This is a genomic window from Paenibacillus sp. Y568 (assembly GCF_059445545.1).
Genome location: NZ_JCAIUM010000012.1, coordinates 115,343 through 173,013, shown reverse-complemented (window position 1 = coordinate 173,013; position 57,671 = coordinate 115,343). Strand labels below are relative to the sequence as shown.

Here is a 57,671-nt window from a genome sequence, read left to right as displayed (position 1 = left end):
TTTCGATGTCGAAAAAAGACATAAAGGGAGTGGATTCTTCATGAATATAAATGAAAAAAAGGTTAAAAGATTAGAGTTATATCACCGTTCAATTGACGCAGCATACCAACACTTGAACGATGTACACTATAGCGATGATAATGACAAGGTCTTTATGGCTTTGAAATCTTTGTTAGATTTAATTTTCAGTGCTGATGAAATGCATTTTAATCCAAATTACCATGTTATAAAAGATAATGATAATGACGGAATACCTAAATGGTTTAAGGTACGCAGCAAATTTATTAAAGCATGAAAAAATTTGTTTTGAAGTGCATCAGTTGAAAACCACTCCATTGTTTCGTTTCCCGTTAGTAATACCGGAGGAAGGAATAAAAATGGGAATAATTCAATTGGAATGGATTAAAGTGGATACTTTACCTAGTAAGCGTGAAAACGATCCGAATCTCATTAAACAGAAACAGATTTATAATGAATGCCTTGTTGGGAAGGCGATATTTCATGCAATAGACTTAGGAATTAAATTTCTAAACAAAGAAAAAGAAAAGTTCATTAGAAAATGAATAATTTTTTTAAATAGCTTAACGACGCATCCGGACGCTAATACACAACATAAGCTAGCGTTATTTTATACTCTCTATTCTATTCATAATGAAAGTATCAGAGTTAATTGATATTCTTAATACTATTTCGTAACTTAACTGTTCCATTAACGTCTATAAACAAAAAGAGGAATGGAAATCCATGTTAAAGACTCTTAAATTTTGGTTAACTTTCTTTTCTCTCCTCGTAGTCCTCTATAACATAATGGGGAAGGACGATAAGAATTTATTGATGTTTTTTACAAGTCCACCTTTTTAGATGACAGAATATATGGGGATTGAAATTTCAATGTTGGCTCTCTATTTTTTAACAGTAGCATACCATAGAGTTTTTGGTTCTATCGCATCCTGACGAAACTGTTCATCTTTTTTATTAAGCTAAACATTCCTGTAAGGCCTAAGATTTGGCCTTTGTCAAAAAAGGAGCGCCTCGGTATGATGGGTTTGTCGACGGGTTAATAACCCAACACCATCAAGGAGGCGCTCTAAATATGAAGTTTAAACAATCAGACGGACAAAATCAACGCATTGAACGAATTTCCACATCTCACTTTGTTGTAGGTATAGATATCGCGAAGGAAACCCATGTAGCACAAGCAACTAATTTTCGCGGCATCGTACTTAGTAAGCGACATCTTTCATTCTCAAATACAATTGAAGGATTTGAAAAATTAGAACGATGGATCGAGGGAATTGGGCAGAAACACCACTTAAAGGATCTCATAATCGGCATGGAGCCGACCGGACACTACGGGTATAATCTGGCCAATTGGCTTGCCGACAAGGGCAAGAGCGTTGTTATGGTGAATCCGGCCACCACCAAACGAAACAAGGAAAACCGCGATAATTCTCCCTCCAAAAATGATCCGAAGGATGCGCTTGTCATTGCTGACGTGATCAGCCGAGGCTACTACTATGAATACTCGCGACAAGCAATCGTCTTTCAGAAGTTGCGAACGATTATGAGTGACCGGGAATATTGGGTGACGAATAGTGTACGGCTGCAGAACCGAATCATTCGCTGGTTAGATATTCGGTTCCCCGAGTATTTCTCGGTTTTTAAAGACTGGGCCTGCAAACGTTCCTTAGCTACTCTTAAAGAATTCCCTTCTCCGCAGGATCTAAAGTCACTATCCGTAACAGAGGTGATCACAGGATGGAGAGAGCATATGAAGCGAGCCGGTGGCGCGACTGGCATGCAGAAGGCTGCGCAGCTCATCGCTCACGCTAAGAGTAGTATAGGCGACACGACTGCCCTAAATGAAGCGAAGCAGGATTTACAATGGCTATTACAAGAGTTCGAACGGATGGTTGAGATACTAGAGAGAATTGAAAAGGATATACAAGAGTTGTTCAGCGAAATTCCTATGGCTGATCAGCTTCGATCGATTGGCCTAGGCACGATCTGTATTGCAGCCATTCTATCAGGTGCTGGTGATCTTAGACAGTATGCCCATGGACGTCAATTATTGCGTAAGGCAGGTTTAAACCTGGCCGAAAGCACTTCGGGGAAACGCAAGGGACAGATCATGCTTTCTAAACGGGGCGATGCTACGCTGCGAAAATATCTGTATCTGGCCACGCTCCAACTCGTTGGAAATCATCCTATGTTCCGACAGCTGCATGAGAATAATGTCCAGGTCAAACAAATGAAAAAGCAACAATCGGTATTTAAACTGCTTGGAAAACTAGCACGAATCATCATCGGCATTGTTCATAGGGGAGAAGCTTTTTCTCCTGAAAAGGCTGACCCTACCTGCAATCAAGCTGCTTAAAACTGATTAAACGATCACGTATATTGACTCATTCGCAGGATTTTACAAAGAAAGCACGGAGGACCGAGTTCCTGCCCGATAAGGGCTCAGACCCGTCAGCTAAACGTTATCGGTCTCCACGCCTTGGTCAGGTGTAACGAAGGAATGTAAGGGCATAGACCCGTAGAGTCGTGGGATGGTGAACCCCCAAGGAAATTGTGGAGTATGCGTGCAGAAGAAAAACACTTGGAGAATTGCTTCATACGTTTCTTCTGTTCCCGCATACCCAAGATTAGTACAACGGTGTCTAATGAGCTTACTCTCCGAACAGCAACTGTATTCCAAGGCGACGAAATCCTGCGAATGAGTGAGTATATATGAGATAAACCCTTAAAACCGAGGGACGGGCAGAATAGTGAAAAGCACCTGGTACACATTGTTAGAATTCATGGGCATACTAATCCCTGAGAAAATGTGGGGTGATACCTAAGTGCAAAAACTAAAAATTACGTTATTACTTTTACTATGGCTGAACATGGTAACGGTAAATTTAGCATTCGCAAGAAATGGATTAGATGAAAACTTAATTACAATTTATATAAACTCAATAAACGAAAAAAAATGGTCTGACATACCTGATTTATGGGTTAAGGGTCAACGTGACAAGCTTATTAACTTTTTTAACAACAAGCAAAATAAACACCAGAAGGTTGGGTTACTCAATATCTATAAAGCCCAAATTGTCGCTTCTAAGCAAATACCCTACGAATACGGAAAAATTTATATACCTACTCGTTATATCGAGACTTTTGTCGAGCCTCATATTTTTTATGCGGCTGTTTACTATGAAGTATTTAGTGAGGACAAATATCACATAAACGGAGTAAATTACTTCTTTATAGTTACCGTATTAGAGGGTGGTAAAAGAAAAATTGTCCTTACCCCATTGGTTCCCGTTAACCAAATTATCAGAGAGGGGTATGGATATGGAACAGCAGACGAAAAGACATTTGACGACAGGAGAATAAAATACGTTCATTAATGCCTAGTCAATTGAACTCCCTCGGTATGATTTGATTATCTCATGCAAGCTTGTCTATTCGGAGGGTTTTATCCCTTTAGAAATGACATTAAAAAACATCATAGCTAACAAACAAAAAGGCATTTTGTAATTATTCTGGAGGATATTTATATGTAGCTAAGTGAGTATGATTAATCAATTTAACTCTAGATTTAGATGAAATCTCATAGGTCATTCGGTCCTTCCCTATTGGGACCCAGTGTCCACCATCGGTAGGTTCGATTTCAAATATAATTTCCAATATAAAACCACGGAAGCCATTTACTCTTCTTGTTTCAATCACTTCAATTTTCCATGGAGCGACAGCAGGTGAGAAATCACTAAAAATCTTCGGATAATAATAGTTATGCAAATCTTGTTCAATATAAGGTGAAAGCAAGTTCATAAGCATATCCTGTAACCGAAGTTCTTCAGAGTCTTGAGTTGGTTTATCAGATGAAAAGGTTGTTGTTTGAAAACAAGTAATAAGAACAAGGGATAGGATAAAAGTGATGGGAATCTTTTTCATTTTTCAATACACCTCTTTACGACTTTATCTAATTAAATGTATTGTTACCTTTTCTGAATAAGGTATGTGCTTATTAACGAAACACGTTAGTTAAAGATCTGTGCTTACGAACCAGATTCCCTTCTATAGTAAAGGGAATCTGGTTTTTTCATGCAGATACCGAATTAACGTATATTCTCTGCATCCCTTGTCATCAGGTTAGCAAAATAGTCCGATTAATATCCGCGTATATCGGTTCTTTTTGGTATTCAGCAGAATCGCCCCAAATCTTATATTTGCAATGATGTTGGAATATGAATGGGGTAGCGAAGGAGACGGAATTGTCTTGAAGAAGCGAAGCGTTCGCCTACATGCTTTCCAAAGGAAAGCTACATCGAAAGCATTGGCTTGTCCTCTAATTTCAATCCCACAAAGGATCACCCTCCTCAGATGAATGAAAGAGGATTACAAGCATATCATTTAAATAAGAACGAGCTTTCTTATTCGGCAAAAAGTCTCATTCGGAGGTATATCATTCATGAAGTTTAGCCTATCAACGAAAGTGATGTTAATCTATGGGACGGTATTGTTAGTGATCATCTCGCTGACCTTCGGGTTATCTTATACGGGAACGGTAGGGAAGTTAGGAAATGATTTAAATGATACGAACCTAGCTTTATTGAAGCAAGTGGATCAAAAAATTGAAGTGGCTTTTCGTCAGACGGAGAAGGATCTACTAACCCTAATGAATGAGCTTGAGTTCGTATATTTCATGTACGACAGTTATATGGATGATGGACAAAGATATAGTAATTTATATGGACTAAACACAAAGATGCGAAATTTCATTAATACGAATCCACAATTCTCATCGATCTATGTATATTCTGAAGTAAGTGATCAGATTGTAACGGACAAGGCCTATATGAAGGAAGTACCTCTAGTTAATAACTGGATCGATGATTATTTGGACATGCCTGAATATTTCAAATGGTTAACGACACATCCGATCTGGGATGGAAATGGGAACCAAGATGTCATTACTTTAGTGCGATCGTACCCAACGATCAGTAGTCCAGGGTATCGCAAGGGAATGGTAGCGGTCAACATAAATGAACAGGTTATCTACGATATGGTTAATGCTGTTTATGAAGATAGTGAAATAGGTCATATGTTTATTATCGATCGAGATGGAAATATCGTGACACATGATGATAAGACTCAGATCTATCGTAATATTAAAGAACTTCCTCATATCAAAAGTGTGCTCACCAAACAAGGAAGTGGGATCTTTATAAGTGAGCTTAATGGAGACCGCCAATCGGTATTTTACCGTGATTCTGGATATACGGGTTGGAAACTAATCAGTATTGTGCCGGAGTCTCAAATCTACGAGCCGATTCGGGTGACGCGTAATCTGCTGACCGCGTTAGCTGTAGGAATGATCCTATTGGCGTTGGTCGTCCTCTTTTACGTGAGTCGTTGGACATTCAAACCACTTCATCAATTAGTTGGCAAGATGTCAGGGGCCTATACATTCGATCCAACAGAAGAACGTAGGGATGTGGGGTTACCCTATTTAGAGAGGGTGTTTGATCAGTTATTACTGGATCGAGAACATCTTCAGCAACACGTTAGGGATTCGAAGCCAGCGCTAAAGTGGCGGATTATGATGGATATGCTCGTAGGCTATCGAACGGATTATTTAGCAATTCTTCACCACTTAGAATTCGTAGGTGTGCATTTATTTCCAGATCGTTTTCTTGTCTGTACGGCGGAGATTAATAAAGAAGGAATAGACTTAAGAGCCCAGGATGAAACACTATACACCTATGCATTCTGTAATGTAGCAGAGGAAATGATTAACGAGGAAAATGCAGGCATTGCAATAGATGTGGGAGGCGGGCGTGCAGCCGTGATCTTAAGTTTTGCAGAAGGTGACACGGAACAGAATCACTTGCGAGCGCTTGCGATTATGGAACTGATCATCGATATGATGAAGAAACAATTCGATCTAGATGTGACGGTTGGAGTAGGTCGAAGTTATAGTGAAATGAAGGATATCCCTAAGTCGTACGATGAATCGCAAAAGGCACTTCATTACAAAATGGTATTCGGTCACCACTCCGTCATCTCCATAGAAGACTTGCAACCCCTGGATAGTCAAGACTATTATCGACTCATTCGTATGGCAGATCGAATAACGGATGCACTGAGACTGACCGATTCCGTGAAGTTGAAGGCATATGTACAAGAGACTTTTCGTGAGGCAATCGATAGAAATCTCCCTCCTGATCTGATACGTCAGCTATCCTTCGATCTGATCATCAAGTCGGTGCAGTCCGTTGGTTCGACCGGGATTGATCTGAAAGAATCCATGAGCCAACTTGAAAGTATGTATGAGTTAATTAATCGGAGCGGGAACTTGAAAGAGATGGAAAGGATCGTATTCCAGTTTCTTGAGGAAATAGCGGCCAAGATCAAAGTCAAACGGAATCACAGGGGAAGTAACGATACCATTGAACGAATTCTGATCTATATAGGAGATCATTTTCATGAAAATGATCTTTCCTTGGACAGGTTAGCACAAGAGTTCCATTTAAGCGCAACCTATATTAGTAAACAGTTTAAGGAATATACGGAAAGTAATTTCATTGATTATTTGATTGGAATACGTATGAATGCTTCTCAGAAGTATTTGGAGGGAAAAGATATGAAAGTGAACGAGATTTCTGAAGCAGTGGGTTATCAGAACACACGCAGCTTTCTTCGAACTTTTAAGAAATACACTGGAATGACTCCATTAGAATATCGGACACGGGCACAGATGAGAAATACGAATGAATCAAGCCCAAATAACGATTGAAATGTGAAGACATGTATCGGAAATAATCTTCTTTCATGTGGAGGATTAACCTATACATGTTTTTGTTTTTCTTAGGATAGAAGACTAATAAACCGTGTCATTATAGGGATATTTACTACATATCACAAGAAAATGAACCCTGTATAAGAATCGTGAATGTACATTTTGCAAGAATAGTCATCCTGTTCAGAACGTGTCTATTTCTAAATATGTGATCACAGGTTACGATCGGTTTGCCCCCACAGAAAGGATGAACCAGAAATGAAAGATAAACGTTCCACTCTTCGTAGTCGATTCATACGAGACAGACATTTGTATCTGATGTTGTTACCTGTAATTGTGTTTTATATCGTATTCAAATATGCTCCGATGCTTGGCGAGATGATCGCATTTAAAGACTATCGCTTAGGGGATGGAATATTCGGAAGCAAATGGGTCGGATATAAACATTTCGAGAGTTTGTTCGGAAGTATTGATTTCTGGCGAGTTCTTCGTAATACATTGGTACTGAACCTATACAGTCTTGTCTTTGGTTTTCCAGTACCCATTATTTTAGCGCTCTTACTGAATGAAGTTCGAAAAGAATGGTATAAGAGGACTGTACAGAATCTGTTGTATTTACCTCACTTTATATCATGGGTCGTCTTAGGAGGAATCTTCATTGCTATTCTTTCTCCGAGTACAGGTGTCGTAAATGCGATCCTCGAGAATGTATTTGGGATTGAACCTATATATTTTATGGCCGATTCTAGATGGTGGCCTGTTGCGTATACATTATCGGGTATATGGAGAGAAGCGGGATGGGGTACAATTCTCTATTTAGCAGCGATGTCTTCCATTGACCCACAGCTCTACGAAGCGGCAAAGATTGATGGCGCGAGTAAGCTACGTCAGATCTGGCATATCACACTTCCGGGGATTCGAAGTACGGTGGCAATACTGCTAGTTCTACGGATGGGTAATATGTTAGATGTAGGACTTGAGCAAACATTAATCTTACAGAATCAGTCTGTGTTGGATGTAGCCGATGTGATTAGTACATACGTCTATCGCGTTGGTCTACAAAATATGAACTACAGTTATACGACAGCATTAGGATTATTCCAATCACTAGTTAGCCTGATTCTGGTTGTAGGTGTTAATAGGTTAACCCGAGTGTTCGGGGAAAGGGGACTCTGGTAACCCATGATCATTCGAAAAGACAATCTATCGCTCTGGTCTCGATTAGGATCGTCGGCTAATTACGTTATACTGGGTGCTTTTTCACTCGCTGCACTATATCCGTTGTGGTATGTCATTGTGTCTTCATTGAGTAGTAGTAGGGCCATAACGGCAGGTGAGGTCTCGCTGTGGCCCGTTGAATTTAATACAGAAGCGTACTTTCGATTATTCGATGACGGTCAACTTTTCGTTGCCATGGGCAATACGATCTTAGTCACCCTTGTAGGGACGCTACTGAATATGGTGTTAACGACATTAGCCGCGTATCCATTATCCAGAAAGAGACTAAAAGGACGGAATCTACTGTTGATGTTTATCATTTTTACAATGATATTTACTACTGGAGTCATTCCGAACTTCATACTTGTGAAGTCATTGGGACTTATGGATACGTATTGGTCATTATGGTTACCGGCACTCGTCAGTACCTATAATATGTTCGTCATGAAATCATTTATGGAAGGATTACCCGAAGAAATTGAGGAATCAGCGGCAATTGATGGTGCTGGTGACTGGCGAATCCTTGTTCAAATTATACTTCCTTTATGCAAACCGATTATGGCTGCGTTGTCCTTGTTCTATGCCGTGAGCTGGTGGAATTCTTACTTCAACGTGTTGCTATATATTACGAAGAGTACCCAACAGACATTAACACTGAAACTCTATCAGATGATTCTCCAAGTAAATCAAAGTCTTTTGAATAATGGTAGTGAAGGCGTCGATCAAGTGATGCTAACCCCAGAAGGAATTAAAGCAGCTGCGATCGTAATTGCGGTTACTCCCATTCTCATTGTGTATCCGTTCTTGCAGAAGCATTTCGTCAAAGGTGTGCTACTTGGTTCCGTTAAAGGATAATATCATCGAACGATAAGTTCTTGATATAGATGTAGGTACTATGATTAGAAAAGGGGATGAAACATGAGAATTTCGAAGCGTATGTGGAAGTCAGTTGTAGCGGCGAGTTTGTGCATGATCATGTTGGTAGCTTGCAGTAATAATGGTGCGTCGGAGAAACCATCAGAACCAACGACTCCAGCTACAACAAACACCGATTCTAATCCAACAGAACCAAAGAAAGAAATCAGTATTTCCGCCTTTGATCGTGGAAGTGTGCCTACAGAGGAAGGAAGCTACGAGGATAACCGTTGGACGAAATGGATCAATGAGAATTCACCTGCTACAGTCAACTGGATTCCCGTTGATCGTGGGCAGGCTCAGCAGAAGTTAAGTACACTCATCGCTTCCGGAAGTGCACCCGATTTGATCTGGGAATACGATCGGAATTATATCGCTCAATTAGCAAATCAAGGAGCTATCCAACCTATTGACGGGTATATCGAACAGTACAGCACAACATTGAAGAAATATTTAGAAGAACATCCTCAATTAAAATCAGCGATGACTATTAACGGAAAAATGTATGCGGTTACAAGTGAACGGAGTATTGAGTCCATTGCCAATAATGGCATGTGGATTCGTCAGGATTGGCTCGACAAGCTACAATTAAAAGCACCAACAACAGTGGAAGAACTGATTGAAGTGGCTAAAAAGTTCAAAGAAGAAGATCCAGATGGTAACGGTCAAGATGACACGGTACCTATCGTTTTTAACGGAAATGCAGTTCAAATTATGCGTGCGTTCTTCTTCACTAATGAGAACCAGTGGTATTTAGAAGATGGACAAATGAAGTATGCAAGAACGTTAGATCGGTTTACCGATTCACTTGCTTTTCAGAAATCATTATTCGACCAAGGCTTAATCGATAAAGAGTATATAACAGATAGTAATTTCCAACGTGCTAGTCAACTATGGACGACAGGTAAGGCAGGGATCTATTTCGCGAATTGGAGTATGGATAATGAAATTCGTGATCTAAAGACAAACGTTCCGGATGCCAAGTTAGCTCCACTAGAATCTGTAGCAAGTAAGTATGGAAAAAATGGTCTCTATCAAGAATTACCCTCCAATGTTCTGGTCGCATTCAATAGTAACATGGATAAGGAGCGCGTCGAAACAGCTGTCAAATTCCTAGATTGGATGTTAGAAAAGGGTTGGATGAGTATGAAATTCGGTGAAGAGGATGTCCATTACACGCTGGTAAATGGTGAAGTTCCGCAAAGGCTTGATTCAGATAAATATCGTCAGGAAGTAGCCTATGCGAACGAATATGCTATTCTTAGTCAATGGAATACTAAGGCAGAATGGATCCCAGTCATGGCTGCACAAGATCCGCTTTCCCAAGAAATTGCTCAAGCAAAAGCCAAAGCGTTAGAAGTAGCTCTTAAGAATGAATACCGTAGAGACATCGCATTCAGCCCAGATTTACCCGAAGTTAGCCAATTAATTGCAACCTTTGCCCCTATTGCAACACAAATCGAAGTAAAGGTAGTGACGGGTGGTAAAGCATTAAGTCCTGAAGAGGGAATGGAGCAGGTTCGCAAAGAATGGAAACGCCTTGGTGGTGAGAATGTCGAGAAGCTAGCGCAAGAATGGTACGAAAAGAATAAGGAATTCTTGAAATAAGAAATCCAAGTAGCGCTGGTTCATAAGTGAGAGTACGGATTCTAATGATCATAATCAATAGAATCCGTCAAAGGAGTGATAGTACATGTTCAGATTAAGATATATACTAGCCGGGTGTATTGTATTTATTCTCCTATTTTCCGTATCCATAGTTACATTCTTAGTTAAATCACCAGAAGCAACAACGTATGCAAGCGATAATACTCCCGAACTAACGATCGCTGATTTCGAAAGTGCTGATGAGGCTTGGGATTTCTTAATCGGAAGTGGGGGAGCTCTTGGAAACGGTGAATTCAGTAGAGATTCAACCATGTATAAAACAGGGAGATCTGCTGGCAAACTTCAACTAGATTTCAGTAGCAATTCTACCTATACCAATAGTTATGTTTCATTAGAGAAGTACTTATTTAAACGTATTTTACCTACGAATGCCCTCGAACTTAGTTTTTGGGTAAAGACATCGGATATGGCAAAGTTTGATATCATCTTGGTGGATAACACGAATCAGAACCATCAGCAGACGATTAGCCTGAATCCAACAACAGATTGGCAGAAAGTAACCGTGAACTCTTTTACATCGGGACTAAATTATACGAAGTGGGGCGGGAGTGACGACGGTGTATGGCATGGTCCGCTTAAAAAAATTCATTTCAAACTGACCAAAGCTTCAATGAAGTCAGGTGTAACGAAGGGTTCGATTTGGTTAGATAATATTCAGGTGAAGGTCGAAACACCGGATCTAGCCATTGCACAGGTGCAGGTTGGAAATGTATTTGCAGGTAATCACCAACCAGCATCCTTTAACATTCTAACCACGGGTAATACGATTAAATGGAGTACCCTTAATGCGTGGGGAGAGCCGGTATCTTCTGGAACTGCTCTAGTCAAGAAGGGAAAATATCAGCTTAAACTAAGGATGCCTGAAGAAGGATACTATAAATTGAAGGTTGAAGCATTTCAATTGGGGGTCATTGTAAAGACGACAGAAACGACTTTTGCTATACTTCCTGAGTTCGATCTATCTACTGTAACGGAATCTCCGTTTGGGATTCAAACACATTATGGTATCAATTGGAATAAAGAAATGATTCCACTTCTTAAATATGCGGGCACTAAAAATGTGCGAGAATCCTTCTATTGGTCGGAAATTGAGGTTAATAAAGGACAATACTCGTATAATCCGAAGTTCACCCTCCCGATGCAATCTTTTAAAGAATTCAACATTGACCCTTTCCTCGTTCTCGCGTTTAGCAATAAACATTATGATGGAGGGAAGACACCGTATACAGAAGAAGCTCATACGGCATACGCGAATTATGTGAAGTCCATGCTTGAGAAGTTCGGTAACCAGTTGAAGTCGGTCGAAATATGGAATGAGTTCAATCTACCCTTTTTCGGTGGTAATGGTCCCGCAGACTCTAGAGCAGATGTCTACTTCAATTTATTAAAGAAAGGCTATGAAACTTCCAAATTAGTTCGTCCTGATCTGAATGTTGTTGGAGGAGCTACGGCAGGAATTCCACAAGAATGGCTTGAAGATGTGTTTGAGCTCGGTGGACTTGATTATATGGATACCTTATCCGTTCATCCTTACCGCTATCCGCAAACCCCCGAGGGATTATTAGAAGAAATAGATAGTCTGAATCAGCTTGTGCGCAATCACAATGACGGGGAGACAATCCCACTATGGTTCTCGGAGGTTGGATGGCCAACGCATATGAACCCAACAGGTGTGGATGAGAATACGCAGGCTGCATATTTAATTCGTACTTATGTTCTCAGTATGGCAGCGGGTGTCGAGAAGATCTTCTGGTATAACTTGATGGACACAGGAACGGATAAACTTAACAATGAGCATAATTTCGGAATCATCCATAATACGGGTGACGCTTTAGGTTCTTATACACCTAAACCTTCGTATGTTGCTCTTTCTACACTTACAAGACAGTTAACGAATGCGAATGTGGTAAGCCAGGATATAACGGATGGCCTTTATCATTATAAGTTCGAGAAGAATACTAAAAATATTCACGTATTATGGTCCATGGACAAGAAAGATGTAACTTTGAACACGCATAATCCAGTTATAGTAACAGATATGATGGGACGGAAAACCACATATAAATCAGTGCAAGGGAAAGTATACCTTACCTTGACAGGAGAACCTCTTTTTGTTCAAGGGACTGTAGACAGTATTGTTCAAGGGAGTCCAATCTCTCTTCATAGTGAACCTGCGTATACTAACGATCCGATAGCACTTACGTTACAAGTTAGTGATCTGGGGCAAGTGGGACCTTTCAAGGCCAAGATTAACTTCAATGGGATAACACGAGAAATTTCTGTGAATGCCCCTGGAGATTATTCTGTTGAGTTCCCAGGTATAGATCGGATTGGAACACAAATGGGGTCAGCGTCACTACGTTCTAAGATGGGAGAGTTTGCAGGATTACTCGAGACCGTAGAGATCCATCAAGCAGAACTACTTTTGTCAAAACATGTGGTGAAGAATAGTGCTGACATGATGGAAGTAACCATTGTAAATGAAAGACCAACAGAACGTCGATTAACGAAGATGGATTGGAGTATTGGTTCATCTGTGGGATCAGAAGTTTATGATGTCGTTATTCCAGGGAATACCGTTCAAACAGTCGACTTCCCATTGGTAGGATTGACTAATGGCACGCTACAAGCGTATCAATTTAAGTTGTATATGGAAGATGGGGCGATATTACAAAGTGAAGGCAATGTTAAGGTTGTTCCAGCCGAGGCAAGAGTTCCATTAGTATATCGTTCGGTCTATTCCATGGATGATGTAGAAGATTTAGTGGGGATTAATCTTCTTACAGATGTAAATTCAAGAATTGGTTCCCACCAAGGTTCTGAGGATTTCAGTGGTACGTTATGGACTACTTATGATCAAGATAATCTGTATATGACTGCACGAGTCCATGACGATGTCTATTCACAGACGAAGCAAGGCGGAGAAATCTGGTCAGGGGATAGCATCCAGTTTGCCATATCTGCGGGGATGCCGGGCGAGAATTTACAATGGTATGAGTATGGCATGGCCTTAACCCCCCTAGGGCCGGAACTCTATCGATGGATGGCACCACAGGGAATTGAGCCGGGATCCATCCCCAATCCTAACTTGCAAGTTACCAGAGATGAGGTGACAAAGGATACGATATACCAGTTAGCCCTCCCATGGGATCAATTAACACCGATCGTTCCGAGCGATGGAATCCTTAGTCTATCCATAGTCATCAATGAGAATGATGGTAATGGTCGTAAAGGTTATGTAGAGTGGGGCAGTGGTATTGGTTCAAGTAAGCAGTCCTCTTTATTCAAGCCCATTCAATTACAGCTAGCGAACTTCGAAGATCCGGATTGAAAATCTAGAAGGTGAGGGAGTTAAGGATGAGCCTGCAAAGACAATCTTTCGATCACAAAGAGCTGTTATTGGAGAAGGTCATGTCACAGGAAAAGGACTACGACCCACTTGTGAACATGTTACTACGACCATTACACACGCCAGGATATCATACGACACTAACATTCGATAGCTCTCCTTTTGTTCATCCTACACATCCTTCGTTACAATATGCTGTTGGTTTGTTAAATACGGGCGATCATGAATATGTTGAGAGAGCTTGTAAAATCATTCAACGCGTTCTTACTTTGCAAGCCCGTGATTCAGAGCGAGATACTTACGGTATATGGCCATGGTTCTATGAGGAGCCCTTAACGCAGATGGCTCCTCCGGATTGGAATTGGGCTGACTTTTGCGGGAAGGAACTTGTGCTTGCGGCACTACTTCATGGTCATCGGCTACCGGAAGAGTTAAAAGAGCAGATTCGCCAAGGGATATGTTGTGCTTGTGATGCGATCATGATCCGCGATATGGGACCTCATTATACGAATATTTCGATTATGGGGGCATTTGTGACATTGAGCGCTGGCGAATTGTATGGTAGACAGGACTATGTGGATTATGCATTGCAGAGACTGGAAAAGTTGAAGCAATATACGGAAGGGTTAAGGACTTTTCAGGAATTTAACAGTCCACATTATACCGTTATTGCCATTGTTGAGTTGTCCAAGATCCATACGTACGCTACCAACCCAAGGGCAAAGGAAATAGTCTCAGAGTTGCTAGAAATAGGTTGGCGCATGGTAGCAGAACATTATCATCCAAGTACTCAGCAATGGGCTGGCCCACATAGTCGCAGTTATAGTACGCTACTAACGAATAAAATAAAATCGTTCTTACAAATAACTACGGATAACAGGTTATCTTTCTTTTCTAAGTCCGAACTCGAATATGATGCAGAATGGTATGGTAGCGGGTGTCAATGCCCAGAAGCTTACTTGGATCTATTCATGAATGCGGATACTAGTGTTCTTGAGCAACCCTACTATCGCAATGAGGATACGGGATTCGTCAAATGGGCGAAGACTACGATGACGCCTCGATATACAATCGGGATGTTTAAAGATGAAATTATGTGGAATCAGACACGAGGGTTGGTCGCTTATTTCGAGAATAATGCTTCAACTACGTACTTGCAGATGCGATGTTTGCATGAGGGGTATGATTATTGCTCAGCGGTACTTAGCGTTACGGAAGAAGCGGGTCATCTCCTACTCGGGGTAAGATTTCTTACGAATGGTGGGGATACGCATCCTGGTCTGGATCGTATTGATGGCAGTATAGAAGCAACAGATCTTCGAATTCGTTTGGAATTCGGTGGTTGTCTTGATGGAGTCAGCGTGACAACGAAAAAGACGAAAGCAGAAGTAGAGATAGATGGAATACCTTTGCATGTGGATAACGTATATGCTGCTTTCGATATGGGCTTGGATAGCGAACAGCAACGAGGGTGGGAAGTGAATATAAAGGAAGAAAGTGTTGGATTGGATCTGGTTATATATACTGGTGAGCGGAGAACAATTGACTTCCATAAGCTGAATAGAGCTGCCTTTCTCTTCTCATTGGCTATTGGAGAGACGGTAGAGAATCTACCAGAAGTACGGGTAGTTGAGGAAGTGAATCATGTAACAGCACAAGTCATAACAAGCCATCTGAATCGCCTTCCATACGAAATTTCCGTATCATTACAGCCAAATGATATCCATCCAGTCTAGATATAATGAAAGCCTCCATGGTGTTAACATGGAGGCTCTCTGTCACCTATGAGGTAGTTATTCATCCAGCTTCTCAGACAATAACATGAGAACCAGTCCCTGACCATACAGTGTAGGATGGCAAGGGATTTCATTATAGGCCTCGATCGAAGGCATGACGGGTGTGCCTCCCGATACGCCGGAGACCTCTCCGTTTGGGAGGACCTTGTAAACAATGGCTTTCAGTGCCCTATGGGCTGAATCCTGATAAGAGATATCTAGAATACCTAGACGAATAGCTTTTAGAATACCGCAGGCAATTCCAGCACTACCCGAAGTTTCTGAATAGAAATCAGGACGATCCAAGACCGTAGACCACAGACCATCGCCTTGCTGAAAGTCTATGAGTCCTTGCATCATATTACGATAGCGTGCCATAGCTTCTTCTGATAGCGTCGCGATCCCTTCTAACTCTTGTATAATCATGGGTGTTCCCACCGCGATCCAAGCATTCGCACGAGTCCATCGAGCCGCAGACATATGGTCTTGGGCTATACAATTCCATCCATGAAACATGACACCTGTGTCTGGGTCTTCAAGTAATTTTAAGTGAATCTCTAACTGTTTAACTGCTTCGATAGCGTATGAACGATCGCCAGTAACACGAGCAAGACGAGCTAAGAAGAGTACAGCCATAAAGATCGTATCGGCCCATACTTGTTCTGGAAAACTAACATTTTCGGTGACGGTATGCTCGAAGGCACCTTCACGTGTTCGCGGGGCTTCTGTAAGCATCCATTGTCCAACACGAAGGGATTCCTCTAGAAAAAGGTTATCATGTGTGTATTCATAGAGTGCGGGAAAGATAGCAAAGGGTGCCATAGCATTGATAACACTTGCTTGTTCCTTTGTTGGTATATTTGTGTGAGCCCATTTGATGAGATCATCGAGAACGTCCTTATGATGTGTATTCTCAAAATATGATAGGATTGCGATGACACCAACGCCGGGAACCCAGTCCCAGTGCTGAATATCCATTCCCCAATTCCCAGTATGATCCATTATCATATAATGATAGACCTGGTCTGCAGTATGTTGTATAACATCGTGAGAAATCGCGTTTGCCATTTGATATCCCTCCAAGACATGTGAAATATACAATTAATATACAATATGAGATGAGAAGAATCTTGGTCGATCGTCCTATTCATTTGGGGTATTGTCTTAATTCTTAATTCTTAATTATTCAGAATTGTGGAAGGGTGATCTATTCGTGAAGATGGAATTGCGGAGCATGGAAAAGAATTGGCTAGACCATCAACGTGCTGTTGTCGATGAATTAACGAATGCAACACTGATGGATTTTCCAGCACATTGTTCGTATCGAACAACTCGTTTAGAGCAACCAACTTTTCATTGCCATAGTGGATATGAGCTCTATTTATGCATACAAGGCAAGGGACAATTTATTGTTGGTGAACGGATACATACGTTAGGGGTGGGGACGTTTACGGTGGTTAAGCCAAAAGCGTTACATGTATCACAACCCCATAACAATGTTCCTTTTCATCGGTTTATCCTAGCCGTAGAGAAAAGTTATATCGAACAATTGTATGGTGAAGACCGATCATGCTTATTGAGCATTGGGCAATGGCTACCTGATCCAGACAGTGATTCAATACATATTCAGCTTAATAGCCAACAGTTATTACGTGTGCAGGAAATACTAACCCAATTAGAATGGGAATTAAAACATAAACAGTCTTGTTATCCTTTGGTTGTCAAAAGTCTGCTTCTGCAATTATTTGCACAGTTGGGTCGATATCACACGACATCATCGGAAATGAATCGGAGTGTGAATGATACACAGAAACATATAGTCGAGGGGATTCTCAGTTATATGATGGAGCATTATCATGAATCTCTTAATGCAGATCTATTGTGTGAACATTTCTATGTGTCACGTTCTACGTTATTTCGGATATTTAAAATGAACACAGGAGTTACCATGAATGAATTTCTGGTCAAGATTCGGATGGCTAAGGCGAAAGATCTATTACAAGGAACAAGTATGCCCATAACTGCAGTAGCTGGGAATGTTGGGGTTCAAGATATCTCCCACTTTTGCCATACTTTTAAACGGTTATTCGGCATGACCCCAAGTGAATATCGTTCCATATATACCCCCTTAAGTCACTCATTCCTCTTATGAAGTTGATTAAGGCAATATGATAGTTCTTAATAGGAAATACTCCTGCCATTATGACCTGTACGCACTTAGTAGATCATTAACGAGATAATTTCCTGGTAAAATAATCTTCACCAGGTATTGAACAACATAATATGTAGATTTAAACGTATCATAGGAAAAGCCGCTGTGGGAAGGACATTTCTTACTATCGTACGGTAACCTTTGAGAAAATTTTTGTCACGAACTAGCTATGCTGTTGAATCAGTATTTTAATGTATAAACTGTTCAAGGAAATATGAACAAGAAGCACTTCATCGAAACGTTGACTAGATCATCGTTATCGAAGAAGGGCATATTGTTGCGGAATAAGGCCTGATGAATTACTTAGTTCTGAGTCGTTAGATAACACAGTAATGAACCGCTACACCTAACTGCAAGGGTAAATCGACGATGTCTAAGCTTGGTTGATGTTTCAGGACGATTCTCGATTCTATAACTCAATCCAAGTTGAGTGTAAGTTCTTTCAGTGGAAATGATGGAGTTATTCGTGATAGTATAGTAACAATGCATCAAACAACGACAGTATAACTTTTAATTCGACAGCAATTGACAATATTCTCTATTTTGTAGTATCATATACCAATGGAGATGGTTAAACATGGATAATGATTTCAAAGTATTTCAAAATATGAGCCATGAAAACGAGATGAGATCAGTGCTTCTCATATGCGGAGTTAAACAGATTCTTAAAGATAAGAAGGAAGAAAGTGTACTAGAAAAGATTTTTAAGAAGAAAAAAAATGTAGAAGCAAAAGGTTGGGAAAAAACGATCTGATATTTTTGTCGACACAATTCAGTTCTTTTTAATTAAATTCTAGTACAGAACTATAGTTGCTCTAGCTAATCGCTAGAGCTTCTATGGCGAGATATTTGTCGATAATTCACGAAATAACAATAAACATGTCACTCGTAAAGTGGGCTAGATATATTCTTACTTACAGTGGATATGTGATGGAAACGCAAAGGGAATAAATACATAGAACATCATAGAGATAGCAAATAAAAGTTGGTCAAAAAGGCAATCCGTTACATAATAATGATAGGTGGAAGAGAATTGTTGCTGTGGTTACAATCGATCTGTGTGGTGCAAGCTCATTGCTAATAATGCGGCGATAGCTAGCTAGTGAATCGTAATCAAGTAGTGCAATATTCATATTGCCTGTCGTCCACAGAAATGTAGATAGCAAACGGTGATTCCAAGTATGGATGCAAAAAGCGACGTCCTTAATGGTTCGTATCAAACATTGACACTCATTTCGATATTCGTTATATTATATGCATGGGCATGCATTTATAAGTGGTTGCTTAAATAGGCTCAAATATGAGCATAGTGAACATAAATACATTATAAAGAGGAGACAAAAATATGAAGGATCTATTTACACCCTATGAAATAAAGGACTTGAAATTAAAAAATCGTGTGGTGATGCCTCCGATGTGTCAATATTCCGTGAGTAACAAGGATGGAATAGCTACGGACTGGCATTATATGCATTATGTGAGTAGAGCGGTTGGTGGAGCTGGACTTATTATTATAGAAATGACAGATGTTGAACCAGATGGTCGAATTACCGATTACGATCTTGGGATCTGGTCCGATGAACATATTCCAGCCTTGGCTAGAATTGTTGAGGCGTGCCATTCTTATGGCGCTAAAGTGGGGATCCAAATTGCTCACGCAGGACGCAAAGCTGAAGATGCACCCGTTCCTGTAGCTCCATCGGCAATTCCTTTTAACGCTGAGTCTAAGACACCAAGAGCACTAACAAATGAAGAAGTAAAAGATATGGTTGAGAAATACCGTAAAGGTGTAGTGCGGGCTGTACAAGCGGGAGTAGATGTCATCGAGCTTCATGGAGCACATGGTTACCTTATCCATCAATTCCAATCGCCACTAACGAACCATAGAACGGATGAATATGGTCAAGATTTAACGCTATTCGGTAAAGAAGTCATTCGTGCAGCCAAAAGTGAAATGCCAGAAGGCATGCCTCTAATCTTGCGTATTTCAGCTCAAGAATATGTAGATGGAGGATATGGAATAACGGAGAGTCTAGTGTTCAGTGAAGCTTATAAAGAAGCAGGAGTCGATATATTCCATGTCAGCGCTGGTGGCGAAGGACCTATTGCAGCTGCTGGGAGACCAGGAACGCATGCAGGGTATCAAGTACCGTTAGCAAGAGCAATCAAAGAGAACCTCAATGTTCCGGTGATTGCTGTTGGAAGATTGGACGAACCGGTCTATGCTAATGCTGTCATTGGGAATGAAGATGCTGATCTTGTTGCGGTAGGTAGAGGAATGTTAAGAAATCCTTACTGGACGTTAGAAGCAGCGGCTCAACTTCACAAAGAGATTGAACTTCCGAAACAGTATGAACAAGGATTTCCTAGAATTAAGAAATAAATGATGTTGAGTAAATCTGCAAGTTATAATGTGATAAGGAAAAATGGATTCATTATTTGTTTTACGCCCGAGAGAGGAATTGTGAGATGAAGAATATCCCTAACAATGACCTTATTACCAGCTGGTTGACATTAACGCATATACAAATAAACGTAGCCAATAGATTGGAAGCGAAATTGCAAGAGAAACACCAGTTATCTTTAAAAGAGTTTTATTTATTGTTATTCTTGTCTGAAGCGTCAGAGCAGAAGTTGAAACTGCAGCAACTGGAATCTATGGTGGGTCTAAGTCAGAGCGCTGTTTCAAGACTTGTTAGTCGATTTGAAGCAAAGGGATGTGGCGCTTTAAAAAGACATGCTTGTGATGATGATCGCAGAAGTATCTATACTTCTTTAACACCCCTAGGACAAGAAAAGATCGAAAGAGCACAAGAAACATTTAAAGAAATGTTAATAGAGGCTTTTCCTGAGAAAGAAGTAGAACAATTACTGCAACAACTGCTTCACTTGAAACAAAATTAAGGTGTTCTAACCTTGATAACCTGTCAACTGTACTTTAAGTGGCAGGTTATTTTTATCTGTTATCACTCGAGATAACAATAGTGTTATTGGGGATGCGGGGTTTATCACATCATGAATTTATGGTTAGAAGATTAAGTTGAAACGGATGGTCGTTGAGTGGATTCAAGGACAGCATAGTCGCCATCTAGCGCTTTGAGTCCGGGGAGTAGAAAGGCTACTCCAGCACAGAGTAATGGAATTAGTCCGGCAATCACGAAAAGAACAGGCACACCGTAGTGCTCAGCAATCGCACTGCCAGCAATGGTGATCGCTTATATCGTAACGATTCTTGCTTATAGAATGCTCTCCAGAGCATCAATTGTCGAAAGATTGCGGGAAGCAGAATAGAAGGATGAAGCAGCCGATATGGCTGCTTTTTTACATCTATTTAAGTCAAACATGCGGGTTAAGATCGGATCCTATATTGAATCATTAATCTTGTCTACCTTCGACTGCACTAAGTAAAACACTGGCGGCAATACCGAGCCTGCGATCTAGCAGAAGGTTGTGATCCATGGAGAAGTCCAACTCGATTTTTTGAACGAAGGGATTAAATCTTTGCTTAAAAGTAAAGACGTTATTCTGCCCAATGGTTCCTTCGTAGGTCTGCGGTATAAGATTTGACAATACTCTACGGATTACAGCTAATAACATACTATCTTCTGTTATGAGTCCGATCTCTCGCTCTTGATTGTCAAGAATCACCCATTCATCTTTCAGGATGGATTTCATTCCTTTCCGTCTAAAGCTACCTATTAATTCGTTGGTATAGGAGTCAAATACATCATATGTAGCAGAGAAGTCAATCCTCGAACGTGCTTTAATAACTAGAACTTCCTCACGCATGTCCTCAGAACTGTATATTCGTATATCTTCTTTTAACTTAAATGCCTTTTGCTTCACATAGAATGCTAACCCACCTTGAGGGTCATAGATATGAAAGGCATCACCTAACACTTTAATTACTTTCTTGCGAACTAAGTATTGGGTGTGTTTAAAACGTTCATTCATGTTTACATTCTCCTTTATATTCAAGCTTTTCCTATTATCTCATATATTTGAGAAAGGGGAATCATAGATTTAGTAATTAACCTAACAGACACTTCGGTCATTCATGTACTATTAGAACTATATCCCAGAATCTAGTAGAATAAGAGGGGTATAGAAATAGAAAAGTTGCGATATTGAAGAATATAAGGGGGAGCCAAGCGATGAATCTACCAAGTAAGATCCTCATTATTGAAGATGAGCAAGATATTGCGCGTATATTACGAGATTATATAAGCGTACACGGGTAAGTGGATGTGGCTAAGAATGGTGCTGAGGGACTGAAGTTAGTAGATACATGGCACCCGGATTTTATTATTCTAGATCTTACGCTGCCTGATGTGGATGGTATAGACCTATGTCGTCACATTCGAGATAGAAGTACAACACCAATCCTTATTCTAAGTGCTCGTGGAAGCGATACAGATAAAGTGCTTGGCCTTGGCTTTGGAGCAGATGATTATATGACCAAACCGTTCTCCTTAAGTGAATTGGTAGCAAGGATCAACGCACATTTACGAAGAGTGGAAGGAATGGTAAGTAAGAGTACGCAATTAACGCAATTAGACAGTGAAGTCATTTATATAGGAAATCTCAAAATCGATAAGAAAGCATACATATTAACCATCGACAATAGGGAGATTTCGTTATCTGCCAAAGAATTTGAACTCTTGTATTTCTTAGCCACACATACCAATCAAGTGTTCACCAAAAGTCAGTTGCTAGACGCTGTTTGGGGGTACACCTCAATTGGAGATGAGAACACGATTACCGTGTATATTCGCAGATTAAGAGAGAAAGTGGAAGTCGATCCATCCCATCCAATCTATATTCGTACAGTCTGGGGTGTGGGGTATAAATTGACCGTGGATGATATCTAAGGTGGGAGGATGGTATGTATTTACATGATTGGATAAACAGATGGTATGTAGCTGCACTTATTTGTGTGTTGTCGATGGTGGGAAGCGTGACATTTATATGGGTGAATTCAGATGGGAGTGGAAGTGGGCAAGCATCTGATCCTAAATATGTGATTAACCAAGTGCGTATTCAAGTGAGCGATATCATGCTATATCTAGAACAACACCATGGAGATATCAACAAGAACCAGAACCTCTCCATACAAGAGACGCTGCGTAAGATGAGCGATGAGCGTAATATGAGTTTTATTTATGTCCTATTAGACGGAGAGGTAGTGTTGACTGCTCCTCAAGATCCATCGATTCAACATATCGACGTGAAGACGGCACTGCATTATGATTTATATACTTCAAGAGTAGATAAAGATACATTCGACATAGCTTTTCCCGTGATTGACGAAGCGTCACAAGTACAAGTGGGTAATGCAATTTTTACGGTGCCCGAAAGTGAGCTTATGAACCAGCAATCACTTTCTACGTCGTGGTATCCATTCGTTATGACCATTTTTTCTGCTATCCTGCTACTCATTCTGCTGTGTATTCTTCGTCGTAAAATAAAGGACCACATGATCCAACCTATCTATCAACTAAAGGACTTTTCCGAGGCAATCCTCAAAGGGAATTACGAATTACAAGCCACATACGCTAGAATGGACGAAATTGGTGAAGTGTATGCCATGTTCGATCACATGAGAATAGAGATCATGTCTCTACATATCCAAAGAGCAGAACTTGATACAGCACAGAAAGAACTAATCTCAAACATTTCACATGATATCAAAACACCTCTAACAACTTTAAAAGCCTACATTGAAGCTATTCGCGCCGGCGTATGCACAGATATGCCTTCTGTCCTAGAATATATGGAAGTCATGCAGATGAATGCAGATCGAATGACTAGACTCATCGAGGATCTATTAACTCATGCGCTGAGAGAGTTAGGACAAATTTCAGTTGTACTTAAGGAACAATACAGTCGAGATGTCCTTCTCCCAATTTTACAACCTATCGGTCATTATGTTCGAACGACGGGCATTGTATTTATCGAACCGGACCTAGCGGACATTCCTAATGTGTTAGTTCATGTAGATGCCAATCGGTTGGAACAAGTCATTTCGAATCTTATTGGCAATGCGTTGAAACATACATCACCAGGAGATACGATTAGTATTCATATCGAACTTGTACAAGAACAGTTAGTCCTCACCCTATCCGATACTGGAGAAGGAATTCTGCCTCAAGATATGCCCTTTATATTTGAACGCTATTTCCAAGGACAAGTGAGTTCACATGCAGCTATACATAAGAATGAAGGAACTGGACTCGGACTCTCGATTTGTAAACATATTATTGAAGCACATAAAGGTGAGATCTCTTTCAGAAGTATAAAGGGTCAAGGTACGGTCTTTACTTGTACAATCCCTTTAGGCTGAGGAAGGTGAAATGGCTACGTTGTGGATGTAATACTTTATTAATAACTTGATAAGGTTCTCACAAGATCAGCCCCTTACAATGAGTTTTATACGGTAATAAGGAGAGGGCTTATATATGGCGAAGCAAGTGATTATTAAGGGATCCAATCTATGTAAGACGTATTCAACTGGACGAGAACAATATCATGCCATACGTAATGTAGATATAGACATCTACGCAGGCGATTTCACTGTCATCATGGGGAACTCGGGTTCAGGAAAGTCTTCACTACTCTATCTACTAAGTGGTCTAGATAGCGTTACTGCAGGAGAGGTTCTGGTTCAGGATCAACCTATTCATAAATATAACGAACGCGAATTGGCAGATTTTAGAGCGAAGAAGATCGGGTATATATACCAGAGCATTAACTTGGTGCCTGATCTTACGATGTTTGAGAATATTGCTTTGCCGGGTTATGTGGCAGGATTCCTCAAGACAGAAGTGAAACGCCAGGTAGACTCCCTTATGAAAGATATGGATATTGAGAACCTGCGTAATCGTCTGCCTTCACAGACTTCAGGTGGACAGCAGCAAAGAGCAGCCATAGCCAGAGCGCTTATTAACTCGCCAGATGTGCTATTTGCGGATGAGCCGACGGGAAGCTTGAATGTTGACCAGGGTGTTGTCGTACTGGATATACTCACAAAAATGAATCGTACAGGTCAGTCTGTCGTGATGGTTACTCATGATATTAAGGCTGCTTGTAGAGCAGATCGATTGATCTTGATCCGTGATGGCAAAATAGGCGGTGTTCTCGAGTTCGACAAATATGATGATGATTCCGTTCATGAGAGAGAAAGTATCATCTTCTCGTACGTGTCGGGGAGGGAATAGGCGTATGTTTGCAGTATGGACACTTTGCCTGGCTTTCTTAAGAAGAAAGAAATTACAAAATGGATTAATTGCCTTACTGATCATGTTATCCACGGTACTACTTGCAACCTCAGTTACAGTTATTCTAAATACAGAGAATGTATTTACAGATATGCACACGCGAACGAATGGCTCTCATCAGATATTAACAATGGGAGACGAACTGCATGATCCTCATAGGGTACATGAGTGGTGGGATATGCAAGAAGGGGTTACAGCATCTAGGTTGATGCCATATAGAACTTTAGCGGGATTAACCCATCAGGGTAAAGAGATTCCAGAACTATTTTTAATGATGATGGATACACCAGAACAAGTCTTTACAGTGGATAAGCTTATTTTTGCTCAAGGGGTTGAGAGCTTGCAACCCAAGATCGGAACAGTGTGGATTCCAACTTCGGCGGCATATACCCATGATATTTCGATAGGTGATACCCTAGGATTTAATACGGGTGAAAGTGACTTTGAATTAAAAGTATCTGCCATCGTGGTTGATATTCCGGAAGGTGGACCTTTTTCAACGAGTGCACGCATATGGATGAACCATGAAGATTATAAGAGACAGTTAGAGGGTATGCCGGGTAAAGACGTGTATATGATGGGGCTTAGATACGATGATTCCAGTCAAAGTTCGAAGTATTGGCAGAAGTTTGAGCAATATTTGGGTACCCCATATCTTGAATCCAGAACTGAGTTCGAGGTAATCGCGGCATTCTATCTTATTCTAAATAAAGTGATTGGGTTTGTGATGATTTTTCTCGGATTGATTATGATGTTAGTAGCCTTATATACGATTGGATATACCATTTCTGACGCTATACTGTCCAATTATAGAACGATGGGTGTTATCAAGTCATTGGGATTATCTTCGAAAAGAATGATAGGAATATATGTTGCTCAATATGGTCTCCTATCTACGATCTCGATTATACCTGGATTAATCGTTAGTATATTTGTATCGAGGATGATTATAGAGAGTTCACTTGCTTATATGAAGACAGAGAATAACCCAATCCATATCCAAGGGATGCTAATCGTGTCCAGTGTAGGACTGCTGGTTTTGATTATTGTCATACTGTGTACTTGGGGTTATGCAGGGAAAGCTCGAACAATTCAACCTGTGCAAGCGATTAAGTATGGCATGTCTGAAATGGACAGTAACAAAATGACAAGACGATTGAATTCAACAGGAACGCATAGAATGGGATTTGAACGGTATCCAGTTATGTTCGTTATTGGTTTTAGGAATGTTGTTAAAAATATGAAGGGCTCTTTTTTAATGATAGTTCTTACTACCGTTACATCCTCGGTTCTTGTATTCGGATTTCTACTGTTGAATAGTATTAGTTCAGTCGATAAGACATCGCCAAAGTGGGGGTATGATTCATCTCATTTAGTAGCTTATGTATATAATGACTCTGCCTTTGATCGTGCTTCATTCGATAAGGAACTTTTGTCAGATCCAAGGGTCAAGAATATCAGTTGGATGGGGACAATCACAGGTGTTTTTCCTTCTGATGAGATGCAAGATGGTGATGACTCTATATCGGAATCGATGAGTATCACTATGGCGGTCGCTAATGGAAGCTTGGATGATATGGGTTATACGACATTAAGCGGAACGAATCCTCATAATAAGAATGAAATCGCTCTTGGTGTCAACTTAGCGAAATCGTTAGGTAAAGATATTGGCGATGTAGTAGCAGTGTATATTGAGGGTCACCGACAAACGCTTACCGTCACAGGAATCTATCAGGCGATTGCGAATATGTCCTATTCCGGTAGAGTTACCATGGATCTCATTAAATCGTACAATCCAGATTATAATGAAATGGATACGTGCTACATTAATCTACATGACAGTACGCAAGCCAACCTTATAGTAGACGGGATTAATAGTAGTCAATACAATAATTCCCTTAAAGCATTAAATCAACAGACGTTACTGGAGGCTACTTACAAAGAGGCTACAACCGTATTTAGTATTCCATTTAGTATTATGGGGCTGTTGTTCATCGTTGTTACGTTCATCATTATACTGAGTACTTGTCGCATGAACATTAAGAAAGAAAGTAAAACATACGGGATTTATAAATCCCTTGGTATGACCTCTAGTAATATTAGATTATCTGTAACGATAGGGATCATAGCCCTGTCAGCGATGGGTGCGTTACTTGGGGGAGTTGCGGGAGTGTATGTACTACCTGACATTCTGGAAAGTATTGTATCAGATTATGGAATTGTTGATTTCCCTCTCGTTATCCAATGGTGGTTCGTTATTGGATTTGCCTTGTTAAGTGTCGTGACAGCAGGTATCGCTTCTTGGATGTCATCCCGAGTCATAAATAAAACATCAGCTAGGATATTGGTTGTTGAGTAGGTAAGAAGAGACACCATCGGTAGAACGAGGATACATCTACTGGTGAGTGTCTTTTTGTTTGTATATAGCAGTTAGTTGCCATTAGATTTGATACGAATTACAATAAGGGCGAGTATGAGAAGCATCCAGCTAAAGGAGATTTGTTATGAAAAAACCTACGTTCATTCAGCCTGATCCGCAGAACTGGTTAGAGAAGTTTCACTTCTCATTGCCTATTAAGATCCGTTATTGTGAGACTGATATGTTAGGACATGTGAATAATGTGAGTTATTTCATGTACTTTGAGCAAGGACGCATCGAATATTTCGAGAATCTTGAATTGACAGAGACACTTTTTGGCGAACAAGCGGTATCCGTTGTGGCTGATTTGGAATGTCAGTACCTCGCACAATTGTATTTGAAAGATCCACTAACCTTACATGTACGAGTAGCCAATATTGGACGTTCCTCGATAGATGTGGAATACGCTATAGTTGTTAATCAACAACTGAAAGCAGCGGGACGAGGGGCGATCGTACTAGTGGATACACAGAGTGGAAAAAGTAAGCCGATTCCGGACTTCGCTCGAGAGAAGATCCTTTCATTTGAGGGGAACAGATAGAGTGAAATCTACAGGGTATCCTTATATAAGAAAAACTTATAACTCTATTCCATTTCTATTATTGGACTTCGTGGCTGATCAGTAACTATAATAAAATCATAAGATATACAACGTATAAAAATGCCATGATTTAAATATCATGGCGTTTTTATTTATGTAACGCATCGACATTTGCTGTTTTATCATTGACCATATTGTCACATTATGGTAGCTTGAAACAATATATAAATTAATTCTATCTATTTACTATGATTTAACACGATTGTATTCCTATGTGAGGTGGATAACATTGCAATTTCAGGTCATGAATAGTCCTTTTAATCAAGAGCAAGTAGAACTCCTCAATCGTCTTATTCCAACCTTAACAGAGGGACAACAAATTTGGTTAAGCGGGTATCTTGCGGCTCTTCAAACGTCTAATGCTACCCAGGTTACTCAGCAACCGGCGCAAGAAGGATCAGCTGTCATCGCGGTTAACAGCCCTGTTCCTATTTCCCGGGAAGTAACCGTTCTATTCGGTTCCCAGACGGGAAACAGTCAAGGACTAGCTAAGGCTCTATCCCTCAAGTTGGAAGAACGCGGATTTCAGGTAGCCCTTTCTTCAATGAGTGATTTCAAGTCCAATACATTGAAAAAGGTTCAGAACTTGCTGATTGTAGCGAGTACACACGGGGAAGGAACGCCACCCGATAATGCAATTCCATTCTATGAATTTCTTCATAGTAAGAGAGCACCGCAGTTAGAAGGGTTACAGTTCTCCGTCTTAGCCTTGGGAGATAGTTCGTATGAATTCTTTTGTCAGACAGGTAAGGATTTCGATAAGCGATTAGAGGAACTGGGTGGAACACGCCTGAGCCCACGCGTTGATTGTGATCTGGATTATGATGAATCAGCAGTGGAGTGGATAGAACAAGTATTATCTAACCTCACTTCATCTAATGAAGCCATTGTTGTTGATGGTGCTGTCTCAGCGAAAGTAAATGGAATGATAGCCAATCCGTCAGATTATTCAAGAACGTCCCCTTTTAAAGCAGAAGTGTTAGAGAACTTGAATCTAAATGGACGTGGATCAGACAGAGAGACTCGGCATCTCGAACTTTCTCTGGAAGGTTCCAATCTTCAATATGAACCAGGCGATTGTGTGGGGATCTACCCCGAGAACTCCCATGAATTAGTGAATTCACTGATTGAGCAGATGGGATGGAACGCTGAGGAACTGGTACCGGTCAATAAGAAGGGGGAAGAACGTTCAGTACGCGAAGCATTGTTAAATAACTTTGAGATTACGGTCTTGACGAAGCCCTTGCTGGAACAAGCTGCGAAGTTATCCTCGAACAACGCGTTGCACGCGCTAGTAGAACCTGGACGTGATGTGGAACTTAGGAATTACTTGGAGGAGCGCGATTTGTTGGATTTGGTACAGGATTTCTCTCCTTGGAAAGTAACTGCACGCGATTTCGTATTCATTCTTCGGAAGATGCCTCCACGCCTCTATTCGATTGCTAGCAGTTCAAAAGCCAGACCAGATGAAGTGCATCTCACCATTCGAACGGTGCAATATGAAGCGCATGGACGGGAACGGTATGGTGTATGCTCAACACAGTGTGCAGAGCGATTGGAACCGGGTGAGCATATACCAATGTACATCCATCACAATCCAAATTTCAAACTTCCTACGAATTCGGATACACCGATCATTATGATTGGACCGGGTACAGGGGTTGCTCCATTCCGAGCTTTTCTTGAAGAAAGAGAGGAATTAGGAACGGAAGGGAAAGCATGGTTATTCTACGGTGATCAACATCTACTTACAGATTTTCTCTATCAACTTGATTTCCAACGTTGGGTTAAAGATGGCGTACTAACGAAGATGGATGTAGCCTTCTCCCGCGATACAGATAAAAGGGTATATGTGCAGCATCGGATGCTAGAGAAGAGTCGTGAACTTTATCAATGGTTGGAAGAAGGGGCTGCTGTATACATTTGTGGTGATGAGAAGCATATGGCTCATGATGTACACAACGCCTTAATTACGATTCTTGAACAAGAAGGTGGAAAGAGTAAGGAAGAAGCTGTAGCTTATCTAACCGCTATGCAACAACAGAAGCGTTACCAACGTGACGTATATTGAGACTTAGAACGATAGTGAAAGGAGCTAGCAACCAATGACGCAAAATAAAAAAGTTGTGGTGCAGGATGGTCCACCGAGCGACGTTGAGGACATCAAGACACGTAGCCGATACTTGCGAGGTGAGCTTGAAGAAGAACTCAAAGATGGAATCACTGGATCGATGTCTGAAGATGAGAATCGATTGATGAAATTTCACGGAAGTTATATGCAAGATAATCGGGACTTGAGAAATGAACGGTATCGTCAAAAGCTGGAACCAGCTTACCAATTCATGGTGCGGATTCGTGCCCCTGGGGGTGTTCTGACATCAGAGCAATGGTTGGAGATGGATCGGCTAGCTCGGGAATATACTACGGGATCCATTCGATTAACCACACGGCAAGCTATTCAGTTCCATGGAATTCTGAAGTGGAACTTAAAGAAGAGCATTCGTACCATTAACGATGCATTGTTGACGACACTAGCCGCTTGCGGGGATGTAAATCGTAATGTGATGTGTAATCCTAATCCCTATCAATCTGAAGTTCATGCAGAGGTGTTTGAATGGTCACAACGACTTGCCAGCCATCTTTCACCTCAGACGAATGCCTATCATGAAATCTGGCTTGATGGTGAGAAGGTTGTAGATAGTAGTGAGAACGAAGCCGAACAGGAACCGATTTATGGAAAGGTCTATTTACCACGTAAATTCAAAATTGGTGTGACCGTTCCACCAACCAACGATGTGGATGTGTTCTCTCAAGACCTTGGCCTGATTGCTATTTATGAAGAAGGACAGCTTAAGGGATTCAACGTTGCCGTCGGTGGGGGTATGGGGATGAGCTATGGTGATACTCAGACCTATCCACAATTGGCAAGGGTGATTGGATTCTGTACACCAGAACAAATCATTGATGTTGCAGAGAAGACTGTTACAATTCAGCGGGATTATGGGAATCGATCAACCCGTAAATATGCCCGTTTCAAATACACAATCGATCGATACGGAATAGAATGGTTTATTGATGAACTACAGAATAGACTTGGGTGGAAACTTGAGGAAGCTCGAGCTTATGAGTTCAAACATAACGGTGATCGGTATGGTTGGATTAAGGGTAGCAACGGCAAATGGCATTTGACGCTCTATATTCCAAGTGGTCGGATCGAAGACCAAGAGGGTTACCCTCTTATGACAGGTCTGCGGGAAATTGCTAAGATAAATACAGGGGATTTCCGACTTACTCCGAATCAGAACCTTGTGATCGGTAACGTGACGGCCCAGAAGAAACGTAAAATAGAAGACTTAATGAAAGAGTATGGCCTTACGGATGGGCTACATTATTCGGCATTACGTAGAAGTTCGATATCTTGTGTAGCATTCCCGACATGTGGGATGGCTATGGCTGAAGCAGAACGTTATCTTCCCACGTTATTAGATCGTATTGAACCCATTCTGGCAGAGGTTGGATTGAGCGACGAAGCCATTAATATACGGATGACGGGTTGTCCAAATGGGTGCGCGCGGCCAGCATTAGGTGAGATTGCATTTATGGGTAAAGCTCCAGGTAAATACAATATGTATCTAGGCGCTGGTTTTGCTGGAGAGCGACTCAATAAATTATACCGAGAAAATATTGGCGAAGATGAAATTATAGATATCATAACACCAATGATTCATAAGTATGCTAATGAACGTCAAGTAAGCGAACATTTCGGCGATTTTGTGGTCCGTGCCGGTTATGTCCAAGCGGTTCAATCTGGGTTGGATTTTCATCATTAGATGTCATACAGTAAGGCTGTTCCTGAAGGTCAGGTTAGTAGACTTTTTTGGAACAGCCTCTTTTTTAGTTTACTGTGCGATACCACTACCTCGTTATCTTCATATTTTCTGTTATCCATGCACGTCTTTTTTTTAAATGAAACCTTTCACAGCTAAACGTCACGACTCATGTTATGTTAAAATAAGATATACCACAGAAGAATGAATTGATAACGTGGAAGAGGAGTGCAGAAATGGACATCAGTCAGGTTTATAAAGAATTACAAACACTATTACCAGAAGCGGTAATCCAGTGCCATGAAACGTTAAAAGGGTATGTATATACTCAAATGGGAGGTAACGCGGATATTCGTGTTGTCCCGTCCAATTATGATGAAGTTCAAAGGATCATCCAATATGCAATTGAACATAATCTTAGAATTACAACACTTGGGAATGGATCAAATGTGGTTATTCGAGATGGAGGAATCCGTGGAATTGTGCTACAGATGACGAATCTACAGGATATTACTGTCTCTGAACATATGTTGTGTGCTCAAAGTGGGGCTTCCATTATACATACGTCACAAGTTGCGTTGCAGCACAATTTAACAGGATTGGAATTCGCTTGTGGCATACCTGGTACTGTAGGTGGGGCGTTATATATGAATGCTGGAGCTTATGGTGGTGAAATTGCCGATGTATTACTGGATGCCCTTGTGGTGGATGATGCTGGACGGTTAATAACCTTACATAAAGAAGATATGCAGTGGGGTTACAGACATAGTGTTTTTGCGGGTGGTAATTATACCATTCTTCAAGCCCGATTCGGCTTAGAGTCTGGTGAACATTCCTCCATCAAGGAGAAAATGGATGAATTGACTCATTTGCGGGAATCGAAACAACCGTTAGAATACCCTTCATGTGGTAGCGTGTTTAAGCGTCCACCTAATCGGTTTGCAGGTCAACTGATTCAGGAAAGTGGTCTTCAAGGCGTACGAATCGGTGGTGCAGAAGTATCTACAAAACATGCTGGATTCATTGTTAACGTAGATAACGCTACAGCAAGCGACTATATTGCTTTAGTGTCTCATGTTAGAGACAAGGTTAGAGAGAAATTTGGTGTTGACTTGGAAACCGAAGTTAAATTCATCGGTGAAGAATAACTTATAGATCGCTGAGAACAGCGACGCGTACTTTACAAATAGGTAAAAGTGCCTAAATAGATAAAGGCGAATTCTCACTCCATTTCGAGTAAGAATTCGCCTTTATTTATGTATATTCTCATGCTTTTTACTTTTGAGATTGACTGAGAATATGGCCATCGCCGCTTGCATTTCCATGCCTATGAGACTCTTCATGCGCCATATCTAAGAAATATTTGAGGGACATGTCATATTTAGAACGTTCCACGACATCCACATCGGATAGGTCAAAGATCGACTTGAGTAATAAATATTTAAATATAGGAATCGGAGGAGCGGTGTTACGACCATTATCGAGGCAATAGTTATTCTAAATGGACTGTGGTTGAGTGATTGTTGGTTTGGAATCATCCGAGTCACCACCTAGAATTCATACAATTATTATACAGCAAAACAGGACACCCTTCCTCGAACGAGGAAAGGTGTTCTGAAATGGAGTTCTCATGGCTTTCTAAAAGACGCCTTTATAAATTAATAAACATTAGAGGAGCGTGGCGAAGGGGGAATTTGAAACTGTAGGAGCGATAGCGACCGCCTTTGTCTCCGGATTTCATCCGCTAACAGCGGAACAATTCAAGAAATATGGAGACAACAGTGGCCTCGTATTGATCGGCAGCTTTTTTGGCGATTCATGATTACAGTGAAGATATTATTCTAAAGAAATAATATATTTAGCTCTTGTTGTACTTAACTCTATTTCTTCGAATTCCAGATCGGTGATCTTCAGATCCGTTGTAACAATATCATACGTATCTTGCGGTAGAGGCACCAAGTCACCATCACTGTTCATCGTGCTACCTGAACCTTTTAGAACTACAGCATTATCCAAGTAACCGTCGATGCCTTCATCACGCTGTCTGACCTCGAATTGAGATAATTTGAAGTGAACCTGATCGATGTCATCCTGTTCTCTTTTTTGTACGATGATGGTTTTATCAAGTTGTGTATTTAGCCAATCTGTTAGTTTTTGTATGTCTTGTTCCATAATATCATTCCTTCTGTAATTGGTTTGTATTTGTTCAGTATCTCCAGAATTTCACCTGTAATTCTATATTATTCAATTACCCGGTTGAGAAAGATAGAAACAAGAGGAAGGATTATCATTTAAATGTTGGGTTATATCGGATTTCATACAGGATTAAGCCATGGCACAGGGAATGTATTAATACATAGTGGATGTGATGTTACCCTAGATTAGGGATCAATCTCTATGCGTAAGAATATACATCTATTAGGGTGATCCTCTATGTGAAATTAATAACAAGGAGGTGACGAGATGATTGAACTCGATCATGTTTCTAAATATTATGGTGAGAAAAAAGTAGTGGATGCATTAACCTTTTCGATTAAACAGGGCGAATTGTTTGGTCTACTAGGACCGAATGGGGCAGGGAAAACAACGACCATTCGCATGATGATCGGCTTAGTGCAACCAAGTGAGGGAGAAATAGTCATTAATAACCTCCATGTTTCGCAGCATAGAAAAGAAATTCATTCGCAGATTGGAGTTGTTTTTGAATTACCCAATTTGTATGTCAGATCTTCTATTCGAGATAATCTAAAGCTATTCGCAGATTTGCACGGTATCCCCATTGAACGTGTTCTGGATGTTATGGAAAGTTTACAGTTACTTGAGCAACAACATGTGAAGGTGAGTAGCTTGTCTAAGGGATGGAAACAACGGGTATTGATTGCTAGAGCTTTATTGCACCGTCCTAAGGTGTTATTTCTAGATGAGCCTACGAGCGGCTTAGATCCAAATACGGCTTCGCTCATACGTCATTATATTAAACAATGTCAACAAGATGGCACAACCATTGTCCTCACGACGCATGATATGCAAGAGGCAGATGAATTGAGTGATCGTGTAGGAATTATGTACGATGGGAAGCTTGTTGCCTTGGATCATCCCCGATCATTAAAAAGCATGTATGGTTCTAAAGAGCTTCTTATCGAATACGAGGAGGATGGACTACCAGTCTCCAAAAGACTACCAGCAGATCATGAAGATACAGCTAAGGAAATATATCTACGGATGTTGAACAAACAAATCATAAGCATGCATACACAAGAGGCTACTTTGGCGAATGTATTTGCTACACTGACGGGGAGTGAGCTGAGTTGAATCAGGTGAATAAGCTAATCCAACATGAAGTGAAAGACTTAGTGCGGAATCCATCGATGATAATACTCACGATCTTACCTATCGTCATGTCGAAGTTGATTATCGAAGTCATTGATAAAAGCGCCAACAACTTCGTGTTATTATCGACGTGGATTTTGTTTGCTCAAGTGATGGTCGGGATTATGATGATGGGACCCAATCTGATCGAAGAACGGGAAAGTAAGACGATGGATGCATTGCTTATTACACCATTGTCTTTCCGACAGATTATTATTGCCAAAGGATCGGCGGTGTTGTTATTCTCGTTATTGTCTCAAATGCTTGTACTTCTTATTAACTATGGTTTCAAAAATGATCTTGCCCTCAACATGCTGTATATGGTGTTAGGCGGCGTTGTTTTTGTACAAATAGGATTAATTATTGGGCTGAAAGTCAACTCATCAAAAACAGGGTCAGCTATATCATCTGCTCTAATGGTCTTATTCTTCTTGTTGCCAACGCTGTATTTGCCATTGCCGGATTGGAGCTATGCTTTTGTAATACTGATCCCTAGTATTGAGATTGTTGAGAACTTGAATAGTATTCTAAATGGGTCAGGAATGATGTTCATAGAGACGGTTCTATTATGTATGTGGATTGGACTACTCACGTTATGGATCCATAAACTAGGGAAATGAAATATAGCTGGCATTAGAACTGTCTCTATTTGGACAGTTTTTTTGTTGTCCAATAGGAGTTGATGGATGATAGAATAAGGATAGTAATGATTATGAATATATTGGAGCTGAGCGTATGTCTGAAGTCCATCATCAATTGTTGACAATGTGTATGATCGAGCATGGTGATCAAGTATTGCTAATGAATCGACCTGATAAAATGGGATACCCTGGGTATATTGCTCCTGGTGGAAAGGTAGAATTCCCTGAGAGTATCGTGGATGGAGCCATTCGAGAAGTAAGAGAAGAGACAGGTCTGATCGTGAAGGACATGATATATAAAGGATTAGATGAGTTCTGCGATCTGGAAACAGGGTTAAGATATATGGTGTTTAACTATCTCGCCACATCCTTTGAAGGGGAGCTAATAGAAGATCCGCCTGAGGGAGAATTGTTGTGGATAGAGAAGTCGAGAGCCTTACAATTACCGATGCAAGATTGGTTCAAGAGAAGGTTCCCACTCTTCTTTCAGCAAGGAACATTTGAGCGTAGTGTGATTTGGAATAAGCGGAGTGATATTACGATAGGAGAGACGATGAAACATTATGGTACAGGTGAAAAAATAACCTCTCAATCCTAAACGAGAGATTGAGAGGCAAGGCAGTTATAATCTGAACTATTATTTTTTTATCGCATGGATATAATGAATCGTTTCGAATGCAGACAAATCATCCGTCCGGTTACGAAAGAAAAGCTCTTGTATCTCATCTGGGGATAGATGTTCATAAATGAGTAAGCCTGATGTTTCTAGTAGATGTTCAATGTCATTGTAGGTGAAACAGGACTTCATGGGTTCTCCACTTGCTGCGGCCATATTCACCATGTTTTGAACTCGATTTGAGATACCCTTTTCTTCAAAAAGTCTCTCATCTGCATAATCAAAAACGATAGAACTTCCTGATGGGACTTGGGCGAATATATTATTTAGTAAGCTTGAAATTTCCTTTTTAGTTAAATAATAAGTAACACCCAGAAGGCTAAAAGTCGTTTTTTTATTCTCGAAACCTTGCTCTATCCATTTCTCATAAGAAAACGTATGGGTGAAGTCCATAGGAATGAAATGAAGATTACGAGGGATGTCAAAATAGACAGAAGCCAATCGATTCTTTTTAAACTCCTGCGTCGTTGGATAATCAATTTCAAATATTTCTATGCTGTTATGCAATTCAGGGTGTCTGTAACAAAAAGTGTCTAACCCAGCTCCCAGTATGACATACTGCTGCATGCCTAACATTAACTCATGAAGTAAGACTTGTTCGCAATATGCAGCCCTTGCTAAGGGCGTTGGAGAAAGCTGGACTTGTGTAATCCACCTCAATATTTCATCGGGATCATTTTGAAACCTTTGGGCAATATTTTTGTTGAAGAATGAAATGCCTTGAATCATATTCTTACTAATGTCTGAAAAATTCTTTAGAGGAAATTAGATCTTTCGCAATAAAATCATCAAAAATTTGAGGTGTGTCATATTTACTATGATAGGCTCGACTAAAAGCTGAGATTAAGGATGTTAAACTGGACTCCTTTGACTTCATACCATATCCTCCCATATAAACAAAAATAAGAATCCCCCGGCCGGGAGAATCCTATTATATTACAGGAAAAAAATAATATCAATTATAGCACATTAAAATTATTTTGTCAATAACTATCCTAGCGAAAAAGTGTTAAATTATACAATTCCCGTCATCACAGCTGTTACCTGTACCGCCTACAACAGTAATGGGGTGTGCGTCATTCCAAGCTTGACGAAGAGCATCGAGGAACACTTCTGTGGGTTGTGCGCCAGAGATCGCATATTTTTCATTCGCTAATACAAAGGGAACTCCTCCTACATTTAGAGAATGAGCACGGCTTTCATCGGAGCGCACTTCTTCGGAATACTTATCACTTGCTAGGATTTGTCGCGTTTCAGTTTCTTCAAGACCAGCCTTCACAGCGACTTGAAGAAGAGCATCAACATCACCAACGGGTAGCCCTTCAGTAAAATAAGCATGGTAAAGTTGTTCGCTGACTTCTTCCACGAGCCCTTGTGTAGCAGCGTGGTGGATTAGTCGATGGGCATCAAAAGTATTTCCAGATTTCATGAGATCGAATCGATAGTCAAGTCCATCTTTGGCCGCTAAAGTTGTAATTTGTGCCATCATCTGGCTCACTTCTTCATGCGATCTCCCCATCTTTTTAGATAAGGAATCTGTGAAATCGCCAATATGACGTGGTGTTGAAGGATCAAGCTCGAAACTACGCCAGATAACCTCCACCTCATTACCATGTTCGAATGCAGATAAAGCCTTCTCAAATCTTCTTTTTCCTATATAACACCATGGACATGCAATATCAGACCAGAATTCTACTTTCATTGTCATAATCAATTCCCCCTTCGGTACCCCTATCTATCATCATAATGATTACAGATATAAAAATCAACTTTACCCTCCTTATATTTCATTGACAAGATTTTTGTTATGAACTAGAATTTCGACAACAGAGATAATGGACGTGAGAGGGTTGGTCTTAAGAGTATGAGTAGAATATGGAAAATAAGAATGAAGGGTGCAGAACCATTTATTCATGTGTTGCTGTTGCGGTCTTTATTGAAATGGATTGTGTTAGGTGGATTGGTAGGTTTATTATCTGGTAGCGCATCTGCTGTATTTCTAAAAAGTCTTGCGTATGTGACTCAGATTAGATTAGAACATCCATGGGTGTTGTTCTTGTTACCCTTAGGTGGAGCTGGTATTAGTTATCTTTATTATAGATATGGAAAGAATAGCACCAAGGGCAACAATCTGATCATTGAGCAGATTCAAGAGCAGACTTATGAACCTGTACCTTTACGTATGGCTCCACTTGTCTTATTAGGAACACTAGTAACACATCTACTAGGTGGGTCCGCGGGACGAGAAGGAACGGCGGTACAGATGGGAGGCAGTTTAGCAGAACAGATTGGCAAATGGTTGAAGATCGGACCCCTGGATCGGCGAATTCTATTAATGTGTGGTATTAGTGGCGGATTCGGTTCAGTATTTGGGACCCCCATTGCTGGAGCTGTTTTTGCTATTGAAGTGATTGCTATAGGAATGATTCGGTATGATGCGCTAATTCCTTGTTTCGTAGCGAGTTTTGTAGGGAATTTGGTTGCCATGAATGTATGGGGTGTTACCCATATTCATTATCCTATAGGTGAAGTCCCAGTACTATCGCTGATGGTCTTATTAAAAGTAACTTTAGCAGCAGTATGTTTCGGGTTAACTAGCTTATGCTTCAGTGAATTAACACATTTCCTCAAAAAAGTCTTGGCATCGATCCTTCCTAACCCCATGTTAAAAAGTGCTGTCGGGGGTGTCCTTATTATCGTCATGGTATATCTGATTGGATCACGAGATTACTTAGGGTTAGGTATCCCACTCATAACGGATTCCTTCGAAGACAAGGTTCATCCGTTTGCTTTCCTTGGGAAACTACTCTTCACATCCGTTACGTTAGGAGCAGGGTTTCAAGGTGGGGAGGTGACACCGTTATTCGCGATTGGTGCAACGTTAGGGAATTCATTAGCTGGAATCCTTCATTTGTATGCGCCATTTCTTGCTGCATTAGGATTTATTGCCGTTTTTTGCGGTGCAACGAACACACCTCTAGCTTGTTTCTTGATGGGGATTGAATTGTTTGGTTCTGAGGGTGCGATATTTATGTTTGTTGCTTGTTTGATAAGTTACTTATTCTCAGGGCACACAGGGATTTATACCTCCCAAATGATTGGTGTATCCAAAAGCCATCTGATGCAAGTCCCACTCGGATCAAATTTATCTTCGATCAAAAAGCATAAAAAAAGGTAACATCCACCTAAGTGTGGATGTTACCTTGTGGATTTATATTTACCACTGTGAATGATATGGACGATTACTTCGATATCATGAAGAGAATCCTCTGTTAACAGGAAGTTATTCTGCTGATGTAGTTCCTTCCACCTTTTAACATTAGATCGAAACAGTGAATTCTCCAGATTTAACACGTCACTTTGAATAGCTAACCCTTTGTTATAGCTATTCCTTATTTCTGAAGCGATAACCTTTGCTGTGTCTTTTTTTAAAGTTGGATTTGATGTGGGTTCAATTAGCTCATTCAAATAGATATTAGCGCTAACTTTCACGTTGTATTGTACTTCTCCTGCTACAACTTTTGGGATAATAGCATGACGTGGCTTTATGATGACCACATTTGCTACGGGATCTTCTGCCGGAACATTTGTTGGTACTCGATCAATATCTTTTTGTAGCCATCGGACACCCTGTAGGTCTTCTTCTGACATCCATCCGAGTAATTTATCATGTCTTAACATAAATGCGCCATTTGTTTTGAGTAATGACATTTTCTTCTCATCTTCCAACCATGTTTTGTTATCGATAGCAAGAGAAGGTATCATTACAGATCCGCTACCTTCTGAAGAGTCTGCAATCACTTTATATCCATATTCCGGCTTGATAATAGAAAATTGTTCATATACTTGCTGTGGCGTACTCAGAATGGATTCAATGGGTGAGGCATTTAGCAAGGATTTCAATGCGAATATTTTAGCTATGGGTTCCTTCGTGCCATAGATTAGAACGTTATACCGTATTTCACGATAGCGATTGACAGTAGAATAGACTTGCTGGATTTTTCCTTCATGCTTTAATAAATTCTCACTACATACAATAGTCCTAACATGACCCCAGAACACTCTCTCTTGTGCTGTAGAATAGAGCGAACTAGCGGCTTCAGATACAGTCCTGCCTTCACCTTGTCCGATCCACACAGGTACTATTTTCCCCACTTCCACGGATTCGTTTTTCGCTATATTGGCGAAATTAAGAATCTGTGCATAGGCTTTGTACTTGCCATCAACATAATCAAAACCTAGAGCGTTAACATAGGCCATTTTTTCGATTTCTTTAGCGTCCCAGCAACCTGATAATAGGGCTAAGGAAATAACACTGACTAATAGTCTTTTTATGATTGTCATGAAGGATCTTCCTCTTGATGATCAGAGTCGATGGTATTTAAGTCTTGCGGTTTTTGATTCATTTTAGTCCAAGGGAAACGTAATACGGACTGAACAATATCTTTGAAATTGGGAGGTGACAGTGGTGAGAAGTAGGGAATTCCGAATGTTTGCAATCTTGACATATACAAGATCATAAGGACTACTCCCAACAAGAGCCCATATATCCCAAGAACTGAAGACATCAGAAACAGTCCAAGTCTTATAAGACTAACTACCGAACTGAGGGATTGATTAACCAAAGTTACCCCACAGACAGCAGTAACGCCTCCGATAACCACGACGGAAGGTGATACTAGTCCTGCACGAATAGATGCATCTCCTATAATTAACCCTCCGATGACTGTTAATGTCTGTCCAATTGTACTGGGTAATCGGACACCCGCTTCACGAAAGATTTCGAGAAGAATAAGGAGTAAGAACATCTCTACAGGTGATGTGAAGGGAAGACCGATTCGTGCAGTTGATATCGTAGCCATTAAATAGAAGGGTATCTCATCCGGATGAAATGTAGTTAAAGCAACATAAGCTCCAGGTAGTATAATGGACAATACAAAACTTAGTGCACGAATGAGACGAACAAACGAAACGTAAAAAAAACTAAAATGAATATCCTCAGGTGATTTCAATAGCAAAGTAAATGTCCCCGGACCAATAAGTACCATAGGGCTTCCATCAATAACAACCACAAATCTTCCATTCAGTAATGAACTAACTACGTAATCTGGACGACCCGTGAAATCCAATAATGGAAAGAGAGAGTATTTAGAATCAGACAGGATTTCCTCAAGTTGACCAACACCTGAAATTCCATCAACATCAATATTATCCAGTCTTCGTTTTATCTCCTTCAGAATCTTTGGCGAGATGATATCTTCGAAATAAAGTAAGCCAACCTTAGTTTTGGTTCGTGTGCCAAGAATATATCTCTCATAACAAAGTGATTTACTACGAATCCGTTTACGAATTAATGCAACGTTCACGACGACACTTTCTACAAAACCATCCTTCGGTCCTTTAATGGATATTTCAGTACTCGATTCTTCCGGAGTTCTTGAAGGGATCTGACTGATATTTACCGTTAAGAACGTATTCAGTTGCGGAAAAAATACGACAAGATAACCTTCAAATAAAACCTCAAAAAGGATCTCCTTGGATGCCTCCTTCTCAAGCGATACAAGTTGTAAAGACCCATACATCGTTCCTTGGTGAAGAATGAATTCGTTATGTTCTTGATACAATTTCTGCAATTCTGCTAATACGGTACGGTTGATTAGATCAGATTGTATCGTTCCTTCACTATAGATAAGAACTATCTCTGACGACGGGGAGTCATCGTAATGATGAACAAATACGGATATATCTGCAGATTTCTTGAACATGTCCTTCAGTTTCTGTGGAGTCCAAAGTACTTTGTTGTCTTCAACTGAATGATGGCTCAAGTAGAACCCCCCTTAGCAGGTTTGGTGAAAAGTGAGATATAAAGCCACAGTAAAGTGAGTAACACACTTACTATTAATGTAACAGGAACAAATATACGATACGTCCATTGGTAGAAGTCATTCTGGCTAATAGGAAGTAATGACAGTAGAATGAAACTCGTCGATATGAAAAGAAGAAATCGTGTACGTGTGACCTGATTTCTAAAAGGTAACATATCTCCAAGTAAATACTGAACAAGACTGACTCGAATCGTTGCTCCAGCTAACCATTGAAATACAGATAAGAAATCAACATGTTCAATATAGGCTCCGAGCCTCAGAAGCCGCCATTGTTCATAGGGTGACTGAAACTGTTTGGAAGCTTCATGAGGGCCAAATTCAGTAATGGCTCCTATAATTGGACCTATGGATATGTAAATTAAGATAGCTCCTATTAAGATGATCTGCCACACACGAATTTTAGTTTTTAAATGATGTTGCATAATGACAATGATGAGTAACTCCGTAATTCCCCCGCCAACATACACTAACCCATTAAAAACGGGACCCCATCCATTTTCTAACATAGGTTGTAATCGTTCATAATCTTTCTGTGGAATATTCGTTACACTTACAAAAATGCCAAGTACAATAACGATGGGAAGTAGGATTCCAGAGCCGATCGCAATGGATTTCAGCCCCACTTTGGCACAGTAAAAACATACAAGAACTAAGCTAATCACTAACACTATCCTTGGAGTAGAGGGAAGATAGCTTGTAAAAGTCCATGTTACGGTATGGTATATCGTTGTTCCCCCTATTAAATAGAGTTGAATAAACATGGGAATGATGAGTATCCACGCGACAATGGGATGGGTGCGTTGAATAAGCCATGGTAGTAATTTTTGTTGCCCAGATTTCTTCATAAACAGGGCAATAAAGACGAACCAAGGGATGAATATAAAGAAGGAGATAATGATCGAAATCCATGAATCCCTACCTGCTGAATCTAGAAGCATTGGGTTGATAATGACGTGTGTCATCAGTCCGTTGCTTAACATGAGAATCATAATGGTCTGTAAAAAACTTATTTTTCCAATGGATGCACTCATCTTTACCACCTTCATTCTTAGCACGTTAGCGTTCTTTCCCTTTAAGTTTCCCTTGAAAACCAATTTCTATGTAATCAATACGGAATATTAGAGAAGGGTAACATTGAATTTATGATACACTGGAGTAAGAAACGAATGTAAAAGGCAAGGAGATTAGACAATCATGAAGTTAGTATCTTGGAATGTAAATGGTTTGAGAGCTTGTGTTACCAAAGGGTTCAATGCGTATTTCGAAGAATCTGATGCGGATATTTTTTGCGTTCAAGAGACGAAGTTACAGGAAGGGCAGATTAACCTGGAGCAGGATGATGATGGATATACACAATATTGGAATTACGCTCTGAAAAAAGGGTATTCCGGTACTGCTATTTTCACAAAAATAGAGCCTTTGTCTGTTCGATATGGTATAGAAGAGGATCATGAGGACGAAGGTCGTATCATTACGCTAGAATTCGATGCTTTCTATCTTGTGAATGTATATACACCTAATGCAAAACGTGATCTAGCTAGGCTAGAATACAGGCTGGAGTGGGAAGACCGTTTCCGTAACTATGTCCAGCAATTAGATGTCCTTAAGCCTGTCATTATTTGTGGTGATTTAAATGTTGCTCATCAAGAAATTGATCTAAAGAACCCGAAATCGAATTATAATAACTCTGGATTTACACCTGAAGAAAGGGGTAAAATGACGACGTTGTTAGATGCTGGTTTCACGGATTCATTCAGATATCTCTATCCTGATCGGGTTGATGCTTATAGTTGGTGGTCTTATATGGCTAAAGTAAGGGAGCGAAATATTGGATGGAGAATTGATTATTTTCTTGTCTCGTCTAGATTGCAACCTTCGCTGTTAGATGCAGGAATTGATCAACATGTCATGGGTAGCGATCATTGTCCAATTACGTTAGTCCTTGAAGATATAAACAATGAAATGGATGCTATGTCAAAATAAAACTACTGGAGGAATAGAGTAATGAAAGAGTTCGATATGATGTTGGAGAAATATGCTGAGCTGGTCGTTAAAGTTGGAGTGAACATACAACCTGGACAAGTTCTTGTCGTTCAAGCCCCATTGGAAACCGTGGATCTGACACGCTTAATCGTAGCTAAGGCCTATGAAGCTGGAGCTAAATATGTACAGGTTGAGTGGGAAGATGAAGCCATCACACGTATCCGATATGAAAAGGCCAATGACGAATCCTTTAACTATTATCCGAAGTGGCAAGCTGACATGATGGAACAACTTGCAGAAGGCGGAGGAGCTATTTTACATATTAAAGTACCTAATCCGGAATTGTTTCGCGGCATTGATTCATCAAAAGTCTCCAGAGCTGTTAAAGCTGCAGCAGTTGCACGTGAGAAATACCAGGCCTATGTGCGTACGAACAAGTTTAGCTGGTCTTTGATCAAGGCACCAACACGTGCCTGGGCGAATAAAGTATTCGCAGACCTCCCTGAGGAGGAGCGGGTACAAGCGATGTGGGATGCAGTATTCCTTATGAACCGTGTCGAAGCAGATGGATCGCAAGATCCTGTAGCCGCTTGGCGTGAACATATTAAGCAACTTAAAGTAACTCAGGAACGTATGAATGCCAAACGGTATAAGAGCTTGCATTACCGTGCTCCTGGAACCGATTTACGTGTCGAAATGCCACAAGAACATTTATGGCTTGGTGGAGGAGACGAGAATCAGGATGGTGTATACTTTGTAGCGAATATGCCAACGGAAGAAATCTATACGATGCCACTTCGAACGGGTGTGAATGGAAAGGTAACGAGTACACTTCCACTGAATTTAAACGGAAGATTAGTCGAAGGAATGTCATTGACTTTCAAAGAAGGTAAAGTAGTTGAATATGATGCTGAATCAGGTCGTGAACATTTAACTTCACTACTAGAAACTGACGAGGGCGCATCATATCTTGGAGAAATGGCTTTAGTACCTAATGACTCACCCATATCACGCTTGAATCGCGTCTTTTATAATACAGGTATCGATGAGAATGCCTCATGCCACTTTGCACTGGGTAGTGCTTATCCAGTTAATATAGAAGGTGGCACAAAGCTCAGTAAAGAAGAACTACTGTCCAAAGGTGGGAATGTCAGCTTAACCCATGTCGATTTCATGATCGGATCAGATCAGCTTGAGATTGATGGTGAACTGGCTGATGGAACGATCGAACCGGTATTCCGTAACGGGAATTGGGCATGATCTGAATTAAATGCTATCTTTGGAGCGATAGTGGTATTGTTGATATTTTTTGCGATCTCACGAAGTAGTAGGGGACGTTGGTAGTTGGAATAGAATAAGTATTTTCTAGAAAAAAAGGGACGCAATCAGCAATGGAGTCATTGCTGATTGCGTCCCTTTTGTGTTTTTTACACGTATTATACGGTCCTATTTTTTCTTAATAAGTAGTACTTACATGCTGTTTCAAGAACTCTAATGCGTTAAATACCATAATGGCTGCATCAGAACGCGTGATCTCACTTTGAGGATGAAAGGGCTCATCACCATGAAGTGTATTAATGTTCCAAGTTAATGAACGTTGAATCGCACCTTGATACATAGGCGTAATTTCATTCTCATCACTAATGGTGATAGGTACAAGTTTAATCATCGGTAGATTACCTACCTTCTCTACACCTTGAAGCAGATGATACGTAAATTGTTCTTTCGTCATCGGTTTCGTGGGATCGATATCTTTTGGAATATCAATATTGTTGTAAAAGGCATTCACGAACGATTCTGCATACCATGCATCATCTTTAATTTGCGTGAAGTTATCACTAGCTTGAGGCATTTTACTGAATTTCATAGTATCCAAGTTAAGTTGAAGTCCCTTTGAGATAAGCTGAATAGCTTGTGCATTTGTTAAAATTGCCGAAGGTTGGAATTCCGTTACAGTAACGCCTTGAATGATACCTTGCTGTTGTAAAGTAATGATTTTATCTCTTCCTGGAGTGGATCCCAGATCTGTAAATGGCTTGTCAGCTGCATATATCATTCCTCCAAGCGAGAGAGAAAGGATCGATGTGATGGCCATTGTGGAGATTGTCTTCTGTAGTTTCATTGTGTGTTCCTCCTAAGTTTTAATGTAATACATAGGGTGATTCCATTAATTACCTCAATAGACGTGAGATTATTTAAGAATGTTGCAGGTGAATGACATTCATTTTAATTGACTATGATAATCATTATCATTTATAATGAAGTTATCTTCATAGCGTGTGGTTATGAATAATTATTTCGTTGAGGGAGTGTTCGTAATTGCTTATTCAAACAAGAAGTATTGTAGTGGAAAAGGGTAATTCAGATAAAGTTGTTGAGCGTTTCAGTAAAGAAAGTCCAGTAGAAGGCATGGAAGGACTTATAGATATTAGTGTACTCGTAAATAAAAGAAGTAAAGAGAATGAAGAAGTGGTTGTCATGATTCGATGGGAATCAGAAGAGGCATGGAAGAATTGGGAGAAGAGTGATGTTCATATTCAGGGGCATCGAGCGAAAAAAGGGCAGGAAAAACCAGATTATATAATCAGTACAACTGTGAATATGTATGAGAGCAAAATGATCAAAAAGTGTAAAGCTTTTAGCCATCAATAAAATAGTAGCTTCAAACATCAAAACATGGACCACAACATCAAAGGACAACTTCTTCAATAGCAAGAATACGACTTGGCTATTGAATAAGTTGTCCTTTTTCTGTGCACGTGACGAGTCTATGCTGAACGTTTAAGCCTCTTTAGTAAGGGTGCACGATATTTCACTAGAACAAAACGAAGAAGGAAGTATCCGATAATTGAAAATATAATACTGTTCACAACTGAACCTACTACAAAATTCATCCCCATATGACCAAATCTACTGAGATAGTGAGGGGAGATATCAGGTGGGTCTAGATTAGCAATCGATAAGCTGTTCCCTTGAAAGGAAGAGAAGTAGAAAAGACTGAGTAAAAGGAAACCAATCTTATAGTTCAAATAAAACAATCCTGGCCACACAATCGTTCCTAATGAACCTGAAATAACAGCAGCAGCAATATTACCACGTAGTAGTCGAGCAAGACCTAAGGAAAGCAAAATGCCAATCCCAAAGGTTGGAAACCAACAATGGAAAAAACCAGCAATAAAACCAATGGAAATGTAGTGATCGGACTTCTTGATGCGCAATAAACGCAAACTATCATACTTTAATTTCCTGAAGATTCGCAGCTTCATGGTAATTCTTCCTTTACTTGTGAATTCTACAATCTTTACATAGTAGCACTAAATAAAAAGGTTGAAAAGGTAATCTATAGGATATTACCTTCCCCGTTTGTAGACTAGAGTGGCGTTAATTTCTCCCCCGACTAGAATAATAATGGAACTTATATATAGCCACACTAGTAAGATCATTAACCCACCAAGACTTCCATAGGTTCTGGTGAAGTTCCCAAATTGATTGACATAGAGTGAAAATAAGAAGGACGTTGCAATCCAACCAAAGGTTGAAAATATGGCTCCAGGAAGTGCTCCTTTAAAAGTGATTTTGCGACTTGGTGCGAACATGTATAGCAAGGTGAACACAACAATCATGACGACTAAAGGAACTACGTATTGAAGTAAATTCCACAATCGATGAATTCGTTCTGAGAAATGAAATAAAAGAATAATTTGGTCTCCTAGCCAACCTCCGAATACCAGTAGAAGGATGCTAAGCAGGATCACAAATCCAAGAACGACAGTTGCTAGTATGGAAATACCTCTTACTTTCCATAATGCCCTATTCTCAATAGTGTCATAAGCTTTGTTAAGTCCCTTTACAACGGCATTGATGCCCCTTGAGGCTGCCCATAATGTGGCTAACATACCGAAAGAGAGTAGAGCTTGGCTTCTTCCTAGAGAAACATCTTTTACAATATCTTCAATAATGTTCACTGCTTCAATAGGTATGATTTCCCTAAGACCCGTAATTCTTTCTTCCATAGAAATGTTGGCATAACCAATGAGGGTCATTATAAAGATGAGGAATGGAAAGAAAGACAGAATAAGATAATAGGTTAATTGAGCACTGATGGCTTGAACATCGTCAGCACGTATTTTCTTGAATAGTTGTTTAGAGAAATCAATCAACCTTGCTACTTTACCTTTATTCATATTACCCCTCACTTGGAAAGTAATCGGATTCTAACTGCGTTCTTCTATAATATCATTCTACACGTTAGCAGAGTAATTAATCCCTTTCTATAAGATTTATCCAAATACGTACAAATACAGGTATGACACAAATATTACGATGCATGATAGGTGAAGAAAATGTATGTCTATAAGGGGTATTAATGTAGCTATATTCATGATATATTATTATTTTTCTAGTTATGCTAATGAAATGTAGGAGATGTCGAAATATGGTGTCACCCTAGAGCCATATAGTTTCATTTACCACCTCGCTGTGATATAACTAACATTGACAAAGATAATATAATTATTATTTAATAAATCATATGAGTTTAGTTGGATATATCTAATATGTTTCAATCGTTAGGCCAATTATTTCTAAACATAAGAGAAAGTTGAGTGTATATCTATGTTTGCATCTTTGAACGACACACGTATTTATTTCGATGTAGAAGGTTCCGGTTATGTACCTGTAGGTGAAAGTATGAAAAAGAAACCCGTCTTGTTTGCGGTTCATGGAGGACCAGGTAGTGATCATTCTGATTTCAAACCATGGTTGACTCCATTGAGTGAACATATGCAGATTGTTTATTTGGATCAACGATCCAATGGTCAATCTGATCGTGTAGATTTAACAACATGCACGCTTGATCAGCTTGCCGATGATATTGAAGCACTCCGACTATACTTGGGTCTTGGTCAAATATCTGTTCTTGGTCATTCCTTTGGGGGAATGGTAGCGCAGGTATATGCTACAAGATATCCTGAATCATTAGATAAGCTTGTACTAGTATGTACGGCACCAAGTTGGAATTTCTATGCAGATGCACTTGAGTATGCATCAAAGCATGCTTCTTCTGAACAATTAGCCGTGATTCCAGAAATGTTCGAAGGTCGTATTGAGGATGAAGCCCATGCGATTCGTTGGTGGGATGTTTGTTATGATCTTTATTTCCATGTCCATGATGAAGTAGTGATGAGAGAAACGGGAAATCGTCCTATTGGATCACTTGAGGTGGCTAATTATACATTCAAGAACTTATTGCCTTTATATGATGTTCGTCCTAAATTGACTTCGTTGCCTGTGCAGACTTTAATCATTGGTGCGGCATATGATTGGATTACTCCTGTGTCCCAAGCGAAAGAGATGCATCGTTTGATACCGGAATCCAAACTCGCTATCTTTGAGCACAGTGGACATATGCCGTTCATTGAAGAGCACGAAGCATTTATTGAGTTAGTCTCTGGTTTTATTGTTCAAGAGGAAGCTTAAGATTAAGACAATAAAAGTAAAAAGAGGTTTTGCATATGACAACTTTAGAGGATTGGAGAACAGCCCGGGAGCAATCCGTTGCGGAGTATCAAGGTGATCTTGCTCTCATTGGGCTACATACAATTCAACAATCGATGCAGGTTGAAGGGATCCCTGGGATATGGGCACCAACATCAGGCCGTTCTGGCCTAACACTCCGCGCAACGGCTGCTGACCAGATCCTTGTAGACGGGCAGCTTGTTGATGGTATGGTGACTTTAGAAAGTGATCATTCTATCGTTCGGTTCTCAGAAACATTGACGGCAGTTGCAACTGCACAACCAGGATCAGATCATCTATTAGCCGTATATGATACAAATTCGGAAGCCATGAGGTCGTATGAAGGGATCTCTTCATTCCCTTATAATGAGCAATGGATCATTGCAGCTGAATTTGTAATGAATGATAATGATAGAACAGTAGGGTTTGAACATAAGTCCGATGAAGAGGGAAGTATACGACAACATCAGTCTCCAGGAGATATTCATTTCATCCAAGAGGGCGTGTCGTATCGATTAACTCCGTTTGCTTCGGGTAGTGCACTCATTATCGTATTTGGTGATTTAACGAACGGTAAGGAATCTTACGGTATGGGACGAATGCTTCTTGTATCTCCTGATGTGGATGGTAAGGTCATGTTGGATTTTAATAAGTCCTTTTTGCCGCCATGTGCCTTTTCATATCATTTCAACTGCCCACTTCCGCCTGCACATCATCGCTTACCTTTTGAAGTGACTGCAGGAGAGAAGCAAGTGGTTTTTCGTTCGTAAATAGGTTTGTACAAATAACTTTAGGGAGTTGTATGAAATGTCATTTAAATTTTCCATGAGAAATTCAATTGCTACTTTGCTTGTCGCAGCATTATTCATTCTGCCAGCCTGTGGTAATGCAACTAGTACATCAAGTACAGGTGGTGCGAGTTCGAAAAAGGTTGTTAATATCGGAATCTCACACTCCCCAAGCAGTCTAAATCCGTTGTCACCTGTAGGGCTAGCGTCCTCTTATGTTACGGGTCTAATGTTCTTACCCCTTGTTGATATCGATGAAGATCTGACCTTCAAGCCAATGCTTGCAGATTCAATTGAAACGACAGATAATACAACATTTACGATTAAATTGAATGAGAATGCGAAATGGACAGATGGCACTCCTGTAACTTCTGATGATGTGATATTCACGTTGAAGTTGATGGCTAATCCCAAAGTAGCTTCTGTCTATGCCTATACATTTGGTATATTAGAAGGCCTTGATGATACAGGTTATTTGCCTGAAGGGAAGACAGAAATTTCGGGTGTGAAGAAAGTGGACGAGCATACATTAGAATTGAAGACGAAGTCTGCTACAACGTTGAATATTTTCAAAGACACCATCGGTAGATATCTACTGACTGTACCACAGTCTGCATTGAAGGATATTGCGCCTGAGAGTATTAATACTAGTGCTTATATGCAAAAGCCAACAGTTACCAATGGACCTTTTAAACTAGTTGAGTATAGTAGAGATCATTATGTTCAGATGGATGCCAACAAAGACTACTTCAAAGGCGCACCTAAACTTGAGCAGTTGAACTTCAAGGTGTTACAGGGAACAGCCATCTCTACACAGCTTCAAAGTGGAGAAATTGACATGAATATTCCTTCTGTTGGTGTCATTCCTATTGACGATTATGATAAGATTAAAGGATTAGAGGGTATAACTACAGTAGATGGTCCTGCTATCGCAAGTCAGTTTATGTATATCAATGAGAAATCTGTTCCAGATGCTAGACAAAGACAGGCTATTTCTTATGCTCTTAATCGCGAACTTATTGTGAATAACCTTCTTAAAGGAAATGGCGAAGTCGTGGATGGATTCTTTACAAGTTACAGTCCATATGTAGATCCAACCCTTAAACCCGTTTCATATGATCTAGAGAAGGCTAAGAGTCTATTGAAGGAATCTGGATGGGATACTGGCAAAACACTTAATTTGTCTGTTCTATCAGGAGATAGTACACTAGAGAACGCTGCTAATATTATGGCTGAGAATTTAAAGAGTGCTGGCATTAATGTGAAAATTCAATTGGCTGATCTTGCCACACTTATAGATAAGCTTGTGAAAATGGATTACGATCTAGGTATTCTAACGGTATCTCTAACACCTATCAACCCGTTACCTGACGTAGCATACTTCTTACAAAAAGGTAATCCTAATGGTTATAGTAATGGAGAAGTAGATAAACTGATCAATTCATTAAAAGCAGAAACAGATGAAGCGAAGATCAAAGAATACTATAGTGAACTTCAAAAGATTGTCGCTCAAGATGTTCCTATGCCTTCCATCTATTCAACTAAAGCATTGGGTGCCATAAATGATAGAGTAACTGGCGCTAAACCTAAGGACTTTGGTATGTTCATTAATGTGAATGAATGGGATGTTAAATAAGCATTGAACATCATGGGTTAATCAGATTATAAAAGGTGATGACAGAGATGAATGATTTGCTCGAGGTCAGTCATCTGCAAACGGCTTTTGACACGGACCAAGGAATGGTCATAAGTGTAGATGATGTGAGTTTTCGCCTACGGCCAGGGGAAACTCTTGCACTTGTGGGAGAATCGGGCTCTGGAAAGAGTGTTACAGCATTGTCAGTAATGCAACTCCTAGGAAAAGGTAGTCGCATTGTTGGTGGAAAAGTAGTATTTGAGGGTACAAATATATTAGAGCTGGATGACAAAGAAATGAGAGGAATTCGTGGGAATAAGATCTCTATGATCTTTCAGGAACCCATGACTTCTCTCAATCCGGTTCTTACCATTGGGTATCAAATGTGTGAATCGATCATGCTGCATTTGAACCTGAGTAAGAAGGAAGCTCGAGTAAGCGCGATTGAAATGTTGAAGAAGGTGGGCTTACCCAGACCAGAACAGATCATGGATGAATATCCATTAGCCTTATCTGGTGGGATGAGACAGCGGGTTATGATTGCCATGGCACTATCTTGCAAACCTAAGGTTCTCATTGCTGATGAACCTACAACAGCATTGGATGTAACCGTGCAAGCTCAGATCATGCAACTCATGAGGGATTTATGCAAAGAAGCAGGTACAGCCATTTTACTAATTACACATGATTTGGGTGTTGTCGCGGAAATGGCAGATCGTGTACTCGTTATGTATGCGGGTCAAGTGGTGGAAGAAACAGATGTGTTTACACTGTTTGATGAACCTGAGCATCCTTACACGAAAGGATTATTGAGATCCATACCTCGTATAGATACAGAAGAGTATGAGGTGCTTGAGTCTATCCCTGGCGTTGTTCCAACGAGATACCAGTATATTACAGGATGCCGATTCTATAATCGGTGTCCTATTGCGACGGAAAAATGTAAAGAGATACTTCCACCACTGGCTATAACGAAAGAAGATCATTATACTCGTTGCTGGGAAGTTGGTAACATAAAGGATGGGGTGTGGGAGGAAGCATATGAATAGTCAGAATATTATCCAACCCTCACCGCTTCTATCTTTAGAGAATTTGAAAGTTTATTATCCCATTCGTAAAGGGATTATTAAACGTAAAGTTGACAATGTGAAGGCCGTTGACGGGGTAAACTTAAATCTGTATTCAGGTGAGACACTTGGATTAGTCGGCGAGTCAGGCTGTGGGAAATCGACCATTGGGAAGGCCATCGTAGGTTTAGAGAAACCAACTGAAGGACGTATTCTTTTTGATGGGAATGATATCGCTGGATACTCTTCCAGAGAAATGGTATCCCTTCGATCTCAACTACAGATCATTTTCCAAGATCCTTATTCTTCTTTGAATCCTCGGAAGCGGGTAATTGACCTGCTGAGTGAACCTCTCAAGGTTCATGGAATTGTAGCGACTTCAGAGGTATCCAAAGAGGTAGATAGGTTGTTGGAACTTGTTGGGCTTCCACTGAATAGTAAGAACCGATATCCACATGAATTCTCTGGGGGACAACGCCAGAGAATTGGGATAGCGAGGGCACTATCTTTAAGACCGAAACTCATCGTTTGTGATGAACCTGTCTCTGCACTAGATGTGTCCATACAGGCACAAGTTCTAAATTTGTTAAAAGATCTACAGAAGGAATTAAACCTCACTTATCTCTTTATTGCACATGGACTTGGTGCGGTGAAGTATATAAGTGACCGGATCGCGGTCATGTATCTTGGGAAGATTGTTGAGCTTGGCTCGACACGGGATATTTTTCAGAATGCCAAACATCCCTATACTAGAGCATTGATGGATGCTTCACCTGTGCCTAATCCTCATTTAAGAAATAGAGAGCGAATGGTGTTACAGGGAGATGTTCCTAGTCCCGTTAATCCTCCCGAGGGATGTCGCTTTCATACTCGTTGTCCTATGGCTCAAGCCATATGTCGTGAACAGGAGCCTGAGTTGTTAGGAGATAGCCTGCACTCATCTGCCTGTTTTTTCTCTCACTGATGAAGATCCGAGGTGTTGTTGTCATTGTTTAATTACGTTATACGACGCATATTTATTGCGATACCAGTTCTTATTGGCGTAACTATTATTAATTTCATTATTATGAGTATGGCACCAGGGAGTCCTGTTGACATGCTGATTAGCCCACAGATTCCAGCAGAAGCATTAGCTGCAAAAAGAATAGAGCTAGGTCTCGATGCTCCAATCTATGTCCAATACTTCAGTTGGTTGAAACATTTGCTACAGGGTGACTTAGGGTTCTCGATGATTACTTATGAACCTGTTCTAAATATGATCGTCTCACGTATGGGACCTACATTATTGCTTATGGGAGTTTCCTTAATCATCGGAGTGGCTATAGCCATACCACTAGGCATATTGAGTGCTAGAAAGCAATATTCCAAATTAGATTATGCTGCAGTAACAGGTTCCTTTCTCGGCATATCTGTACCTAACTTTTTTCTTGGACTCGGGCTCATCTTTGTCTTCTCATTGTGGTTAAAAATTCTACCATCGAGTGGAATGACATCACTTGGCGGTGGAGGTGGGTTCAAAGATATATTACTGCATCTAATTATGCCGGTTATTGTACTTACGGCTAATGTTGCAGGACGAAACATAAGGTATGTTCGTTCAAGTATGTTGGAGATTATGGAACAAGATTATTTACGTACAGCCCGTGCAAAGGGACTTAAAGAAACTTTAGTTATTAATAGGCATGCTGTAAGAAATGCTTTGATTCCCATTATCACAGTACTCGGTATGGAAATTCCCATTCTATTTGGTGGAGCTGTTGTCATTGAACAGATCTTCTCGTGGCCTGGAATTGGTCAATTGACGATGTCCTCCATCATGAGTCGTGATTATTCTACGATTATGGGGCTCAATCTGACGGCTGCCGTCATTGTCATCATAGCTAATCTGTTGACAGATATAACGTATGCCCTGGTTGATCCGAGAATCAAATACAGTAAATAGAAAGCGGCGGTTTAATGAATTTATTTGAAAGATACTTCACAGGGCGTAAAGAACCGCAATTGGAACCGGATATGGGAATGGGATGGCCCGAGGGTGATGAAAGTACCATAAAGTTGTTTGCACGTCGGTTTAAGAAGCATAAACTTGCCGTTGCAGGACTTATTGTGATCATCATTATCACGTTGTGCGCGATATTCGCACCCTTAATCGCACCTTATGATCCTACTACGGTGACAGAAAGTTTCGGTGCTGCGCCATCAGCGGAACATCTCATGGGTACTGATCAGGTCGGACGTGATCAATTAAGTCGGCTTATTTATTCAGCTAGAGTATCTTTATCTGTTGGGATCGGATCCATTCTCATAGCAGTCGTTATTGGGACGGTTCTGGGTCTGATTTCGGGGTATTTCGGTGGTTGGGTTGATAGCCTTATTATGAGAATTACAGATGTGTTCATGGCTTTTCCCTATATTATGCTTATTCTTGTTGTTGCAAGTATTGTGGGGCCAGGACTTATGAATATGATCATTATATTAGGTGTGCTGGGTTGGCCAGGTGTCGCACGTTTAGTTAGAGGTAATGTACTAGCGATTAAAGAAACAGAGTATGTGAAGGCGAGTGTAGTGTTGGGATATTCAACGCCGAGAATACTATTCTCGCATATTCTTCCTAATACGGTGGCTCCTATTTTGATCTATGCTACCTCAGGAATAGCAGGTGCTATACTGGACGAGGCAGCATTGAGTTTCCTTGGCCTAGGTGTTCAACCTCCTACGCCAAGCTGGGGGAACATGCTTGCTAGTGCTCAATCTTTAACCGTATTGACATCACAACCTTGGTTGTGGATTCCACCTGGTGTCATGATCATATTGAGCGTATTATCGATTAACTTTGTGGGCGACGCCCTGCGAGATGCATTAGATCCAAAAAATAAAAAGTAAGAAGAACCGGTATTCCTGTAAGTGGGATGCTGGTTTTTTGACGAAAGGATATTGAAAATGGACGCTATATCTCAGAGAACGATCATACAACAAGCAATGGATTTCGTACGAACAGAATTAGAGAATGAGAGCAGTGGGCATGACTGGTATCACATCTATCGTGTGACTCAATCGGCAAAAGTGATTGCACAAGAAGAGGGAGCAGATCTCTTCGTATGTGAACTTGCATCTCTGCTTCATGATATTGCAGACCCTAAATTAAACGTTAGTGAAGAAATTGGGTTAAAGAGAGTGCAACATTGGTTGGAAGATCATGAGGTTCAAGCGGACACGATTAAACATGTCATGCAGATCATTTCCACGATGTCGTACAAGGGAGGCGGAAAACCTCCAATGTCAACTCTTGAAGGCAAAGTTGTGCAAGATGCGGATCGTCTGGATGCCATCGGGGCAATGGGGATTGCACGGGTCTTTGCATACTCCGGAGCAAAGGGGAGGAAACTTCATGATCCTTCCATAGATCCTCGGAAAGATATGACGGAAGAAGAATACCGGAATGGTGAAGATACAGCTATTAATCATTTTTACGAGAAACTTCTGAAGTTAAAAGACTTGATGAATACGAACTATGGCAGAACCTTGGCTATGGGCCGTCATCAATTTATGTTAGATTATCTAGATCGTTTCTACAGTGAATGGGATGGAAAGAAGTAAACCAAATACGATGAATTTTCCTATTGAGGAAGAATACGAAACTTTGAGAGACGTAAGAAGCCAATTAGTGATATCATTAAAGATAGTGCTAGGCATTAATATAGTTCACTTTATGATATGAATGATTGATATTGGGAGAGTCCACAGAGGCTTAGCGTTATACAACTTGCACTCATACTACTAGATATATAGAAAGGAACGTAGAATAATGACCTATAAAATGATTGTACTTGATTTGGACGATACGTTATTATGTGATGATCATACAATATCACCACGCACGAAGAAAGCATTGATGGACGCACAAGAGGCAGGGGTTAAAGTTGTTCTAGCATCAGGTCGCCCTACATTTGCAATGACACATATTGCTAAGGAATTAGAGTTAGAGAAATACGGAAGTTTTATTTTATCTTTTAATGGAGCCAAAATTATAAACTGCACCACCAACGAACAATTAT

General features: G+C 40.4%; 47 protein-coding genes and 3 pseudogenes (1 of these 50 cut by a window edge). 37 read left to right on the top strand and 13 right to left on the bottom strand.

Going from position 1 to position 57,671, the window contains the following annotated elements; genetic code table 11:
• Positions 1-40: 40 nt before the first annotated feature.
• The 3 genes from AC1D7X_RS17755 (at position 41) to AC1D7X_RS17745 (ending at position 3,398) form a co-directional block, all read left to right on the top strand.
• Positions 41-295, top strand: coding sequence for a hypothetical protein (locus AC1D7X_RS17755; RefSeq protein ID WP_495475796.1), 255 nt, complete (start codon positions 41-43; stop codon positions 293-295).
• Positions 296-1,093: 798 nt separating this feature from the next.
• Positions 1,094-2,377, top strand: coding sequence for an IS110 family RNA-guided transposase (locus AC1D7X_RS17750; protein ID WP_495475795.1), 1,284 nt, complete (start codon positions 1,094-1,096; stop codon positions 2,375-2,377).
• A 469-nt stretch (positions 2,378-2,846) separates the two neighbouring features.
• Positions 2,847-3,398 (top strand): hypothetical protein, encoded by a 552-nt coding sequence (locus AC1D7X_RS17745; protein WP_495457527.1) that lies wholly within the window; start codon positions 2,847-2,849, stop codon positions 3,396-3,398.
• 130 nt (positions 3,399-3,528) lie between these two features.
• Here AC1D7X_RS17745 and AC1D7X_RS17740 read toward each other — a convergent pair whose 3' ends face one another.
• Positions 3,529-3,945, bottom strand: a complete 417-nt coding sequence (locus AC1D7X_RS17740) for a DUF3888 domain-containing protein (RefSeq protein WP_495457528.1) — start codon at positions 3,943-3,945, stop codon at positions 3,529-3,531.
• A gap of 517 nt (positions 3,946-4,462) precedes the next feature.
• On the opposite strand from AC1D7X_RS17740, the gene AC1D7X_RS17735 reads away from it, so the two are divergent.
• The 6 genes from AC1D7X_RS17735 to AC1D7X_RS17710 all read left to right on the top strand — a co-directional run bounded on the left by AC1D7X_RS17735 (position 4,463) and on the right by AC1D7X_RS17710 (position 15,679).
• A complete protein-coding gene (locus AC1D7X_RS17735) occupies positions 4,463-6,790 on the top strand; it encodes a cache domain-containing protein (RefSeq protein WP_495457529.1) in 2,328 nt (775 codons plus the stop codon).
• 261 nt (positions 6,791-7,051) lie between these two features.
• Positions 7,052-7,972 carry an ABC transporter permease gene (locus tag AC1D7X_RS17730; RefSeq protein WP_495457530.1) on the top strand — a complete coding sequence of 307 codons (921 nt, stop codon included), beginning with the start codon at positions 7,052-7,054 and terminating at the stop codon, positions 7,970-7,972.
• A gap of 3 nt (positions 7,973-7,975) precedes the next feature.
• Positions 7,976-8,866 (top strand): carbohydrate ABC transporter permease, encoded by an 891-nt coding sequence (locus tag AC1D7X_RS17725; protein WP_495457531.1) that lies wholly within the window; start codon positions 7,976-7,978, stop codon positions 8,864-8,866.
• A 63-nt stretch (positions 8,867-8,929) separates the two neighbouring features.
• On the top strand, positions 8,930-10,534 hold the full coding sequence (locus AC1D7X_RS17720; RefSeq protein WP_495475794.1) for an extracellular solute-binding protein: 1,605 nt from the start codon (positions 8,930-8,932) through the stop codon (positions 10,532-10,534).
• 85 nt (positions 10,535-10,619) lie between these two features.
• Positions 10,620-13,925 (top strand): sugar-binding protein, encoded by a 3,306-nt coding sequence (locus AC1D7X_RS17715; RefSeq protein WP_495475793.1) that lies wholly within the window; start codon positions 10,620-10,622, stop codon positions 13,923-13,925.
• Positions 13,926-13,951: 26 nt separating this feature from the next.
• Complete coding sequence (locus AC1D7X_RS17710) at positions 13,952-15,679, top strand: DUF8769 domain-containing protein (RefSeq protein ID WP_495475792.1); 1,728 nt, start codon at positions 13,952-13,954, stop codon at positions 15,677-15,679.
• A gap of 57 nt (positions 15,680-15,736) precedes the next feature.
• On the opposite strand, the gene AC1D7X_RS17705 is transcribed toward AC1D7X_RS17710, so the two are convergent.
• Positions 15,737-16,786 (bottom strand): glycoside hydrolase family 88/105 protein, encoded by a 1,050-nt coding sequence (locus tag AC1D7X_RS17705; RefSeq protein ID WP_495457535.1) that lies wholly within the window; start codon positions 16,784-16,786, stop codon positions 15,737-15,739.
• Between the two features lie 151 nt (positions 16,787-16,937).
• Between AC1D7X_RS17705 and AC1D7X_RS17700 the strand changes: the two genes are divergently transcribed.
• The 4 genes from AC1D7X_RS17700 to AC1D7X_RS17685 all read left to right on the top strand — a co-directional run bounded on the left by AC1D7X_RS17700 (position 16,938) and on the right by AC1D7X_RS17685 (position 20,834).
• Complete coding sequence (locus AC1D7X_RS17700; protein WP_495475801.1) at positions 16,938-17,870, top strand: helix-turn-helix domain-containing protein; 933 nt, start codon at positions 16,938-16,940, stop codon at positions 17,868-17,870.
• A gap of 637 nt (positions 17,871-18,507) precedes the next feature.
• Positions 18,508-18,684, top strand: coding sequence for a hypothetical protein (locus AC1D7X_RS17695; RefSeq protein WP_495457537.1), 177 nt, complete (start codon positions 18,508-18,510; stop codon positions 18,682-18,684).
• Between the two features lie 591 nt (positions 18,685-19,275).
• On the top strand, positions 19,276-20,313 hold the full coding sequence (locus AC1D7X_RS17690; RefSeq protein WP_495457539.1) for an NADH:flavin oxidoreductase/NADH oxidase: 1,038 nt from the start codon (positions 19,276-19,278) through the stop codon (positions 20,311-20,313).
• 86 nt (positions 20,314-20,399) lie between these two features.
• A complete protein-coding gene (locus tag AC1D7X_RS17685; RefSeq protein ID WP_495475791.1) occupies positions 20,400-20,834 on the top strand; it encodes a MarR family winged helix-turn-helix transcriptional regulator in 435 nt (144 codons plus the stop codon).
• A 471-nt stretch (positions 20,835-21,305) separates the two neighbouring features.
• Here the strand turns inward: AC1D7X_RS17685 and AC1D7X_RS17680 are convergent, their stop codons facing one another.
• Complete coding sequence (locus AC1D7X_RS17680; RefSeq protein ID WP_495457541.1) at positions 21,306-21,884, bottom strand: LURP-one-related family protein; 579 nt, start codon at positions 21,882-21,884, stop codon at positions 21,306-21,308.
• Positions 21,885-22,084: 200 nt separating this feature from the next.
• On the opposite strand from AC1D7X_RS17680, the pseudogene AC1D7X_RS17675 reads away from it, so the two are divergent.
• The 8 genes and pseudogenes from AC1D7X_RS17675 (at position 22,085) to murB (ending at position 33,202) form a co-directional block, all read left to right on the top strand.
• Positions 22,085-22,801, top strand: a pseudogene (locus tag AC1D7X_RS17675) (response regulator transcription factor).
• Between the two features lie 14 nt (positions 22,802-22,815).
• Complete coding sequence (locus tag AC1D7X_RS17670; RefSeq protein ID WP_495475790.1) at positions 22,816-24,273, top strand: HAMP domain-containing sensor histidine kinase; 1,458 nt, start codon at positions 22,816-22,818, stop codon at positions 24,271-24,273.
• 115 nt (positions 24,274-24,388) lie between these two features.
• Positions 24,389-25,147 carry an ABC transporter ATP-binding protein gene (locus AC1D7X_RS17665; protein WP_495475789.1) on the top strand — a complete coding sequence of 253 codons (759 nt, stop codon included), beginning with the start codon at positions 24,389-24,391 and terminating at the stop codon, positions 25,145-25,147.
• Positions 25,148-25,151: 4 nt separating this feature from the next.
• Positions 25,152-27,566: an ABC transporter permease gene (locus AC1D7X_RS17660; protein WP_495475788.1), complete on the top strand. Its 2,415-nt coding sequence runs from the start codon at positions 25,152-25,154 to the stop codon at positions 27,564-27,566.
• Positions 27,567-27,711: 145 nt separating this feature from the next.
• A complete protein-coding gene (locus AC1D7X_RS17655) occupies positions 27,712-28,167 on the top strand; it encodes an acyl-CoA thioesterase (RefSeq protein ID WP_495457546.1) in 456 nt (151 codons plus the stop codon).
• Positions 28,168-28,456: 289 nt separating this feature from the next.
• Positions 28,457-30,298, top strand: a complete 1,842-nt coding sequence (locus tag AC1D7X_RS17650; RefSeq protein WP_495475787.1) for an assimilatory sulfite reductase (NADPH) flavoprotein subunit — start codon at positions 28,457-28,459, stop codon at positions 30,296-30,298.
• A gap of 34 nt (positions 30,299-30,332) precedes the next feature.
• On the top strand, positions 30,333-32,057 hold the full coding sequence (gene cysI, locus AC1D7X_RS17645) for an assimilatory sulfite reductase (NADPH) hemoprotein subunit (protein WP_495457548.1): 1,725 nt from the start codon (positions 30,333-30,335) through the stop codon (positions 32,055-32,057).
• Positions 32,058-32,290: 233 nt separating this feature from the next.
• The gene (gene murB, locus AC1D7X_RS17640) at positions 32,291-33,202 is read left to right on the top strand and encodes a UDP-N-acetylmuramate dehydrogenase (protein ID WP_495457549.1); all 912 of its coding nucleotides are present in this window, start codon (positions 32,291-32,293) and stop codon (positions 33,200-33,202) included.
• Positions 33,203-33,389: 187 nt separating this feature from the next.
• Here the strand turns inward: murB and AC1D7X_RS17635 are convergent.
• Positions 33,390-33,551 (bottom strand): annotated as a pseudogene (locus tag AC1D7X_RS17635) (transposase family protein); the annotation flags it as partial.
• Between the two features lie 339 nt (positions 33,552-33,890).
• Positions 33,891-34,226, bottom strand: coding sequence for a protein YmzB (ymzB, locus tag AC1D7X_RS17630; RefSeq protein ID WP_495457550.1), 336 nt, complete (start codon positions 34,224-34,226; stop codon positions 33,891-33,893).
• Positions 34,227-34,517: 291 nt separating this feature from the next.
• On the opposite strand from ymzB, the gene AC1D7X_RS17625 reads away from it, so the two are divergent.
• The 3 genes from AC1D7X_RS17625 (at position 34,518) to AC1D7X_RS17615 (ending at position 36,662) form a co-directional block, all read left to right on the top strand.
• On the top strand, positions 34,518-35,366 hold the full coding sequence (locus AC1D7X_RS17625) for an ABC transporter ATP-binding protein (protein ID WP_495475786.1): 849 nt from the start codon (positions 34,518-34,520) through the stop codon (positions 35,364-35,366).
• A 5-nt stretch (positions 35,367-35,371) separates the two neighbouring features.
• Positions 35,372-36,043: an ABC transporter permease gene (locus tag AC1D7X_RS17620; RefSeq protein WP_495457663.1), complete on the top strand. Its 672-nt coding sequence runs from the start codon at positions 35,372-35,374 to the stop codon at positions 36,041-36,043.
• A gap of 115 nt (positions 36,044-36,158) precedes the next feature.
• Positions 36,159-36,662 (top strand): 8-oxo-dGTP diphosphatase, encoded by a 504-nt coding sequence (locus tag AC1D7X_RS17615; protein WP_495457552.1) that lies wholly within the window; start codon positions 36,159-36,161, stop codon positions 36,660-36,662.
• Positions 36,663-36,701: 39 nt separating this feature from the next.
• Here the strand turns inward: AC1D7X_RS17615 and AC1D7X_RS17610 are convergent.
• Positions 36,702-37,617: pseudogene (locus AC1D7X_RS17610) on the bottom strand (class I SAM-dependent methyltransferase).
• Between the two features lie 132 nt (positions 37,618-37,749).
• Entirely contained in the window at positions 37,750-38,448 is a 699-nt protein-coding gene (locus AC1D7X_RS17605) for a DsbA family oxidoreductase (protein WP_495457553.1), read from the bottom strand.
• Positions 38,449-38,604: 156 nt separating this feature from the next.
• Here AC1D7X_RS17605 and AC1D7X_RS17600 point away from each other — a divergent pair, with 156 nt between their 5' ends.
• On the top strand, positions 38,605-39,918 hold the full coding sequence (locus tag AC1D7X_RS17600) for a voltage-gated chloride channel family protein (protein WP_495457554.1): 1,314 nt from the start codon (positions 38,605-38,607) through the stop codon (positions 39,916-39,918).
• 20 nt (positions 39,919-39,938) lie between these two features.
• Here the strand turns inward: AC1D7X_RS17600 and AC1D7X_RS17595 are convergent, their stop codons facing one another.
• Genes AC1D7X_RS17595 through AC1D7X_RS17585 form a run of 3 tightly spaced genes read right to left on the bottom strand, consistent with a single transcriptional unit; the run spans position 39,939 to position 43,656 of the window.
• The gene (locus AC1D7X_RS17595; protein WP_495457555.1) at positions 39,939-41,084 is read right to left on the bottom strand and encodes a Ger(x)C family spore germination protein; all 1,146 of its coding nucleotides are present in this window, start codon (positions 41,082-41,084) and stop codon (positions 39,939-39,941) included.
• A complete protein-coding gene (locus AC1D7X_RS17590) occupies positions 41,081-42,565 on the bottom strand; it encodes a spore germination protein (protein ID WP_495457556.1) in 1,485 nt (494 codons plus the stop codon). Before AC1D7X_RS17590 ends, AC1D7X_RS17595 begins: the two co-directional genes overlap by 4 nt.
• Positions 42,562-43,656, bottom strand: coding sequence for an endospore germination permease (locus AC1D7X_RS17585; protein ID WP_495457557.1), 1,095 nt, complete (start codon positions 43,654-43,656; stop codon positions 42,562-42,564). The genes AC1D7X_RS17590 and AC1D7X_RS17585 overlap by 4 nt, the downstream gene beginning before the upstream one ends.
• Before the next feature lie 163 nt (positions 43,657-43,819).
• Here AC1D7X_RS17585 and AC1D7X_RS17580 point away from each other — a divergent pair, with 163 nt between their 5' ends.
• Complete coding sequence (locus tag AC1D7X_RS17580) at positions 43,820-44,608, top strand: exodeoxyribonuclease III (RefSeq protein WP_495457558.1); 789 nt, start codon at positions 43,820-43,822, stop codon at positions 44,606-44,608.
• Positions 44,609-44,629: 21 nt separating this feature from the next.
• Positions 44,630-45,868: an aminopeptidase gene (locus AC1D7X_RS17575; protein ID WP_495457559.1), complete on the top strand. Its 1,239-nt coding sequence runs from the start codon at positions 44,630-44,632 to the stop codon at positions 45,866-45,868.
• A 196-nt stretch (positions 45,869-46,064) separates the two neighbouring features.
• On the opposite strand, the gene AC1D7X_RS17570 is transcribed toward AC1D7X_RS17575, so the two are convergent.
• Positions 46,065-46,730, bottom strand: a complete 666-nt coding sequence (locus AC1D7X_RS17570; protein ID WP_495457560.1) for an S-layer homology domain-containing protein — start codon at positions 46,728-46,730, stop codon at positions 46,065-46,067.
• Between the two features lie 197 nt (positions 46,731-46,927).
• Between AC1D7X_RS17570 and AC1D7X_RS17565 the strand changes: the two genes are divergently transcribed.
• Positions 46,928-47,260: an antibiotic biosynthesis monooxygenase gene (locus AC1D7X_RS17565; protein WP_495457561.1), complete on the top strand. Its 333-nt coding sequence runs from the start codon at positions 46,928-46,930 to the stop codon at positions 47,258-47,260.
• Positions 47,261-47,376: 116 nt separating this feature from the next.
• Here AC1D7X_RS17565 and AC1D7X_RS17560 read toward each other — a convergent pair whose 3' ends face one another.
• A complete protein-coding gene (locus AC1D7X_RS17560; RefSeq protein ID WP_495457562.1) occupies positions 47,377-47,874 on the bottom strand; it encodes a DUF2062 domain-containing protein in 498 nt (165 codons plus the stop codon).
• Positions 47,875-47,958: 84 nt separating this feature from the next.
• On the bottom strand, positions 47,959-48,792 hold the full coding sequence (locus AC1D7X_RS17555) for a YihY/virulence factor BrkB family protein (protein WP_495475785.1): 834 nt from the start codon (positions 48,790-48,792) through the stop codon (positions 47,959-47,961).
• Between the two features lie 430 nt (positions 48,793-49,222).
• Here AC1D7X_RS17555 and AC1D7X_RS17550 point away from each other — a divergent pair, with 430 nt between their 5' ends.
• The 9 genes from AC1D7X_RS17550 to AC1D7X_RS17510 form a co-directional block, all read left to right on the top strand.
• Positions 49,223-50,086 (top strand): alpha/beta fold hydrolase, encoded by an 864-nt coding sequence (locus tag AC1D7X_RS17550; protein ID WP_495475784.1) that lies wholly within the window; start codon positions 49,223-49,225, stop codon positions 50,084-50,086.
• 35 nt (positions 50,087-50,121) lie between these two features.
• Positions 50,122-50,895, top strand: a complete 774-nt coding sequence (locus AC1D7X_RS17545) for a DUF1684 domain-containing protein (protein ID WP_495475783.1) — start codon at positions 50,122-50,124, stop codon at positions 50,893-50,895.
• Positions 50,896-50,932: 37 nt separating this feature from the next.
• A complete protein-coding gene (locus AC1D7X_RS17540; protein ID WP_495475782.1) occupies positions 50,933-52,549 on the top strand; it encodes an ABC transporter substrate-binding protein in 1,617 nt (538 codons plus the stop codon).
• A 47-nt stretch (positions 52,550-52,596) separates the two neighbouring features.
• Positions 52,597-53,598 carry an ABC transporter ATP-binding protein gene (locus tag AC1D7X_RS17535; RefSeq protein WP_495475781.1) on the top strand — a complete coding sequence of 334 codons (1,002 nt, stop codon included), beginning with the start codon at positions 52,597-52,599 and terminating at the stop codon, positions 53,596-53,598.
• Positions 53,591-54,580: an ABC transporter ATP-binding protein gene (locus AC1D7X_RS17530; protein ID WP_495475780.1), complete on the top strand. Its 990-nt coding sequence runs from the start codon at positions 53,591-53,593 to the stop codon at positions 54,578-54,580. Before AC1D7X_RS17535 ends, AC1D7X_RS17530 begins: the two co-directional genes overlap by 8 nt.
• A 24-nt stretch (positions 54,581-54,604) precedes the next feature.
• Positions 54,605-55,558, top strand: coding sequence for an ABC transporter permease (locus AC1D7X_RS17525; protein ID WP_495475779.1), 954 nt, complete (start codon positions 54,605-54,607; stop codon positions 55,556-55,558).
• Between the two features lie 71 nt (positions 55,559-55,629).
• Positions 55,630-56,499 carry an oligopeptide ABC transporter permease gene (opp4C, locus tag AC1D7X_RS17520; RefSeq protein ID WP_495475800.1) on the top strand — a complete coding sequence of 290 codons (870 nt, stop codon included), beginning with the start codon at positions 55,630-55,632 and terminating at the stop codon, positions 56,497-56,499.
• 57 nt (positions 56,500-56,556) lie between these two features.
• A complete protein-coding gene (locus tag AC1D7X_RS17515) occupies positions 56,557-57,213 on the top strand; it encodes an HD domain-containing protein (RefSeq protein ID WP_495475778.1) in 657 nt (218 codons plus the stop codon).
• 208 nt (positions 57,214-57,421) lie between these two features.
• Positions 57,422-57,671, top strand: the start of a protein-coding gene (locus AC1D7X_RS17510) for a Cof-type HAD-IIB family hydrolase (protein WP_495475777.1). 572 nt of this gene lie beyond the right edge of the window; 250 of the gene's 822 nt are visible here — the first part of the coding sequence; the start codon lies at positions 57,422-57,424; its stop codon lies beyond the right edge, outside the window.

Bases quoted from the DNA above. Each gene is read 5' to 3' on its own strand.
- AC1D7X_RS17755 (WP_495475796.1), top strand. From the start codon at position 41: ATGAATATAAATGAAAAAAAGGTTAAAAGATTAGAGTTATATCACCGT.
- AC1D7X_RS17750 (WP_495475795.1), top strand. From the start codon at position 1,094: ATGAAGTTTAAACAATCAGACGGACAAAATCAACGCATTGAACGAATT.
- AC1D7X_RS17740 (WP_495457528.1), bottom strand. From the start codon at position 3,945: ATGAAAAAGATTCCCATCACTTTTATCCTATCCCTTGTTCTTATTACT.
- AC1D7X_RS17735 (WP_495457529.1), top strand. From the start codon at position 4,463: ATGAAGTTTAGCCTATCAACGAAAGTGATGTTAATCTATGGGACGGTA.
- AC1D7X_RS17730 (WP_495457530.1), top strand. From the start codon at position 7,052: ATGAAAGATAAACGTTCCACTCTTCGTAGTCGATTCATACGAGACAGA.
- AC1D7X_RS17725 (WP_495457531.1), top strand. From the start codon at position 7,976: ATGATCATTCGAAAAGACAATCTATCGCTCTGGTCTCGATTAGGATCG.
- AC1D7X_RS17720 (WP_495475794.1), top strand. From the start codon at position 8,930: ATGAGAATTTCGAAGCGTATGTGGAAGTCAGTTGTAGCGGCGAGTTTG.
- AC1D7X_RS17715 (WP_495475793.1), top strand. From the start codon at position 10,620: ATGTTCAGATTAAGATATATACTAGCCGGGTGTATTGTATTTATTCTC.
- AC1D7X_RS17710 (WP_495475792.1), top strand. From the start codon at position 13,952: ATGAGCCTGCAAAGACAATCTTTCGATCACAAAGAGCTGTTATTGGAG.
- AC1D7X_RS17705 (WP_495457535.1), bottom strand. From the start codon at position 16,786: ATGGCAAACGCGATTTCTCACGATGTTATACAACATACTGCAGACCAG.
- AC1D7X_RS17700 (WP_495475801.1), top strand. From the start codon at position 16,938: ATGGAATTGCGGAGCATGGAAAAGAATTGGCTAGACCATCAACGTGCT.
- AC1D7X_RS17695 (WP_495457537.1), top strand. From the start codon at position 18,508: ATGGATAATGATTTCAAAGTATTTCAAAATATGAGCCATGAAAACGAG.
- AC1D7X_RS17690 (WP_495457539.1), top strand. From the start codon at position 19,276: ATGAAGGATCTATTTACACCCTATGAAATAAAGGACTTGAAATTAAAA.
- AC1D7X_RS17685 (WP_495475791.1), top strand. From the start codon at position 20,400: ATGAAGAATATCCCTAACAATGACCTTATTACCAGCTGGTTGACATTA.
- AC1D7X_RS17680 (WP_495457541.1), bottom strand. From the start codon at position 21,884: ATGAATGAACGTTTTAAACACACCCAATACTTAGTTCGCAAGAAAGTA.
- AC1D7X_RS17670 (WP_495475790.1), top strand. From the start codon at position 22,816: ATGTATTTACATGATTGGATAAACAGATGGTATGTAGCTGCACTTATT.
- AC1D7X_RS17665 (WP_495475789.1), top strand. From the start codon at position 24,389: ATGGCGAAGCAAGTGATTATTAAGGGATCCAATCTATGTAAGACGTAT.
- AC1D7X_RS17660 (WP_495475788.1), top strand. From the start codon at position 25,152: ATGTTTGCAGTATGGACACTTTGCCTGGCTTTCTTAAGAAGAAAGAAA.
- AC1D7X_RS17655 (WP_495457546.1), top strand. From the start codon at position 27,712: ATGAAAAAACCTACGTTCATTCAGCCTGATCCGCAGAACTGGTTAGAG.
- cysI (WP_495457548.1), top strand. From the start codon at position 30,333: ATGACGCAAAATAAAAAAGTTGTGGTGCAGGATGGTCCACCGAGCGAC.
- murB (WP_495457549.1), top strand. From the start codon at position 32,291: ATGGACATCAGTCAGGTTTATAAAGAATTACAAACACTATTACCAGAA.
- ymzB (WP_495457550.1), bottom strand. From the start codon at position 34,226: ATGGAACAAGACATACAAAAACTAACAGATTGGCTAAATACACAACTT.
- AC1D7X_RS17625 (WP_495475786.1), top strand. From the start codon at position 34,518: ATGATTGAACTCGATCATGTTTCTAAATATTATGGTGAGAAAAAAGTA.
- AC1D7X_RS17615 (WP_495457552.1), top strand. From the start codon at position 36,159: ATGTCTGAAGTCCATCATCAATTGTTGACAATGTGTATGATCGAGCAT.
- AC1D7X_RS17605 (WP_495457553.1), bottom strand. From the start codon at position 38,448: ATGACAATGAAAGTAGAATTCTGGTCTGATATTGCATGTCCATGGTGT.
- AC1D7X_RS17600 (WP_495457554.1), top strand. From the start codon at position 38,605: ATGAGTAGAATATGGAAAATAAGAATGAAGGGTGCAGAACCATTTATT.
- AC1D7X_RS17595 (WP_495457555.1), bottom strand. From the start codon at position 41,084: ATGACAATCATAAAAAGACTATTAGTCAGTGTTATTTCCTTAGCCCTA.
- AC1D7X_RS17585 (WP_495457557.1), bottom strand. From the start codon at position 43,656: ATGAGTGCATCCATTGGAAAAATAAGTTTTTTACAGACCATTATGATT.
- AC1D7X_RS17580 (WP_495457558.1), top strand. From the start codon at position 43,820: ATGAAGTTAGTATCTTGGAATGTAAATGGTTTGAGAGCTTGTGTTACC.
- AC1D7X_RS17575 (WP_495457559.1), top strand. From the start codon at position 44,630: ATGAAAGAGTTCGATATGATGTTGGAGAAATATGCTGAGCTGGTCGTT.
- AC1D7X_RS17570 (WP_495457560.1), bottom strand. From the start codon at position 46,730: ATGAAACTACAGAAGACAATCTCCACAATGGCCATCACATCGATCCTT.
- AC1D7X_RS17560 (WP_495457562.1), bottom strand. From the start codon at position 47,874: ATGAAGCTGCGAATCTTCAGGAAATTAAAGTATGATAGTTTGCGTTTA.
- AC1D7X_RS17555 (WP_495475785.1), bottom strand. From the start codon at position 48,792: ATGAATAAAGGTAAAGTAGCAAGGTTGATTGATTTCTCTAAACAACTA.
- AC1D7X_RS17550 (WP_495475784.1), top strand. From the start codon at position 49,223: ATGTTTGCATCTTTGAACGACACACGTATTTATTTCGATGTAGAAGGT.
- AC1D7X_RS17545 (WP_495475783.1), top strand. From the start codon at position 50,122: ATGACAACTTTAGAGGATTGGAGAACAGCCCGGGAGCAATCCGTTGCG.
- AC1D7X_RS17540 (WP_495475782.1), top strand. From the start codon at position 50,933: ATGTCATTTAAATTTTCCATGAGAAATTCAATTGCTACTTTGCTTGTC.
- AC1D7X_RS17535 (WP_495475781.1), top strand. From the start codon at position 52,597: ATGAATGATTTGCTCGAGGTCAGTCATCTGCAAACGGCTTTTGACACG.
- AC1D7X_RS17530 (WP_495475780.1), top strand. From the start codon at position 53,591: ATGAATAGTCAGAATATTATCCAACCCTCACCGCTTCTATCTTTAGAG.
- opp4C (WP_495475800.1), top strand. From the start codon at position 55,630: ATGGGAATGGGATGGCCCGAGGGTGATGAAAGTACCATAAAGTTGTTT.
- AC1D7X_RS17515 (WP_495475778.1), top strand. From the start codon at position 56,557: ATGGACGCTATATCTCAGAGAACGATCATACAACAAGCAATGGATTTC.